Annotated in this window: 53 protein-coding genes (2 of these 53 running past the window's edge); 18 read left to right on the plus strand and 35 right to left on the minus strand. The window is 68.7% G+C overall.

The window, feature by feature from the left end; all coding sequences use genetic code 11:
- Both ACZ5YA_RS01055 and ACZ5YA_RS01060 read right to left on the minus strand, forming a co-directional pair.
- A protein-coding gene (locus ACZ5YA_RS01055; protein ID WP_464091880.1) for a penicillin-binding protein 1A crosses the window boundary here: on the minus strand, positions 1-198 show its 5' portion. The gene continues 2,400 nt to the left of window position 1, outside the view; only the first 198 of its 2,598 coding nucleotides appear in the window; it begins with the start codon at positions 196-198; the stop codon falls past the left edge of the window.
- 107 nt (positions 199-305) lie between these two features.
- Entirely contained in the window at positions 306-1,106 is an 801-nt protein-coding gene (locus ACZ5YA_RS01060) for an AraC family transcriptional regulator (RefSeq protein WP_251880838.1), read from the minus strand.
- Positions 1,107-1,288: 182 nt separating this feature from the next.
- Here ACZ5YA_RS01060 and ACZ5YA_RS01065 point away from each other — a divergent pair, with 182 nt between their 5' ends.
- Complete coding sequence (locus ACZ5YA_RS01065; protein ID WP_059378384.1) at positions 1,289-2,533, plus strand: MFS transporter; 1,245 nt, start codon at positions 1,289-1,291, stop codon at positions 2,531-2,533.
- A 62-nt stretch (positions 2,534-2,595) separates the two neighbouring features.
- Here the strand turns inward: ACZ5YA_RS01065 and pgaD are convergent, their stop codons facing one another.
- Genes pgaD through pgaA form a run of 4 tightly spaced genes read right to left on the minus strand, consistent with a single transcriptional unit; the run spans position 2,596 to position 8,901 of the window.
- A complete protein-coding gene (gene pgaD / locus ACZ5YA_RS01070; protein ID WP_251880828.1) occupies positions 2,596-3,042 on the minus strand; it encodes a poly-beta-1,6-N-acetyl-D-glucosamine biosynthesis protein PgaD in 447 nt (148 codons plus the stop codon).
- Entirely contained in the window at positions 3,039-4,379 is a 1,341-nt protein-coding gene (gene pgaC, locus ACZ5YA_RS01075) for a poly-beta-1,6-N-acetyl-D-glucosamine synthase (protein ID WP_118934541.1), read from the minus strand. Before pgaC ends, pgaD begins: the two co-directional genes overlap by 4 nt.
- Positions 4,376-6,409, minus strand: a complete 2,034-nt coding sequence (pgaB, locus tag ACZ5YA_RS01080) for a poly-beta-1,6-N-acetyl-D-glucosamine N-deacetylase PgaB (RefSeq protein WP_059378380.1) — start codon at positions 6,407-6,409, stop codon at positions 4,376-4,378. Before pgaB ends, pgaC begins: the two co-directional genes overlap by 4 nt.
- Positions 6,410-6,429: 20 nt before the next feature.
- The gene (pgaA, locus tag ACZ5YA_RS01085; RefSeq protein WP_464091881.1) at positions 6,430-8,901 is read right to left on the minus strand and encodes a poly-beta-1,6 N-acetyl-D-glucosamine export porin PgaA; all 2,472 of its coding nucleotides are present in this window, start codon (positions 8,899-8,901) and stop codon (positions 6,430-6,432) included.
- A 548-nt stretch (positions 8,902-9,449) separates the two neighbouring features.
- Here pgaA and ACZ5YA_RS01090 point away from each other — a divergent pair.
- On the plus strand, positions 9,450-10,661 hold the full coding sequence (locus ACZ5YA_RS01090) for a GGDEF domain-containing protein (protein WP_464091882.1): 1,212 nt from the start codon (positions 9,450-9,452) through the stop codon (positions 10,659-10,661).
- Here the strand turns inward: ACZ5YA_RS01090 and ACZ5YA_RS01095 are convergent.
- The 3 genes from ACZ5YA_RS01095 to ACZ5YA_RS01105 form a co-directional block, all read right to left on the minus strand.
- Positions 10,651-12,567, minus strand: coding sequence for a S9 family peptidase (locus tag ACZ5YA_RS01095; protein ID WP_280016468.1), 1,917 nt, complete (start codon positions 12,565-12,567; stop codon positions 10,651-10,653). The two genes, ACZ5YA_RS01090 and ACZ5YA_RS01095, sit on opposite strands and share 11 nt — an antisense overlap.
- Positions 12,568-12,689: 122 nt before the next feature.
- On the minus strand, positions 12,690-13,655 hold the full coding sequence (locus tag ACZ5YA_RS01100) for a Bug family tripartite tricarboxylate transporter substrate binding protein (RefSeq protein WP_059378369.1): 966 nt from the start codon (positions 13,653-13,655) through the stop codon (positions 12,690-12,692).
- Positions 13,656-13,684: 29 nt separating this feature from the next.
- On the minus strand, positions 13,685-15,757 hold the full coding sequence (locus tag ACZ5YA_RS01105; protein ID WP_464091883.1) for a metallophosphoesterase family protein: 2,073 nt from the start codon (positions 15,755-15,757) through the stop codon (positions 13,685-13,687).
- A gap of 108 nt (positions 15,758-15,865) precedes the next feature.
- Here ACZ5YA_RS01105 and ACZ5YA_RS01110 point away from each other — a divergent pair, with 108 nt between their 5' ends.
- The gene (locus ACZ5YA_RS01110; protein WP_059378362.1) at positions 15,866-16,681 is read left to right on the plus strand and encodes an IclR family transcriptional regulator; all 816 of its coding nucleotides are present in this window, start codon (positions 15,866-15,868) and stop codon (positions 16,679-16,681) included.
- A 67-nt stretch (positions 16,682-16,748) separates the two neighbouring features.
- Complete coding sequence (locus ACZ5YA_RS01115) at positions 16,749-17,204, plus strand: BPTD_2524 family lipoprotein (protein WP_059378359.1); 456 nt, start codon at positions 16,749-16,751, stop codon at positions 17,202-17,204.
- 36 nt (positions 17,205-17,240) lie between these two features.
- On the opposite strand, the gene ACZ5YA_RS01120 is transcribed toward ACZ5YA_RS01115, so the two are convergent.
- A complete protein-coding gene (locus tag ACZ5YA_RS01120) occupies positions 17,241-17,663 on the minus strand; it encodes a PaaI family thioesterase (protein WP_054458193.1) in 423 nt (140 codons plus the stop codon).
- Positions 17,664-17,765: 102 nt separating this feature from the next.
- On the opposite strand from ACZ5YA_RS01120, the gene dinB reads away from it, so the two are divergent.
- The gene (gene dinB, locus ACZ5YA_RS01125) at positions 17,766-18,845 is read left to right on the plus strand and encodes a DNA polymerase IV (RefSeq protein WP_464091884.1); all 1,080 of its coding nucleotides are present in this window, start codon (positions 17,766-17,768) and stop codon (positions 18,843-18,845) included.
- A gap of 37 nt (positions 18,846-18,882) precedes the next feature.
- Here dinB and ACZ5YA_RS01130 read toward each other — a convergent pair whose 3' ends face one another.
- From ACZ5YA_RS01130 to ACZ5YA_RS01220, 19 genes are all read right to left on the minus strand, one after another.
- Positions 18,883-19,344, minus strand: coding sequence for a GatB/YqeY domain-containing protein (locus ACZ5YA_RS01130; protein WP_006218783.1), 462 nt, complete (start codon positions 19,342-19,344; stop codon positions 18,883-18,885).
- 78 nt (positions 19,345-19,422) lie between these two features.
- Positions 19,423-19,863 carry an excinuclease gene (locus ACZ5YA_RS01135; RefSeq protein WP_464091885.1) on the minus strand — a complete coding sequence of 147 codons (441 nt, stop codon included), beginning with the start codon at positions 19,861-19,863 and terminating at the stop codon, positions 19,423-19,425.
- A 47-nt stretch (positions 19,864-19,910) separates the two neighbouring features.
- Entirely contained in the window at positions 19,911-21,134 is a 1,224-nt protein-coding gene (locus tag ACZ5YA_RS01140; RefSeq protein WP_059380545.1) for a beta-ketoacyl-ACP synthase, read from the minus strand.
- Positions 21,134-21,865 carry a 3-oxoacyl-ACP reductase FabG gene (gene fabG, locus ACZ5YA_RS01145; RefSeq protein ID WP_118934558.1) on the minus strand — a complete coding sequence of 244 codons (732 nt, stop codon included), beginning with the start codon at positions 21,863-21,865 and terminating at the stop codon, positions 21,134-21,136. Before fabG ends, ACZ5YA_RS01140 begins: the two co-directional genes overlap by 1 nt.
- The gene (locus ACZ5YA_RS01150; RefSeq protein ID WP_118934560.1) at positions 21,862-22,317 is read right to left on the minus strand and encodes a hotdog family protein; all 456 of its coding nucleotides are present in this window, start codon (positions 22,315-22,317) and stop codon (positions 21,862-21,864) included. The genes fabG and ACZ5YA_RS01150 overlap by 4 nt, the downstream gene beginning before the upstream one ends.
- A complete protein-coding gene (locus ACZ5YA_RS01155) occupies positions 22,314-23,513 on the minus strand; it encodes a beta-ketoacyl-ACP synthase (protein WP_118934562.1) in 1,200 nt (399 codons plus the stop codon). The genes ACZ5YA_RS01150 and ACZ5YA_RS01155 overlap by 4 nt, the downstream gene beginning before the upstream one ends.
- Positions 23,510-24,067, minus strand: a complete 558-nt coding sequence (locus ACZ5YA_RS01160; RefSeq protein ID WP_059380573.1) for a hypothetical protein — start codon at positions 24,065-24,067, stop codon at positions 23,510-23,512. The genes ACZ5YA_RS01155 and ACZ5YA_RS01160 overlap by 4 nt, the downstream gene beginning before the upstream one ends.
- An 8-nt stretch (positions 24,068-24,075) precedes the next feature.
- A complete protein-coding gene (locus ACZ5YA_RS01165) occupies positions 24,076-25,326 on the minus strand; it encodes an NAD(P)/FAD-dependent oxidoreductase (RefSeq protein ID WP_118933733.1) in 1,251 nt (416 codons plus the stop codon).
- A gap of 19 nt (positions 25,327-25,345) precedes the next feature.
- On the minus strand, positions 25,346-27,700 hold the full coding sequence (locus ACZ5YA_RS01170; protein ID WP_464091886.1) for an MMPL family transporter: 2,355 nt from the start codon (positions 27,698-27,700) through the stop codon (positions 25,346-25,348).
- Positions 27,684-28,301, minus strand: coding sequence for an outer membrane lipoprotein carrier protein LolA (locus ACZ5YA_RS01175; RefSeq protein WP_223283413.1), 618 nt, complete (start codon positions 28,299-28,301; stop codon positions 27,684-27,686). The genes ACZ5YA_RS01170 and ACZ5YA_RS01175 overlap by 17 nt, the downstream gene beginning before the upstream one ends.
- The gene (locus ACZ5YA_RS01180) at positions 28,298-28,741 is read right to left on the minus strand and encodes an acyl-CoA thioesterase (protein ID WP_118933735.1); all 444 of its coding nucleotides are present in this window, start codon (positions 28,739-28,741) and stop codon (positions 28,298-28,300) included. Before ACZ5YA_RS01180 ends, ACZ5YA_RS01175 begins: the two co-directional genes overlap by 4 nt.
- Complete coding sequence (locus ACZ5YA_RS01185; RefSeq protein ID WP_118933736.1) at positions 28,734-29,657, minus strand: LpxL/LpxP family acyltransferase; 924 nt, start codon at positions 29,655-29,657, stop codon at positions 28,734-28,736. Before ACZ5YA_RS01185 ends, ACZ5YA_RS01180 begins: the two co-directional genes overlap by 8 nt.
- A complete protein-coding gene (locus ACZ5YA_RS01190; protein ID WP_280016481.1) occupies positions 29,654-30,406 on the minus strand; it encodes a glycosyltransferase family 2 protein in 753 nt (250 codons plus the stop codon). The genes ACZ5YA_RS01185 and ACZ5YA_RS01190 overlap by 4 nt, the downstream gene beginning before the upstream one ends.
- Positions 30,393-32,093, minus strand: a complete 1,701-nt coding sequence (locus ACZ5YA_RS01195) for an ApeI family dehydratase (RefSeq protein ID WP_464091887.1) — start codon at positions 32,091-32,093, stop codon at positions 30,393-30,395. Before ACZ5YA_RS01195 ends, ACZ5YA_RS01190 begins: the two co-directional genes overlap by 14 nt.
- Before the next feature lie 3 nt (positions 32,094-32,096).
- Positions 32,097-32,645: a COG4648 family protein gene (locus ACZ5YA_RS01200; protein ID WP_464091888.1), complete on the minus strand. Its 549-nt coding sequence runs from the start codon at positions 32,643-32,645 to the stop codon at positions 32,097-32,099.
- A complete protein-coding gene (locus ACZ5YA_RS01205) occupies positions 32,642-32,896 on the minus strand; it encodes an acyl carrier protein (protein WP_013392999.1) in 255 nt (84 codons plus the stop codon). Before ACZ5YA_RS01205 ends, ACZ5YA_RS01200 begins: the two co-directional genes overlap by 4 nt.
- A 17-nt stretch (positions 32,897-32,913) precedes the next feature.
- On the minus strand, positions 32,914-33,174 hold the full coding sequence (locus ACZ5YA_RS01210; RefSeq protein WP_059380556.1) for a phosphopantetheine-binding protein: 261 nt from the start codon (positions 33,172-33,174) through the stop codon (positions 32,914-32,916).
- Between the two features lie 4 nt (positions 33,175-33,178).
- Positions 33,179-34,018, minus strand: coding sequence for a lysophospholipid acyltransferase family protein (locus ACZ5YA_RS01215; protein ID WP_223283414.1), 840 nt, complete (start codon positions 34,016-34,018; stop codon positions 33,179-33,181).
- A complete protein-coding gene (locus ACZ5YA_RS01220) occupies positions 34,015-34,740 on the minus strand; it encodes a beta-ketoacyl synthase chain length factor (RefSeq protein ID WP_059380558.1) in 726 nt (241 codons plus the stop codon). Before ACZ5YA_RS01220 ends, ACZ5YA_RS01215 begins: the two co-directional genes overlap by 4 nt.
- Before the next feature lie 112 nt (positions 34,741-34,852).
- Here ACZ5YA_RS01220 and ACZ5YA_RS01225 point away from each other — a divergent pair, with 112 nt between their 5' ends.
- The 7 genes from ACZ5YA_RS01225 (at position 34,853) to ACZ5YA_RS01255 (ending at position 41,621) form a co-directional block, all read left to right on the plus strand.
- On the plus strand, positions 34,853-35,509 hold the full coding sequence (locus ACZ5YA_RS01225; RefSeq protein WP_464091889.1) for a 4'-phosphopantetheinyl transferase family protein: 657 nt from the start codon (positions 34,853-34,855) through the stop codon (positions 35,507-35,509).
- An 88-nt stretch (positions 35,510-35,597) separates the two neighbouring features.
- A complete protein-coding gene (gene hmpA, locus ACZ5YA_RS01230) occupies positions 35,598-36,815 on the plus strand; it encodes an NO-inducible flavohemoprotein (protein ID WP_464091890.1) in 1,218 nt (405 codons plus the stop codon).
- A 61-nt stretch (positions 36,816-36,876) separates the two neighbouring features.
- Complete coding sequence (locus ACZ5YA_RS01235) at positions 36,877-37,314, plus strand: Rrf2 family transcriptional regulator (protein ID WP_059380561.1); 438 nt, start codon at positions 36,877-36,879, stop codon at positions 37,312-37,314.
- Between the two features lie 108 nt (positions 37,315-37,422).
- Entirely contained in the window at positions 37,423-38,673 is a 1,251-nt protein-coding gene (locus ACZ5YA_RS01240) for a D-amino acid dehydrogenase (protein ID WP_059380562.1), read from the plus strand.
- A 157-nt stretch (positions 38,674-38,830) separates the two neighbouring features.
- Entirely contained in the window at positions 38,831-39,733 is a 903-nt protein-coding gene (locus ACZ5YA_RS01245) for a DMT family transporter (RefSeq protein ID WP_059380563.1), read from the plus strand.
- A gap of 73 nt (positions 39,734-39,806) precedes the next feature.
- Entirely contained in the window at positions 39,807-40,766 is a 960-nt protein-coding gene (locus tag ACZ5YA_RS01250; RefSeq protein ID WP_464091891.1) for a proline dehydrogenase family protein, read from the plus strand.
- 21 nt (positions 40,767-40,787) lie between these two features.
- Complete coding sequence (locus ACZ5YA_RS01255) at positions 40,788-41,621, plus strand: helix-turn-helix transcriptional regulator (RefSeq protein WP_251880778.1); 834 nt, start codon at positions 40,788-40,790, stop codon at positions 41,619-41,621.
- Here the strand turns inward: ACZ5YA_RS01255 and ACZ5YA_RS01260 are convergent.
- The gene (locus tag ACZ5YA_RS01260) at positions 41,540-42,211 is read right to left on the minus strand and encodes a flavodoxin family protein (RefSeq protein ID WP_464091892.1); all 672 of its coding nucleotides are present in this window, start codon (positions 42,209-42,211) and stop codon (positions 41,540-41,542) included. The genes ACZ5YA_RS01255 and ACZ5YA_RS01260 overlap by 82 nt on opposite strands.
- A gap of 128 nt (positions 42,212-42,339) precedes the next feature.
- Here ACZ5YA_RS01260 and ACZ5YA_RS01265 point away from each other — a divergent pair, with 128 nt between their 5' ends.
- From ACZ5YA_RS01265 to ACZ5YA_RS01280, 4 genes are all read left to right on the plus strand, one after another.
- The gene (locus ACZ5YA_RS01265; RefSeq protein WP_464091893.1) at positions 42,340-43,221 is read left to right on the plus strand and encodes a LysR substrate-binding domain-containing protein; all 882 of its coding nucleotides are present in this window, start codon (positions 42,340-42,342) and stop codon (positions 43,219-43,221) included.
- Positions 43,222-43,279: 58 nt separating this feature from the next.
- A complete protein-coding gene (locus ACZ5YA_RS01270; protein ID WP_118933746.1) occupies positions 43,280-44,185 on the plus strand; it encodes a LysR family transcriptional regulator in 906 nt (301 codons plus the stop codon).
- 123 nt (positions 44,186-44,308) lie between these two features.
- The gene (locus ACZ5YA_RS01275; protein ID WP_059380569.1) at positions 44,309-44,947 is read left to right on the plus strand and encodes a glutathione S-transferase family protein; all 639 of its coding nucleotides are present in this window, start codon (positions 44,309-44,311) and stop codon (positions 44,945-44,947) included.
- A gap of 29 nt (positions 44,948-44,976) precedes the next feature.
- Complete coding sequence (locus ACZ5YA_RS01280) at positions 44,977-45,957, plus strand: pyridoxamine 5'-phosphate oxidase family protein (protein ID WP_280016491.1); 981 nt, start codon at positions 44,977-44,979, stop codon at positions 45,955-45,957.
- Here the strand turns inward: ACZ5YA_RS01280 and ACZ5YA_RS01285 are convergent.
- Positions 45,954-46,409: a winged helix-turn-helix transcriptional regulator gene (locus ACZ5YA_RS01285; RefSeq protein WP_059380571.1), complete on the minus strand. Its 456-nt coding sequence runs from the start codon at positions 46,407-46,409 to the stop codon at positions 45,954-45,956. The two genes, ACZ5YA_RS01280 and ACZ5YA_RS01285, sit on opposite strands and share 4 nt — an antisense overlap.
- A gap of 117 nt (positions 46,410-46,526) precedes the next feature.
- On the opposite strand from ACZ5YA_RS01285, the gene ACZ5YA_RS01290 reads away from it, so the two are divergent.
- A complete protein-coding gene (locus ACZ5YA_RS01290) occupies positions 46,527-47,774 on the plus strand; it encodes an MFS transporter (RefSeq protein ID WP_464091894.1) in 1,248 nt (415 codons plus the stop codon).
- 964 nt (positions 47,775-48,738) lie between these two features.
- On the opposite strand, the gene ACZ5YA_RS01295 is transcribed toward ACZ5YA_RS01290, so the two are convergent.
- Together ACZ5YA_RS01295 and ACZ5YA_RS01300 are read right to left on the minus strand one after the other, a co-directional pair.
- Positions 48,739-50,508: an acyl-CoA dehydrogenase gene (locus tag ACZ5YA_RS01295; RefSeq protein WP_059380270.1), complete on the minus strand. Its 1,770-nt coding sequence runs from the start codon at positions 50,506-50,508 to the stop codon at positions 48,739-48,741.
- A 39-nt stretch (positions 50,509-50,547) separates the two neighbouring features.
- Positions 50,548-52,206, minus strand: coding sequence for an acyl-CoA synthetase (locus tag ACZ5YA_RS01300; protein WP_059380269.1), 1,659 nt, complete (start codon positions 52,204-52,206; stop codon positions 50,548-50,550).
- Between the two features lie 162 nt (positions 52,207-52,368).
- On the opposite strand from ACZ5YA_RS01300, the gene ACZ5YA_RS01305 reads away from it, so the two are divergent.
- Positions 52,369-53,079 (plus strand): Crp/Fnr family transcriptional regulator, encoded by a 711-nt coding sequence (locus ACZ5YA_RS01305; protein WP_464091895.1) that lies wholly within the window; start codon positions 52,369-52,371, stop codon positions 53,077-53,079.
- 10 nt (positions 53,080-53,089) lie between these two features.
- Here ACZ5YA_RS01305 and ACZ5YA_RS01310 read toward each other — a convergent pair whose 3' ends face one another.
- Both ACZ5YA_RS01310 and ACZ5YA_RS01315 read right to left on the minus strand, forming a co-directional pair.
- The gene (locus ACZ5YA_RS01310; protein ID WP_059380267.1) at positions 53,090-53,794 is read right to left on the minus strand and encodes an aspartate/glutamate racemase family protein; all 705 of its coding nucleotides are present in this window, start codon (positions 53,792-53,794) and stop codon (positions 53,090-53,092) included.
- A protein-coding gene (locus ACZ5YA_RS01315; RefSeq protein ID WP_280015688.1) for a MarR family winged helix-turn-helix transcriptional regulator crosses the window boundary here: on the minus strand, positions 53,791-54,226 show its 3' portion. The gene runs 23 nt beyond the window's last position; the window shows 436 of its 459 coding nt (coding positions 24-459); the start codon falls outside the window, past its right edge; the stop codon is at positions 53,791-53,793. Before ACZ5YA_RS01315 ends, ACZ5YA_RS01310 begins: the two co-directional genes overlap by 4 nt.

The following is a 54,226-nucleotide window of genomic DNA, read 5'->3' on the forward strand; positions in this document are numbered from 1 at the left end:
CGGCACCCGCGGGCGGTAGTCCGTCATGGCGTGCAGGTCGGGCAGGCTGGGCCAGGCCAGGGCCAGCGCCAGGCCGAGCGCGATGCCGCCGCACACGGCGAGGCCGCCGGCGGCCACGCCGGTCTTGACGAGGATACGTTTCCAGGGGAGGCCCGGTTTGCCGCCCGGGGTGGCGGAGGATTGCTGGGGGGTGCTCATTGCAGGCGATTCTAGGGCAGAACACGATGGACCGCCCAGAGGGTCATAAGGTTTCAGTAACTAAACATGAATTGCGTCGCGGATGACGCCAAATCCGGTTGCAGGCGTCAGCTATTGTTCAGGTAACGTTGCGGCGGCGCGCCCAGCGCGCGGTGGAACATGGCCGAGAAGGCGCTGGCGCTGCGGTAGCCCAGGTCGGCGGCGATGCGCGCGACCGGCACGCCCTGCGACAGCCGGCACACCGCCTCGGCCAGCCGGACCTGCTGCACCCACTGCCGGTAGTTCAGCCCCAGTTCCGCCTGGAACAGGCGGATCAGCGTGCGCGCGCTGGCGCCGACTTCGTCGCCCCAGTCCTCGATGCCGCGCTGCAGTCCGGGATCGTCCAGGATGGCCGCGCATATGGTCTGCAGGCGGCGGTCGCGCGGCCAGGGGATCTGCAGCGGCGCCACGCGGGCGGCGGCCAGTTCGGAGAGCAGCAGGGCGGCGACCTGCCCGGCGCGGCCGTCCAGCGGATAGTCGATGGGCTCGGCGGTCAGGGCCAGGATCAGCTCGCGTAGCAGGCCGCCGACCTCGACCACCTGGCACTGCGGCCAGTAGTCGCGGGCGGTCTCGGCTTCGAGATAGAGCGAACGCATGGATACCGCGCCCACCATGTCCACGCCATGCGGCACGCCGGCAGGCACCCACAGCGCGCGCAGCGGCGGCAGGGCCCAGAAGCCGCTGGGCGTGGTGACGCGCATGACGCCTTCGACCGCGTAGACCAGTTGCGCTCGGGGGTGCGAGTGGGTGCCCGTGCGGGTGCCCGGCGGGAATTCCTTGGCCATGGCCGTGACGGCGCGCGGCCGATGCTGGTAGTCCTGCGGATTGACGCTGCGGGCGGGGTCGGGCAAAAGGAGTCGGGCGGGCATGCGTGTCACTTCCGGCATAAGGATGAGCAGGGCGGCTCAGGCGTGATTTGCGGTTTTTGTCACCGTATTTTGTCACTTGTGCGACGAAAATTGGCAGATCGGTTCCGTCCCGGATTCCTACACTGGCTACAGGTCCCGGCGCGCTGCCGGGCATGCTCCCACTTTATCCGCGTCCGCCACCCATGAATCCACCGCAGAATTCCGCCGCCGGCGTCACCGCCGCCAATACGGCTCCACCGCCCGCCGCCTCATCGGATCCGTCCACCGCCTTCAAGGTGCTGGGCGCGATCAGCGTGGCGCACCTGATGAACGACATGATCCAGTCGATCCTGTTGGCCATCTATCCCATGCTGAAGGATTCGTTCAGCCTGTCGTTCGCGCAGATCGGCCTGATCACCCTGGTCTATCAGCTTGCGGCCTCGCTGCTGCAGCCTTTCATCGGCTTTTATACGGACCGCAACCCCAAGCCGTACTCGCTGCCGGTGGGCATGGGCTTCACCCTGCTGGGGCTGTTGCTGCTGTCGATGGCGCCGTCGTTCGGCTGGCTGCTGGTGGCCGCGGTGCTGGTGGGCACGGGCTCGTCGGTGTTCCATCCGGAGTCCTCGCGCGTGGCGCGCATGGCGTCCGGCGGACGCCATGGATTGGCGCAGTCGCTGTTCCAGGTGGGCGGCAATGTGGGCTCGGCGCTGGGGCCGCTGCTGGCCGCGTTGTTCATCATTCCGCACGGGCAGCGCAGCGTGGCCTGGTTTTCGCTGGCGGCGCTGTTCGGCATCGTGGTGCTGACCGGCATCGGCCGCTGGTACAGCGCCAACCGCGTGCTGCTCAAGCCGCGCGCGCGGCGCGAGGGCGCGGGCAACGGGCTGTCGCGCAACCAGGTGCTGGGCGCATTGGCGGTGCTGGGCGTGCTGGTGTTCTCCAAGTATTTCTACCTGGCCAGCCTGAACAGCTATTTCACCTTCTACCTGATCGACAAGTTCGCGCTGTCGGTGCGCGAGGCGCAGCTCTACCTGTTCCTGTTCCTGGCCGCGGTGGCGGTAGGCACGGTGGTGGGCGGGCCGGTCGGCGACCGCATCGGCCGCAAGATCGTGATCTGGGTCTCCATCCTGGGCGTGGCGCCGTTCACGCTGCTGCTGCCCTACATGAACCTGTTCTGGACCGGCGTGCTGGTGGTGATCATCGGCATGGTGCTGGCCTCGGCGTTCTCGGCCATCGTGGTCTATGCGCAGGAGCTGGTGCCGGGCAAGGTGGGGATGATCGCCGGACTGTTCTTCGGCTTTGCCTTCGGCATGGGCGGCGTGGGCGCCGCGGCGCTGGGCAAGCTGGCCGACGCCACCAGCATCGGCTACGTGTACCAGGTCTGCGCCTATCTGCCGCTGCTGGGCGTGGTCGCGATCCTGTTGCCGGATGTGGAGAAGGCGCGCCGCTGAAGGCGGGCGCCGGACCTGGCGCGGTCAAGCCATCCGGCTTGCGGCGCCAGGCAGCGATAACATCAGCCGGCCTGCACCGCGTTCAGGCGAGGGCGGCCGATTTCGATGCTGGTGATGTCGCCGGCCGCGCCGTGGTGGACGATGCAGGTGTGCGCGGAACGCACCTGCATCAGCTGCGCCGTGCTGATCGCGAAGCTGGCCGCCACGCGGCGGTCGCCCACCGGCTTGATCGGCTTGCGGCGGTCGCGGCCGGCGAACTTGCGGTGGTTGTAGACGGCCCAGCCCACCAGCACGCCCGCGTTGATCAGCGCCAGCAGCGCATAGCCCCAGAGCGTGTGCACGGTGGGCAGGAACACCGGCCATAGCGAAACATCGGGGCCGCCGGCGGCGGCGCGCAGGATCGCCAGGATGCCGGCGCCGAACAGATACACGAAGGCGAACCAGCCGATGGCGGTCAGGACCAGGTCGAACAGATAGCCTGCGCGGGAACGTTGCGTGGTGATGATCATGACGTTGCGTCCGGTGATTTGATGCCCCGGTCCGGGCTGGTCCAGCGCGCGCGCCGGGCCTGCTTGCGGAGCATGACTTTGGGGAAGCTGACCAGGGTGGTGAACAGGCTCACCATCCAGAAGGCCAGCGGATACCAGATGACCCAGTACAGCGAGCGGGCCAGGCCAGGCTCGTAGCGGCGGTCGATCAGGATGCTGACGACGAATTGCAGCAGGCAGACCACGGCCAGCATCATGCCGGTGAAGGCGGGCGGCATCAGGCTGGCGATCTGCATGTTGTTGGGCAGCGTGACCACCTGGCTGACGGCCCACAGCAGCACGGACACGCCGAAGGCGAAGGCCCAGGCGGTGGACAGGCAGAACTCGGCCATCAGCGGCCACAGCCGGCGGTGGCGCCAGACCCAGATGGAACGCAGGTTCTTCAGGAAGACCTCGGCGCCGCCCTGGGCCCAGCGCAGCCGCTGCTTCCACAGTCCGCGCAGGGTTTCGGGCATCAGGATCCAGCACAGGCCGCGCGGCTCGTAGAAGATCGACCAGTGGTCGCGCTGCAGCTTCCAGCTGATGTCGATGTCCTCGGTGATCATGTCCAGGCTCCAGTAGCCCACGCGGTCCAGCGCCGCGCGCCGGAAGGCGGCGACCACGCCGGACACCGTGAACACCTGGCCATAGACGCGCTGGGTGCGCTTGATCAGGCCGATGATGGAAGAGAACTCGCCGACCTGGATGCGCCCGATCATGGTGGAGCGGGTGCGGATGCGCGGGTTGCCGGTGACGGCGCCCACACGCGGATTGTCGATCAGCGGCGCCACCAGGTAGGCGGCTGCGTCCGGGTCCAGCATGGCGTCGCCGTCGATGCAGACGAGATACTCGCTGCGTGCGGCCATGGCGCCCATGCGCAGCGCCATGGCCTTGCCCTGGTTCTGCGCCAGGTGCACCACGCGCAGCCGCGGATGGGCGGCGGCCATGCGGTCCAGCATGTCGGCGGTGCCGTCGCTGGAGCCGTCGTTGATGGCGATGACCTCGATGTGCGGATAGTTCTGGCCCAGCGCGGCCAGCAGTGTCTCTTCGCCGTTGTCGGCCTCGTTGTAGCAAGGCACCAGGATGGACACCAGCGGGTTGCCGGCCAGGACCGGCGGCTGGCTGTCCTTGCCCCATTTCCAGTGCCGCTCCCAATGCCACCAGAAGTAGATGCCGCCGGCCATCCACATGCCGGACATGAACAGGGGGTAGAAGAACACGAAGCCCAGCAGCGCCTCGCCGGTCAGCATCAGGGTGAAGCCGAAGGGCGCGCCAAGCACCGCGCAGAGAATCAGCAGGGCAATCAGTCGGTCTATCATTTGATCGGATACCAGGCTTCGGAAATGGCGGGCCGGATGCCTTGCAGCCGGGGCTGGTCTTGCGAGAAATCGTCGGGGTAGTAGCCGAAGCTGCGCGAGCCGCGCAACTGCAGGCGCTTCATCCAGCCGGCGAGCACGGCGGTGTCGACCGGCGTGGCTTCAGGACGGCCCGGGCCGGTGCGCCAGTCGCGCGCCTGCAGTTCGAACACGGTCTTGTCCAGCGCCCCGGGGCGCTGCGCGACGGTATCGACCAGCCGGTCCAGCCAGGCGTTTTCCTGGCCGGCCGGCACGTTTTCCATCAGCGGCATCGCCATCGGCGCGGTCCAGTCATAGGCGCCGAGGAAGTCGTCCAGGTTCTGCGCGAACCAGGTTTCGCTGCCCGGATTCAGGATGGGTTCGGCAAAGATGTTGCGCGCCGTCTTGATTTGCGGGCCGCGCACCGCGCGCACCCGCTGCGTGAGTTCGGCGGTGAAGTCCACCAGCGCGCGGCTCTTGTAGCGGGTCCAGCGTTGCAGGGTGTCGGGATCCGCGCGCAGTTCGGCGATGCTGCCCGGCAGGCCCGCGGCGCGATAGGCGGCCAGCGCGCCGGGGCTGGCATCTTCGAAGTCCGACAGCAGCGCGTCGTCATGGAACAGGATGCCGTCGAAGATCGCGTAGCGGGACAGGTCTTCGTACAGGTCGCCGATGCGCGCGCGCACGGTGGCGTCGAACGGCGACAGGCGGCGGTACTGGTCGGGATCCGGCTCTGGCTGCGCCTGGCCTTCCTGCCAGCGCGTGACGCGCGGCAGGGCGGGATCCAGGTCGAAGGACAGCACCGGCATCCAGGCGTAGACCATCACGTTGGCGCGGTTGTGCAACTGCCAGGCGGCGCGGTTGAACAGGTCGGCGCGCATCGGCAGCCAGCGGTTGGGGAAGTAGACCGATTTCACCAGGCCGTCGCCCACCGGGTCCGAGTAGGCCTGCAGGAACACCGTGTTGATCTGCATGTCCAGGATGCGTTGCACCAGCTCGCCCAGGTTGCGGTCGGTCTGCGCCGGGTCCGGGTCGTAGACGTAGTCCAGGTCCACGTGCGCCACGCGCATGAAGGGCTGGGCTTCCATGCCGACCACGCTGTTGGCGAAGGGCTTGAGCGTGGGGTCGCTGGACAGCAGCAGGCGCGGCGTGGACATCAGGCGGCCGACGCGTCCCGGGCCGTCCTCCAGCGTCAGCGCCAGCTGATAGCCGTGTTCGGCGGTGATGCGCAAGGTGGAGCCGCCTTCGGCGCCATAAGGCCAGACCCAGACGCGCGGCTTCTTGCCGGTGGCGCGGCGGATCTTCTCGGTGATGGCGGCGACGTCGCCGCCCATGCGCGCGTCGAACTCCGCCTCGGTTTCGTAGCGGCGGGTCTGCGCGTCATAGGCGCGGATGGCGGCGGCGGGCTCGGTATTGCCCTGGGGATTGGCCAGCGCGCCGTAGTGCGAGGCGTTGGTGTGCGCGGCGATCTCGACCAGCCCCGAGCGCGAGATCTCGCGGATCTCGTCCCAGTTGAGGAAGCGCTTGCGGTCTTCGGGGCTGCCGCCGAAGTCCACGCGCTGGTTGGCTGGCGTGTCCATCCAGACGCCGACCGGCGCCAGCAGCGCAGGCCATTGATAAGCCTTGAGGATGGGCAGCACGCGGGTGTAGAAGCTGCGGTAGCCGTCGTCGAAGGACAGCAGCACCGCGCGCTCGGGCAGCGGCTTGCCGCCCTGGCGCGCGGCCAGGATCTGGTCCACGGTCACGGCCTGGTAGCCGTTGGCGCGCAGCCAGGCCAACTGTTCGACCAGGCGGTCGGTGCGCACGCTGAGAAAGCCCTGGTCGGGGTCTTCGTCTTCGACGTCGTGGTAGGCCAGGGCCAGGAACTGGCCCTGGACCCAGGGCTGTTCGGCGGGGGCGAGCGGGCGCTGGTGCGGCGGCGTGTAGACCGGGATGTCCTTGGCGCAGGCGGTCAGCGCCAGGATCGCGAGCAGCAGCAGGCCGGCGAGAATCAGGCGGGTATGGGTTTTAAGCATCATGGCGTTACTCGGTGCCGGGTTCAGAAGCGGTACGTCAGGTCGAACACGATGCGCAGTTCGCGCTCGCGTTCGCCGTCGTACGGGCGGCTGGTGCCGGTGATCATGGCGCCCATGTCGAGGACGTCGTTGGCGCGGTATCGCTGGCCGTAGCCCAGCGCGATCACGCCGCCGATGCCGTAGCCTTGCTGGGTGTAGGCGCCGGCGCCCAGGGTGCCGATCTGTTCCCAGGCGGTTTCGTAGCGGCGGTACAGGGTGTGCGTGAGACGCACGCCGGGCAGCAGCATCAGATCCGAGCGGGGATTGAAGTAGGGCACGTTGCTGTCATGGCTGTTGCGCTGGGTGGACGCTTCGAACTCCAGGTCCGCCAGCAGGTGCGGCGCGGTGTAGACGCGCTCGCGCCCGGCCAGGCCCAGCGCCCAGCGGTTGTTGCCGTCGCTGAAGTGCGAGGGCGACAGCGCCAGCGTCCATTCGCGGCGCTCGTCGGCGCGCCAGCGCACGTAGGCCGACACGCTGTTGGAGGTGATGCCGCTGGTCAGCGCGCGCAGCGGCGTTTCGCGCGACATGATTTCGCCCGAGCCGCCCACCTGCCAATGATCGTCCAGGTCGTAGGCGGCCGACAGGCGCGCACCTGGCTTCACGCCGTGGCCGTAGTCGTGGGTGGAGACTTCGCCTTCGACCGTGAGGTCGCGGCCGCGCCATTCCACGCCGGTGCGCAGCCAGCGGTAGTTGCCGCGGCCTTCCTCGAAGTCGCCGGAGGCATAGCCGCCGCCGCCGAAGACCCGCCAGTTGTAGTCCAGCGGAGAGGAGTACAGCACGGCGTCGATGCCGAAGTCGCCGCTGCCGTTGACCGGGCTGTCCGATGCCAGGCCGCGGTAGGTGTTGATGCGCAGCTCGGCCTTGTTGTGCACTTCCCATTCGCGCGCCAGGCGGCGGCTGGTCAGGTTTTCGGGCGAGCGGGCCATGGTGTCCTGCGACAGGGCTTCGGCCTGGCGCCATTCCTGCAGGTCCAGCGCAGTGAAGCCCTGGCCGTTCTCCACGCCCAGGCTGCGCGGCGCCAGCGTCTCGCCCATCTTCAATTCGACCTCCGAGGCGCGGGGAAGCGAACGGGCGCGATAGACGGTGGCCAGATCGCTGCGCAGGCCAGAGTTGTTGGGCGCGTTCGCGACCATCTCTTCGAGGCGCTGCTGGGCGGCGACGGTGTCATTGGCCTGCAGACGGGCCGACGCCAGGGTCTGGCGGCTTTCCAGGTTCAGGTCGTTGGGCATGCGGGTGGCCTGGCCCTTGTAGTACAGCCAGGGGGCATAGCCCGATTCGACCTCGTCGGTGACGGCGCCGGTCTCGTTGAACTGCTCGCCCTCGGCCAGCGAGTAGTACAGGCCGGTTTCGGTCGCCAGGCGCTGTTCGGCATCGTCGCCGCGCAGGGCATCGTTGGCGGCGACCTGGCGGTAGATGTCGCGGGAGCGTTCGGGCTGGCGCACGTACAGGTAGGCCGATGCCACGTCGTTCAAGGCGTAGCGCGGCACCGTGACGCCTTCGGCCAGCAAGGCTTCGTATTCGCGGACCAGATCGGCCATGCGCACGCGGACGTGCAGGGCGTGCAAGCGGTCGATGCGGGCGCGCAGCGCGTCGGCGCGGGCGTCCTCCTGCTGCTGCCAGGCGGGGATCAGTTCGTCGTAACGGGCCAATGCCTTGTCGGCCAACACGAAACGCTCGGCCTCCGACCGCGTGGGCATGGCCGCCAGCCGTACCTGCTGGGCCAGCGCGTCGGCCTCGAAGCCGCGCATCTGGCCGGCGTCGAACAGGTCCTGGTGGCGGCGCGCCAGGTCCAGCGCCACGTCGGCCATGCGCGCGCGCTGCAGCGCCCAGATGTATTCGCGCAGCACGTAAGACGTGTTGGGCGCGGCGGCCAGGGCCAGGTCGGCCTGGTGCAGCGCCTCGTAGGGTTCGCCCTGGCGGGCGTGAACGTAGCTCAGGGCAAGGCGGGCGTCGACATCGCGGGGATGCCGCTTGAGCCAGCGCGCCGCGGCGTCGCGTGCCTCGGGGTAGCGGCCGGCGTCGGCCAGCGTCATGATTTCGCCGGCGGGGAAGGCGGACTGGCCGGGATGGCGGCGCGCGCCCGCCTGATACGCGGCCAGCGCCTCGGGCCAGCGCTGCAGGTCGCGGTAGGCGCGTGCGACAGCAAGCTGGATGTCGGCGGGTAGCGCCGCGCCTTGCGGCAACTGCTCGTAGGCGGCAACGGCTTCGGCCGGCTTGCCGGCCCAGCCCGCGATGATGATGTGGTCGTGGATGGCGCGGCTGCCGCCGGCCGGACCTTGCTGGCGCAGCATCGTCAGGGCGGGCTCGTAGTCGCCGGCGCGCGCCCGGGCGATCAGGGCGTCATAGTCATTGCCGGGGCCGGCCAGCGCCATGGCGGGCGCCAGGATGGCGCAAGCCGCCAGCAGGCTCAGTCTCGGTCCAACGGCACCCAGGGGTGTCGATCCTCTGTTTTGCATCTGTCTTACTTCCGCAGTTGCGACTCGGGGCGTTCCTGTTCCGGCCGCCCAGGGGCATGCCTTTTTTCGGCGCGAGCCGAGGCGACACCTGGCGCAAAGGCGCCGGCGGCACGGGAAGGAACATTGGGTTAGGACTGCGCGGCGCCCGCTGCGGGGACCTTCGCACTCGCGCAATGGGAGTGCATGGCTAGTACGCGCCACGCCCGTAGGGCGTGATTGCGGCGCTCTTCATGGCACCGTCAATGGCACGAATTATAAGTGTGTTAACTGTCAGTCAACTGTCAATTAGTGCAAAGGGCCATGGCGAAAGTCCTGCCGTGGCGTATTCTTCGTCGCTTGCCGCGCAATCGTCTTGGCGCGGGCGGTAAAGGTTCAGGGCGAAACGGCGTGCGGCGACGGACGGGCGCCAGGTAGTGCCGGTCTGTCGCTGTACGGGTAACAAAAAGCGTCAGGGGTGGTGGGATGTAACCCCTCCAGGCGCATGAACCCAGTGCAACAGCAATGACGAGCGACGGCGGGCGCCCTCGGGGCGCAAGCCGGCAAACACCATGACGACTTCTCTTTTCTTCCTGATGTGGGGCCTGGCCACGGCTCTGGCATTGCCATTGCTGGCGCCGTTGCGCGCCCGCGACGTGGGCGGCGTCGGCGCGTTCACGGCGGGCAACGCGCTGGCCGTGCTGTCGCTGCTGGCCTATGCCGCCTCGCCCATTCTGCCGTCCGCTGTCTATGTGATGGTCTCGAACGCCGCCTGGGTCTGCGCGGTCAGCCTGGTCTACGTCGGCGTGCGGCAGTTCTTCGGCCTGCGCCCGCTGGCGCGGCGCACGGCGGCGCTGGGCGCGCTCAGTATCTCTGCGTTCGCGCTGCTGCTGTACGTGGCGGATGACTTGCGGGCGCGCATGCTGCTGTTTTCCGCCTACAACTTCGTGGCCATGATGGCGACGGGCCTGGTGTTCTTCCGCCAGCGCAGGCGCCTGCACACGCGCGGGGTGATGCTGTACCTGATGCTGGCGAGCTTCGGCCTGGCCGCGCTGCATGCCCTGCGGCTGGCGGTCTACAGCATCGGCGGACAAGAACCCTCGTCGTTGCTCGAACCCAGTCCCTGGGGCCTGTTCTTCATTGTCTGCGGGACGGTGACCGTGCCCGGGCTGTTCCTGGCGCTGCTGCTGCTGATCCAGACCAGCCTGTCCGAACAGATGGAAGCTGCGCTGACCTTCGATGGCCTGACGGGCGCCTATTCGCGCCGCAGCATCCTGGACGAACTGGAGCGCGAGCTGCAGCGCTGCCAGCGCGCCGGCGGCAAACTGGCGGTGCTGGTGCTGGACATCGATCACTTCAAGTCCATCAACGACCGCTACGGCCACGCCGCTGGCGACGCGGCGCTGCGCCATTTTTCGAAGGTGGTGCAGCGGGCGGTGCGCGCCAGCGACCGCTTCGGCCGGTTGGGCGGCGAGGAATTCGTGCTGCTGATGTACGACTGCGACCCGGCCCGCGCGCTGGTGCAGGCGCAGCGCGTCTGCGACGCCCTGCGCGACACGCCTTTCCACCTGCAAGGGCGCGAAGTGCGGATGACCACCAGCGGCGGCCTGGCTTCGTATCAGTCCGGAGACGGCGCGGACGGCATCCTGGCGCGCGCCGACGATGCGCTGTACCGTGCCAAGGCACATGGGCGCGACCGCGTCGAGATGGCCTGGATCGGCCGTCCCGCGGGCCGCGCGCAGGAGCGCGGCCCGGCGGTGCTGGAGGAGGAACTCAGGGCTTGAGGTGTTCCGTCAGGAACTTCTCCATGGCTTCGTAGAACTCGAACTTGTTCTCGTCGTTGTGGAAGCCGTGGCCTTCGTTGTCCTTGACCATGTACTCGACCTCGACGCCGCGGGCGCGCAGCGCCTTGACCATCTGGTCGCTTTCGTCTTTGTTGACGCGCGGATCCTTGGCGCCCTGGGCCACGAACAACGGCGTCTTGATCCTGTCCGCGTGCAGCGCGGGCGAGGTGGCGGCCAGGCGTTCGCGGTCGCGTTCGGGGTCGCCCACCATGTCCTGCATCTTGTCCAGCATGGGCTTCCAGTACGGCGGAATGGACTTCATGAACGTGAACAGGTTGGACACCCCCACGTAGTCCACTGCGGCGGCATACAGGTCGGGCGTGAACGCCACGCCGGCCAGCGTGGCGTAGCCGCCGTAGCTGGCGCCATAAATGCCGATGCGCTTGGGATCGGCGATGCCCTGTTTGACCAGCCACTGCACGCCGTCGGTGATGTCGTCCTGCATCTTCAGGCCCCATTGGCCGAAGCTGGCTTCCCAGAAGGCGCGGCCATAGCCGGTCGATCCGCGGAAGTTCATCTGCAGCACGCAGAAGCCGCGGTTGGCCAGGAACTGGACTTCGGGGTTGTAGCCCCAGCCGTCGCGCGCCCACGGGCCGCCGTGAGGATTCACGATGCAAGGCAGGTTCTTGGGATCGCGGCCGGCGGGCAGCGTCAGGTAGCCGTGGACCGTCAGGCCGTCGCGGGTCTGGTAGCTGATGGGCTGCACGCGCGACATGTCCGCCTCGGGAATGGCGGGGTTGATGTCGGCCAGCTTGGTCAGCGTGTCGGCGGCGGCGTCGTAGATGTAGCGCGAGCCGGGCGTGCGGTCGTTGTAGGCGGCGACGATGAACTTGTCCTCGTCGCGGTTGGAGCCCTGGATGGCGAAGTCGTAGCCGGTGAGCTGGGCCGACAGCTTCTTGAAGAGGGTCTCGGTCTGCGCGTCGAAGAACTTGTACTGCGGCTTGTCGGTCTGGTAGGCGGCCACCGTCAGCACGCGGCGCTTGCGCGAGTAGCCGGCGGAATCCAGGTCGACGGTGTCGGGCGTGAAGATCTCTTCCTCGGCCTCGGGCTTGGCGGGGTCGATCACCACCAGTGACAGCTTGTCGCGCCCGCGGTTGGACAGGGCGTAGAACTTCTTGTCGTCGAAGGTGAAGAACGCCGGACTGACGCTGGTGCGGTAATCGGTGGTGATGAGCGGACGGAACTCGGACGATTCGTCGTCGCGGTAAAGCAGGGTGGTGTTCAGGCCGTCGCTGGCGACGGCGGCGCGCACCTTGCCGGCGTGGTCGGTCTGCCAGCCGACGATGTTGCCCGGGTTCTGCGCCACCAGCTCCGCGGCGCCCGTGTGCACGTTGACGCGGTAGACGTCGAAGACTTCCGGATTGCGCTGGTTGTGGCTGATGAGGACGTGGTCGGGGTCGTCTTCCAGATCGTCCTCGATGCCGGCGCGCACGCCTTCATAGGGCGTCAGGTCGGTGATCTTGCCGGTCTTGGCGTTGACGGCCAGCACGTGGAAGTTCTCGTCGCCGCCGAAGTCCTTCTGGTAGAGCACCACGTCGGCGCCTTTCCAGAAGAAGTTGCTGATGTCGCGCGCGGTTTCGCTGGTCAGCTGGCGCGCGTCGCCGACAGGCGTGCTGCCTTGCAGCGGCTGCACGTAGATGTTCATGCGGGCGGGATTGCCGTCCACGCTGGTGGGCTGCATGAAGCCCAGTGTGCGGCCGTCGTCGGCCAGGCGGAAGAAGCCCCGCTCGGGGTTGCGGAAGAAATCCTTGAGGGGATAGGCGCGCGGCGGTTGCGCGGCGCTGGCGCCCAGCGATACGCCGATGATGCTGGCGGCCAGGACGGTGCGCTTGAGGAATGAGAACAAGGGGGACCTCCGAAGTTGCCGCGGCGGGCGCTTGGGGCCGGCCGCCGGGTGGTCCGTCGATAATGCCATAGCGGCGCGGGCGGTGTCGAACCGCCCGCGGACGCTGTCGGCCGTGCCCAGGCCTACTGCGGCTCCAGCCCCGTCGCCTTGACGATGGCGCCGTACTTGGCCATTTCGGCGCCGATGAAGGTTTTGAATTCCTGGGGCGGCTTATAGGAAATGGCCAGCCCTTGGCCCTGCAGTTTTTCCTTTACATCGGCGGCCTCCAGCGCCTGGGCCGTGTCCTTGGAAATGCGCTCCACCAGGGCCGGTGGCATGCCGGCGGGGCCGAACAGACCGAACCAGTTGGATATGTCGAAGTCGTCCAGGCCGACCTCCTTGGCCGTCGGCGTCGAAGGCAGGACGTCCTGGCGTTGGGGACCGGCGATGAACAGCGGGTGCAGCTTGCCGGCGCCGATCTGGCCGATGATGGCTGGCGCCGTGGCGAAGAAGATGTCGATCTGGCCGCCCACCAGATCGGCCACGGCCAGTGCCGTGCCGCGGTAGGGCACGTGGGTCAGGTTCATGCCGGAACGCACCCGCAGCAGTTCGCCGGCCAGGTGCTGCTGGCCGCCCATGCCCGGCGAACCGTAGACCAGTGGCGCCTTTGCGCCTTGTCGCTTGAGATCGCCGTAGGTGGTGGCGGGCAGCTTGGGACCGCTGACCAGCACCAGCGGCGCATCCGCCACGAGCGCGATGGGTTGCAGGTCCTTCAACGGGTCGTAGCGCATCTGTTTATAGACCAGCTTGTTGATCGAGACCTCGGGCGTGTAGGCCAGCAGCAGGGTGTAGCCGTCGGGCGTGGCGCGCGCGACCTGTTCGGCGCCTATCATGCCGCTGGCGCCGGACTTGTTCTCCACGATGACCTGCTGGCCCCAGCTTGTGCTCAGCTTTGCCGCGAGGATGCGGGCGATCACATCGGTGGCGCCGCCGGGCGTGTAGGCGACGATCAGGCGCACCGGCTTGTCGGGATAGGGCTGCGCCTGCGCCAACATGGGAAGGCAGGCGGCGGCCAGAATGCCCGCGAGTTTGATTGCGTGTCGAAACATGGGGTGGCTCCTGTGCGGGGGATGGGGATTCAGTTGCGCTGGATCAGCAGCACGGCCTGGGCGGGCAGATGCAGGCGCGCGTACTCGTCCCAATCGTCCCGGGTCGGCAGCGCGCGCTGGGCCGTCAGGTCGACGACGCGTTTGAACGCGCCGGCCTCGACCTGGCGCTGGAGGGCCGGACCGGGGCCGTAGGCCAGTTCATAGGCCTGCTCGCCGCAGCGGTAGCGGCACAGGCGCAGGCCGGCTTCGCCGTCGATGCGTTCGACCCATCCGGCGCCTGCGGCCTGCCCTGCAAAAACCGCGTTCAGCGCGGCCAGCGCCAGGCCGGCGGGCCGCGGATCGTAGCGGCGGTCGATCAGGCCGTTGCGCGGAAAATAGCCGCGGTCCACGTCCATGAAGGTGTCGAAGGAATAGCTCACCGCGTCTGTGGCCCGGGCTGCCAGGAAGGCTTCCGCCACCAGCGCGGCGATGGCGGTGTCGTCGCTATTCGCCGCCGCCAGGCGGTCGGCCAGCTTGACCCCCACGTTCACCGTCGCGCCCCAGTCGCGCGCCTGCGCGGCCAGTTGCTGGTGCGTGGCGATCAGGTCGGAACCCCAGTCCAGGCGCACGGTGAAGCCGTCCAGGTTCTTCTGGGCGAAGTGCGGCAGCAGGGTGGATTGCGCTGCTTCGAGCTCGGAGGCGCGCAGTCCGGTGTTGACGAAATGGCTGTAGTGCTTGCCGTCGAAGTGGGCGTCGTCCGCGCCCGTACGGATCTTGCAATAGACGAGGCGGGCGTCGGTGTGCTCGCGCAGGCGCTGCAGGGCCGCGCCCGCCTCTTCCAGCGCCTGGGCATTCAGGTTGATCTCGATGGCGGCGATGGCCACGCCGTGCTCGCGCGCCTGTTGCAGCAGTCTGGCGTCAGGCAAGCCCAGCGAGGTCAGCACGAAGCGGTGGCCGACGTCGGACATGAGACGCGCGCGGCGCAGGGTCTTGTCGTCGCGCAGATCCTGCACGGGAATCTTGAGGGTACGCAGCCCCATTTCCCGCATGGACATCAGCGGATAGTCGTTGCGGGCCAGCTTGCGGCCGAACTCCTGCACCCCGCCTGTGCAGGGGATTTCGACGATTTCGGCCCAGGGATGCCGCATTTCGACCGCAATGCCGTCACAGGCGGCGGTCTTGGTATGGACGGTGGGCAGGGTGCGCGCCGCAGCCCGGTCCGTTTCGGCCTCGCCACGCATGGCGCCGTGCGTGCGGATCAGCTTGGCCACATGGCCTTGCTCATGAACATCGACGATGAAGTAGCCGAATTTCTCGACGTCGCCGCGGCCGAACTCATCCGCCGGCGGCACCCGGTAGAACTCGGAAAAGTCGTGCCGCAGGAAGGCGGTCGACGGCAGCATGTAGATCTCCGCGCCGCCGATGACGTCGTACCAGAAATTGTGGACGTGGCCGGCGAAAACGCCTTCGACGCGCGGATGGGCCAGGCGCGACAGCAACCAGCCGCGGCCGGGCTCGTCGATGTTGTCGTAGGAACCGCGTTCGTGGGCGTCATGCAGGTAGGGCGGGTAATGCAGCGAAGCGAAGACGCGGCCGCTGGCGCTGGCCAATTGCTCGTCGATCCAGGCGCGTTGCGCGTCGTCCGCCGCCAGTCCGGAGTTGAACAACAGCGCGTTCAGGAACAGGAAGCGCACGCCGCCATGGTCCACCGCGTAATAGTCCGGCCCGAACACCTGGCGGTACTTGTCCAGGTAGTCGTCGCAGACGATGTCGGCCGGCATCCAGTCGATGCGCTTGTCGCCGACGTCGTGGTTGCCGGGCACCAGGTGCAGCGGCATGTCGATCTGGCCGGCGATGGCCTTGAAGCGGTCGGCCGCCACTTCGAACGAGGGCATGCTGGGCACCGGATGGACGATGTCCCCGAGGTGGATGGTGAAGGCGGGGGCGGGGTCCAGTCCGGCGATGTCGGCGAAGACGTGCCGCGCCCGGGCATTGGCGCGGGCATTGGTGGCAAAGGGCGACGCGCAGGTGTCTTCCGATTCATTGACGTGGGTGTCGGCCACCACGGCAAAGCTGAACAGGCGGGCGCCCAGCGGCTGGCGGGAAAAGCAGGAATTCGTCATCAATCAGCCTTTCAATTTCAATAAATGGAATTCAAGTGTTTATAGTGAACGGAATGTTTGTATTTCGGCAGGCGATATACTGTCAATGCTCCGAATCCCTAGGCCGCCATGCACTCGAAAACGCCGCTCAACTACGAACTCGAATCCCGCGCTTCGCTGGAAGCGCATCCGCGATTTGCCTCCACGCTCTCCAACGGCTTGGACGTGCTCAAGTGTTTTTCCGCGGCCGAGCCGCTGCTGGGCAACAAGGAAATCGCCGAAATGCTGGGCCTGACGCGCCCGACGGTGTCCAGGCTGACATTCACGCTGGTGGGTTTGGGCTATCTGCGGCGCGACGAACGCACCGGCAAGTACTCGCTGGGTCCGGCCGTGTTGACGCTGGGCTATCCCTTGCTGGTGCACCTGACGCTGCGGCAACTGGCGGCGCACGACATGATCGAATTGGCGCGCTATGCCAAGGGACCGGTGTCCATGGCCATCCGCGACCGCCTGCAGGTGGTCTACGTCGAAACCGTGCATGACGGCGCGTCGAACGCCTCGCGCCCGGATATCGGCTCGGCCCGCCCCTTGCTGCGCACCGCCACCGGGCGCGCGCTGCTGTATGCGCAGACGCCGGACGAGCGCGAACTCATCTGCGGGCGGCTCGCGGAGGAATTTCCCGAGGACTGGGAGCGTTTCGGGCCGTCATTGCAGCCCGCGTTCGAGGCCATCGATCAGCACGGCTTCTGCGTGGTCAGCAAGGACTGGCGGGCGGAGCTGTGCGGCATCGCCACGCCGATGCGCTATCGCTCCAATGACTTGCCGCTGGCCTTCAACGTGACGATCCCGGCCGATAACCTGGACGAAAAGCACGTGTACGAGACCCTGGGCCCGCGCCTGCGGACCCTGGTGAAGAACCTGGAGTACCGCATCGGGATCATGTGAACGCGGCTGCGCTTATCGCGCGCAGCCGATATGCGGGATAATCGCGGGCACTGATCTGGAGATACACATGTACTGGAAACTGGTCGCGGCTTCGGCGCTGGCCCTGGGCCTGGCAGGCTGCTCGATGGGCATTTCGTCCGGCAGCGCGTCGCCGCACAGCGAATTCAAGGCCCCGGTGGCCTTCAAGGACGCCTACGACGCGGCGATCCGGCAGGCCAATGCCTGCCTGCGCAGCACCGACAACGCCTACCGCGTGGTGGACACCATGAACGAAAGCGCGCAGTCCGGCGTGGTGCAGGTGCTGGCGCCCTACAGCGACAACGAGATGACGCGGGTCGAATTGAAGGCCGCCGGCCCCAAGACCACCGATGTGCGCATCGCGGTGTGGGGCAAGGGCACCTGGGACGCGGCCGCCATGCGCGCCATGCAGGACGCCATCTATTACAGCCTGGTGTCGTGCAGCAGCTATATGCCGCTGGATCCGCGTCCGCCGGTCAAGCCTTCGCGAGACCTGCCCAACTGAGGCGCAGGGGCCGGCGGCTTGCCGCCGCCGGCGCGCTCAGTCCCCGCCCGGGCGGCGGCGGATGATCTTGAAGGTGGCGGTGGCGCGCGCCACCAGTTCGCCGTCGGCGCGCCGCACCTCGCCTTCGCAGAAAGCGATCGAGGCCCCTTTGCGCAGGCAGCGCGCCTCGATCACCAGGTCGCCCGTGCCGGGCGACAGGAACGAGGTGTTCATATCGATGGTGGCCATGCCTTCCGTGCCGTCGGCCGAGCCGCGGGCGGCGGCGCTGAGCGTGAAGTCCAGCACGCTCATCAGCGTGCCGCCATGCACGTCGCCGCGGCTGTTGGTCAGGTCGGCGCGCCAGGGCAGCGAGGTGCGGGCATAGGCCGGCGCGATGCTCTCGGGCACCAGGCCGATGAAATGCATGAAGGGAATGGTCAGGCCGAAGTAGTCGGTTTGGGGCGTTGAGGCTGCAGTCATGGACCGTTGCGGGCAGGAATGGGAAGTCGGTTGTCGCCGGTCATAATATATGTTTTGCCACGGGGTTTCAGGCGATGAACGGCTCATGGGGGCAGCACCACCATGATTGAATTACGGAAGATCGTGCACGTGGACATGGACGCGTTCTACGCGTCCGTGGAACAGCGCGACAACCCCGAACTGCGCGGCAAGCCCGTGGTCGTGGCCTGGACCGGGCCGCGCTCGGTGGTGTGCGCCGCGTCCTACGAGGCGCGGCGGTTCGGCATCCATTCGGCCATGTCCGCCGCCCGCGCGGAGCGCCTGTGTCCGCATGCGATCTATGTGCCGCCGGATTTCAACCGCTACCGCGAGGTCTCGCGCCAGGTCAGGCAGATATTCGCCCGCCATACCGACATGATCGAACCCCTGTCGCTGGACGAGGCCTATCTCGACGTCACGGTCAACAAGCTGGGCCTGCCCTCGGCCACCGAGGTGGCGCAGGTCATCCGGCAACAGATCCGCGAGGAAACCGGACTGACGGCTTCGGCCGGCGTCGCGCCCAATAAATTCCTGGCCAAGATCGCGTCCGACTGGAACAAGCCGGACGGCCTGTTCGTGGTCCGGCCCGCCAAGGTGCTGGCCTTCCTGGAGCCCCTGCCGGTGCGCAAGGTGCCGGGCGTGGGCAAGGTGACGCAGGCGCGCCTGGAACAGCTGGGCATCCATACCGTGGGCGACCTGGCCACGCACAGCGCCCAGGAACTGGAGCATTACTTCGGCCGCTACGGCCGGCGCCTGTACGAATTGGCGCGCGGCATCGACGAGCGCGAGGTGCAGACGGACCAGCCTTTGCAGCAGGTCTCGTCGGAGACCACGTTCTCTGAGGATATCCGCCTGGACGCGGTGGGCGAGGCCATCGACCGCATGGCGGAACGCGTGTGGGACCAGGCGCTGAAGAAGGGCGCCCTGGGCCGCACGGTGGTGCTCAAGTTGAAGACGGACCGTTTCCGGATCCTCACGCGCAGCCAGACCAGCCCGAGTCCGCCTGGATCGGCGGCGGAGCTGGCCGCCGTCGCCAGGCTGCTGTGCGAACGCGTGGACTTGCCGCCGGAAACGCTGTACCGGCTGGCGGGGGTGGGGATGAGCAATTTCGCCGACCCGCAGGAGCAGTCGCGCCAGCCCGATCTGTTCGGCGGCGCGTTCTGAGCTGAGCGGGGCGGCTGGCAGCCAACCCCGGCAGGGTTTAGGCCAGGCGGGCCTTCACTTGCTGCGACAGCGCCGTCATGTCGGCGCGGCCGGCCAGGGCCTGCTTCAGCAGCGCCATGACCTTGCCCATGGCGGGCGCGCCGGTCACGCCCTGGGCGGCCACTTCGGCCAGCGCGGCGTCGATGGCGGCGGCGACTTCCTCGGGCGTGGCGGCTTGCGGCAGGAATTCCTGCAGCACCAGCAGTTCGGCCTTTTCCTGTTCGGCGGTTTCGGTGCGGCCGGCCTGTTCGAACGCGGCGATGGACTCGCGGCGCTGCTTGACCTGCTTTTCGATGATGGCGGTGATCTCGGCGTCGTTCAGGTCGCGGCGTTCGTCCACTTCCTTCTGCTTGACGGCCGCCAGCAGGAAGCGCAGCGTGGTCAGGCGTTCGGAGGCCTTGGCGCGCATCGCGTCCTTGACGGCATCGGAGAGGCGGGTCTTGAGCGTAGCAGTGCTCATGGGTAAACCTTTGTGGTGTGGCGACAAACAAGCAGTTTAAACCGGCGGCCGGCGTTTTCCGGCGGCTGGCGATCCGCCTTACTTCACCTTGGACAGGTCGCCGCGCAGGGCGACGCCGGCCACCATGGCGCCGGCATGGCATTCATAGTCGGTCTTGCTGCTGTATTCGTTCTTGCGGTAGTAGCTGACGATATTGGTCACCGCGTTCGCGCCGGCCTTCTTGGCCGCTTCATGCAGCGCGATGATGGCGGATTGGGCCACCCACAGGCAGGCGTCCTCGTCCTTCTTGGCGAAGGCGCTGGTCTTGCGGTTGGTGACGACGCCGGATTCCAGCACCGTGCCCTTGGGGCCGGTGCCGGCCAGGTAGAACCTGACGCTGCCATCGATCTTGCCGGCGGCCTGGGCGGCGTCGATCGCGGTCTGCATGGGCAGATGGACGGTACGGTCTGCCGCCAGGGCTTGCGCCGAGCATGCGAGCGACAGGAGCAGGGCGGCGGACAACTGGTAAGAAGCGTTCATGTCTGGCATTCCATTCGTGAGAGGGAAAAACGCGGGTATTGCGGACTTCAGCGCCAGCGGCGGAAGATCAACGAGGTGTTGATGCCGCCAAAGGCGAAGTTGTTGTTCATGACATATTCGTTGCTCATGCTGCGGCCCTCGGTCAGGTAGTCGAGTTCGCCGCAACGCGGATCGACGTTGCGCAGGTTGAGCGTGGGCGCGTACCAATCGCGGTTGAGCATCTCGATGCTGAACCACGACTCCAGCACGCCGCAGGCGCCCAAGGTGTGGCCCAGGTAGCTCTTCTGCGAGCTGATGGGCATGCGGCTGCCGAACAGGCCGTGCGTGGCCTGCGTTTCGGCGATGTCGCCCTGTTCCGTGGCGGTGCCGTGGCCGTTGACGTAGCCGATGGCTTGCGGCGGCAGGCTGGCGTCGGCCAGCGCCATTTCCATCGCAATGCGCATGGTGCTGGCTTCCGGGCGCGTGATGTGGGTGCCGTCCGAATTGCTGCCGAAGCCGACGATTTCCGCATGGATGCGCGCGCCGCGCGCCAGCGCGTGGTCCAGCGATTCCAGCACCAGCATGCCGCCGCCTTCGCCGATCACCAGGCCGTCGCGGTCGCGGTCGTAGGGGCGGGGCGTGAGTTCGGGCGTGTCGTTTTTCTGGCTGGTCGCGTAGAGCGCGTCGAACACCAGGGCTTCGCTGGCGCACAGCTCTTCCGCGCCGCCCGCCAGCATCAGCTCCTGGCGGCCGTAGCGGATGGCCTCGTAGGCGTAGCCGATACCCTGGCTGCCCGAGGTGCAGGCGCTGGACGTCGGGATGATGCGGCCCTTCAGTTCGAAGAAGATGCCGACGTTGGCCGCGGTGGTGTGGGGCATCATGCGGACGTAGGAATTGGCGTTGAGGTCGTCCGTGACGCCGTTGAGCAGCATGTTGCCGAAGGCGCGGATTTCGGCCGTGCTGCCCACCGACGAGCCGCAGGCCACGCCCATGCGGCCGTCGGCGATGCGCGGATCGCCCAGCAGCGCCGCGTCGTCCAGCGCCAGTTCCGCGGCGCGCACCGCCAGTTGGGAAACCCGTCCCATGCTGCGCAGTTGCTTGCGGGTCCAGTGCGCGGGCGTGCGGAAGTCCTCGATGGGGCCGGCCAGGCGGGTGTTGAGTTCGGCGTAGCGCGACCAGTCGGGCATGACGCGGATGGCGCTGCGGCCCGTCTGGAACGCCTGCTGCACGCTGGCCCAGTCGTTGCCGAGCGCGCTGATGCCGGCCATGCCGGTGATGACGACGCGTTTCATCAGCACAGTCCTCCGTTGACGGCGATGACCTGGCGCGTGATGTAGGCGGCGCCGGGAGACATCAGGAACACGACGGTGGCGGCCACTTCCTCGGGCCGTCCCATGCGTTGCGCTGGCACGGCCTTCAGGATTTCCTCGACCGGCACGTGCTCGTCGATCATGTCGGTGTCGATCAGCCCCGGCGCCACGCAGTTGACGGTGATCTGGCGCTTGGCCAGTTCCACGGCCAGGGCTTTGGCGGCGCCGATGAGACCGGCCTTGGAGGCGCTGTAGTTCACCTGGCCGCGGTTGCCCACCAGGCCGGACACGGACGCCATGCAGACCACGCGGCCAGGCGCGCGGCGGCGGATCATGGGCATGGCGAGCGGACTGAGCACGTTGTAGAAGCCGTCCAGGTTGGTGCGCAGCACCTGGTCCCAATCGTCGCCGGTCAAAGCGGGAAACGCGCCGTCGCGGGTCAGGCCGGCGTTGAGGACCACGCCGTAATAGGCGCCGTGCGCGTCGATGTCGGCCTGCAGGGCGGCGGCGCATTGCTGGCGGTCCGCCACATCGAATTGCAGCACGCGCGCCTGGCGTCCGCGCGCCTGGACTTCGGCCTGCACGGCCTGGGCCTGGTCGAGTTGCTGGCGGCAGTGCAGCACCAGGTCGTGGCCGGCGTCGGCCAGGGCCAGCGCGATGGCGCGGCCGATGCCGCGGCTCGAGCCGGTTACGAGTATGGGGGCAGCGCTCATTCGGGTGATTCTTCCTGGATAAAAGCGGTGGGATCCTTGGGCTGATAGACGTTCAGCCTGGCCTCGGCCAGCAGGCGCGCGTCGTCGCGCAGTTCGCATTCGAAGACGCTCATGCCGCTGGCGTCGACCAGCCCGCGGCGCGCGTGTATGGTCAGGCGGGCGCCGGCGGGCAGCGCGTCGGCATGGCTTTCGTAGCGCCGCGTGCCGAGCAGAAAGCCCAACTTGACGGGGTCGCCCGCCTGGCGCGCCTGGCAACCGGCCCAGGCGCCCACGGCTTGCGCCATCAGCTCCATGCCCAGCCACGGCGGCAAGGAGCCGTCGGGCAGCGAGTAGGGGCCGGGCTTGACCAGGGCGCGCGCGGTCAGGCTGTCGGCGTCGTGGCTGCAGACCTCGTCGATCAGGATCATGTCGCCGGCGTGCGGCAGCAGGCCGGAGACGGGCCAGGTCGTCATGCTTGGGCTCCCAGGATCAGGCTGGCGTTGTTGCCGCCGAAGGCGAAGGAATTGCTCATGGCCAGGCGCGGCCGGCCTTGGGCGTAGCGGTGCTGCGCGGTGCTGAAATCCAGCGCCGGCAGGACGGGATCGGGCTGTCCGTCCCAGACGTGGGGCATCAGCCGTCCTTCGGCATTGCCGGCCGACAGCGTGGCCCAGGCCAGCGCCGCTTCCAGCGCGCCTGCCGCGCCCAGCGCGTGGCCGGTCAGCGCCTTGGTCGAGGCGCAGGGCACGCCCTGCGGAAAAACGGCATGCATGGCCAGGCTTTCCATGGCGTCGTTGTGGAGCGTGCCGGTGCCGTGCAGATTGACCCAGCCTATGCTGGCCGCGTCCACGCCGGCGGATTGCAGCGCGGCCTGCATGGCTGCCCGCGCGCCGGCGCCGCTGGGCTCGGGCGCGGACATGTGCCAGGCGTCGGAGCTGGCGCCGCCGCCCAGCAGCGCCACGGAGCGCTCCCCCGCGGGCTCGCGCTCCATCAGGAACAGCACGCCGGCTTCGCCGATGTTGATGCCGCGGCGGTTGGCGGAGAAGGGCAGGCACAGCGTGTCGTCGATGGCCTCCAGCGTGGCGAAGCCGTTGATGGTCAGGCGGCACAGGGTGTCCGCGCCGCCGCAGACCACGGCGTCGCACAGGCCCGAGGCGAGCAGGCGGCGCGCGGACAGCAGGGCGCGGGCGCTGGAGGTGCAGGCCGTGGACAGCGTATAGGCGGGGCCGGTGGCGCCCAGCCAGTCCGCGAAAAACGCGGCGGGAGACGACAAGGCCTGGCGGCGGTAGTCGTAGCCGTCCGGCCATGCGCCTTGCGCCGCCAACTGGCGGAAGGCGGGCGCATTGTCGTTGACGCCGGAAGTGCTGGTGCCCAGCACCACGGCGACGCGGTGGGCGCCATGGCGGGCCACGGCGGCGCGCAATTGCGGCTCGATCTGCAACGCGGCTGCCAGCAGCAATTGGTTGTTGCGGCTGTGGTGATGCGCGGGCAGCGTGTCGGGGATGGGCGGCAGCGCGTCCGCATGGCCGCCCAGCGTCAGCGTGCGGCCATGGACCCAATCCGGCTGCGGGCGCATGCCCGAGGTGTCGCCGGCGAAGGCGGCGCGGGCTACCGCGTCGATGCCGGCGCCCAGCGCGCACACCACGCCGGGGGTACCCAACCAGGTGTTCATGGCTGCTCCTTCAAGGGCGAGATCCGCCAGGTGACCTGGTCTGCGGTGGTGATGGTGAACGTGCCGGCCTGTGCGGCCGCTGGCCAGCGCACGCTCCAGCGCGGACGGCCCCGGTCCAGCAGTTCGCGTTGCGCCGCGCCGCCGTCCTCGCGGCTGGCGCGCCAGTTGCCGGCGCCGTAGGCCGCGTCCAGTTCCGCTTCGGGCGTCCACGCGAAGATCAGGGCGGCGAACAGATCGCGCGCCTGGGCATTGGGCCGCAGGAAGCCGTCGTTGCGCCATTGGCCGCGTTCCAGCATCTGCCGCGCCTGCGGCACGCCCATGGGGTCGAACAGCGACCAGCGCAAGGCGGCGCCTTCGCGCTGCACCACCAAGAGCGTGTCCAGCGCGGGCTGGCCGGCGGCGGACTGCAGCACATGCAGCTGACGCGGCAGCGGAAAGTCCGCGTCGCGCGCCGGCACGGGCGGCGCGCCCGCGCAGCCCGCCAGCAGGGCGAGCGCCAGCAGCGCGCCCAGCGTGCGCGCGGCGGACAGAAAGGAGGAGCGGGTGGCGGACATGGTCGGGATCAGGCGGGCAGCGGCTGCGCTTCGGCGCCGCGGCACAGTTCGCTCAGCATGCGCAGGCGGCGTTGCGGGTTGGCGACGAAGGGGTTGTTCCGGTCCCAGGCGTAGCCCGCCAGGATGGAGCTGATCATGCGGCGGATCTCGGGCTGCGCGTGCTCGTAGAAGACCACGTCCTGGAATTCGCCGCTGTACCAGCCCTGGACATAGGCGCGGAAGGTTTCCACGCCCACCATCAGCGGATCGGCGAATTCGGCCTGCCAGTCGACCTGCGCACCCGTCAGTTGGCGGTGCAGCGCGTCTGCCGCCAGCTTGGACGAACGCAGGGCGATGGTGACGCCCGAGGAAAAGACCGGGTCGAGGAATTCCGCCGCGTTGCCCAGCAGCGCGTAACCGGGGCCGTGCAACTGCCGCACGCTGGCCGAATAGCCGCCGATGGTGTTGGCGGGCGTGTCCCAGACGGCGTGCTTCAGGACGCGCTTGAGATTGGGCGCGGCGTCGGCCATCTCGCGCAGCGTGGCCATCAGGTCCTGGCCGGGGCCGCCAAAGAGGTTTTCGCCGCCCACGACGCCGAACGAGCAGCGGCCGTTGGAGAAGGGGATCAGCCAGTACCAGATGCCGCGTTCTTGCGGATGCACGCTGATCAGGATCTTCTCGCGGTCGAAGCCGGCGTCGTCGATGCGGTCTTCGATATGGGTGAAGATGGCCTTGCGCGGCGGCATCGACGACGGACGCTCCAGGTCCAGCAGGCGCGCCAGCACGCGGCCGTAGCCGCTGGCGTCGAGCACGAACCGGCTCTTCACTTGATAGGAAGTGCCGTCAGCGCTGCGCACGTCCAGCAGGGGGCCGTCGTCGCCGTCGAAATCGGCCGCCGTCACTTCCTGCAGATAGCGCACTTCCACGCCCTGGCGGGCGGCATCGTCCGCCAGGACTTTGTCGAAGTGCGCGCGCTGCACCTGGAACGTGGTGCCGGGGCCGGGGCTGAACTTGTCGCGGAAATCGAAGTGGGTGTAGCGTTCGCCGCAGGCGAAGGCGGCGCCGTTCTTCACCTGGAAGCCGGCGGCCTGCACCGCCGGCAGCATGCCCGCTTCCTCCACGAACTCCAGGCAATGGGCGAGCAGGCTTTCGCCGATGGAAAAGCGCGGAAACTGCTGGCGTTCCAGCATCAGGACGTCATGTCCCTGGCGCTTCAACAGGGCGGCGGCGACCGCGCCTGCCGGTCCCGCTCCTATGACTACAACTTCGCGATGTTCCATGCCGGAGATGTCCTTTTAGTTATTGAAAGCAGGATGCTGCGGCTGCGCGCGGCGGATTGATCCAGGGCGCCCACAGCAGCGAGAAGGCCACGCCCAGCGCCACCGCCAGCCCGAAGTTGGCGATGGCGGGCGTCTGGCTGACCGCGAGCAGTCCGAAGGACAGCAGCGTGGTGGCTGCGCCCAGCAGGATGCCGACCAGGCTGGCGGCCGCGCCCGCGACCCGTTCGTACATGAAAATGGCGTAGTCCACGCCGATGGCCGACACCAGCAGCAGGCCGAACAGGCTGAACAGGGTTAGCGGCTGGCCCAGGTAGCCCAGCGCGGCCAGGCTGCATGCGGTGGCCGCCAGCGGCACGGCCAGGATGCGCCAGGCGGCGGCGCGGCCCAGGGTCAGCAGCAGCAACAGCGCCGCGACCCCATAGGACAGCAGCTTGAGTTCGGCGGCTTCGATGCGCGTGGCCGCGAACATGCGGTTCAGTTCGCCGCTGCGGTCCACCAGCGTGACGTCCGGCGCAACCTGGGCGATGGCCTCCAGCGCGGACGCGTCGCGCAGGCCCAGCAGGGTCACCATGCCCGCAGCCTGCCCGTCGCGCAGGCCCAGCCATAGCGGCCGCCAGCGCTCCGCCAGCGGGCCTTGCAGCGCGTCCTCGATGGCCAGCGGCGGCAGCGCGGCCATGGACTCCAGTTCCTGGCGCATGGCCGCGTAGGGGATGCCGATGTCGGTAAGCGGCTTCCAGGCGTCGGGCTGCGCGGCCAGGCCGGCCAGCGTCGCGCCCAGCGCCTTCTGGTCGGCAGCCGGCGAGACCAGCTGGCTCAAGGCGTTGTAGGCGGCGAGATCGCCGCGCGCGACCAGCGCGTCCAGCGCCTGCGACACCCGCGCCTGCCTGCGCAGCAACTCGTCGGCGTCGGGCGCGCGCACCAGGAAGAACTGGCTGGTCGGCATGAAGCCGGTGATTTCGCCGATCTGCCGGGCCTGCTGCAGCAAGGGCGCGGGCAGGCTGAGCCATTGCCGCAGATCGTCCTGGATGCTCAGCCGGCTGATGCCGCCGGCAGTGGCGGCGATAAGGGCCAGGGCGCCCAGCCAGAGGGCGGCGCGGCGTCCGGCCAGGCGCTGACGCGCGCGCAGCGCGGCCTCGGCAAAGCGCAGCAGCGGCTGCCAGGGGCGGGGCCGCCAGCCGTCCATCCAGGCCGGCAACTGGCACACGGTGCAGGCGTAGGCGCCCAGCAGGCCAGCGGCCGAAAACACCGCGGTCTGCGTCAGCGCGGGAAACGGCGTGAACGCCAGCGCGACGTAGCCGACCAGGCTGGCGGCGAGGCTGATGGTGAGCCCGGGCAGGACGCGCCGCAGCGCGGGCCAGGCCTGCCAGTCGGTCATGCCATAGCTCTTGCCCAGCCAGTGCATGGGGAAATCCACCGCCACCCCGATCAGGCTGGCGCCGATCACCAGGGTCAGGACATGGATGGAGCCGAACACCGCCACGCAGGCCACCGCGCCCGTCAGCAGCCCGACGGCGACCGGCACGAAAGCCAGCAGCGCGCGCACGCGCCGCAGCGCCAGCAGCAGGACCAGCACGATGCCGATGGTGGCGCCGGTACCGATCCAGCTGCTTTCGGCAACCGCTTGCGCCCGGCCCGCGGCCGCGTACAGGGGACCGCCCGCCACCAGCAGCTCGGCGCCGGCCGCGCCGAGTGCCGCGCGGTCCTGTTCGAGCCGCGCGGCGATTTGCTGGGGCGCGGCCGCGTCGAAGGCATCGCCGCGGGTTTCGGCGCGCACCAGCATCCAGCGCCTGCCGGCGTGTTCGGCCTGCAGGGTGCCCGTGCCCATGTCGTACTGCACCGCGCCGCCCGGGCGCAGCGCCTGTTCGGCGCGGCGCGTCAGGCCCAGCCAGTCCTGGTCCGCCGGCACCAGGCCCGAAGATGAAAACGGATCGGAGAGTTCGCGCGCGCGGCGCTGGGCGTAGGCCGCGGGATCGGTCTCGAGCTGATGCCGGTCGGCCGCAGGGAGCATGGCCAGCCTGCCAGCCAGCAGTTGCGCGCGCAGCGCGGGCACGTCGACTTGCAGTTCCACCTGCACGGAAGAAAACAGGCCGCTGTCGGTCCAGCGCTGCGCCAGCAGGCGTGCGGGGGCTGCGGCATCCGCGCCGGCGTCTGCGCTTTGAGCCGCGACCAGCGCGATGAGCTGCCGCGACAGGGGTTCCTGGATGCGGGCCTCGGCCAATTGGCGCGTGGCGTCGGCGCCGGCCTGGGGCACCAGCTCCATCAGGTTGGCCGACACCGGCGAGCCATGGCGGCTTTGCCAGGCGCCGGCGCAGAGAATCAGCAGCAGCCCCAGCTTGAACAGCCGCGGCAGCCAGCGCTCAATCGGCGAACGCACGTTGCTCCTCGGCGGTCAGGGCCTGGGCGGCCTGCGCATCCGTCATCTGCAGCACGCTGCGGTCGCCCTGCGTCTCGCGCAGCTCGATGCGGTCGACCAGCTTGCCGCCGTTGATCTGGATGTTGTCGAAGATCTGCCGCAGCAGCGCCGAGCGCGGCGTCAGCAGCAGCTGCCAGGCATCGGCGTCGCCGCTGAGCGCCAGGTCGAAGTTTTCGCGCAGCCCGGCGGTGTCGCCTGCCAGCACGGACAGGAACAGCCGGTTCTCGCGGCCGGCGCCGGCGTGTTGCGGCAGGGCCTGCCATTTGCCGGCTTCGTCGCGCCGCGAGATGCCGCGGGTGTCGATGCGCAGGTCCTGCGCGATCGGCGTGCGCAGCAGCCACAGCAGGCCCTTGCCCGCCGCCAGCGTGAAATCGCCGCGGCTGGTCAGCGGCTGCGGCAGCGAGCGCAGGAACTTCTGCTGCACGAAATGGCCGCGCACGACAGGCGTGGCGTTCAGTTGCGTTTGCAGATCGGCCAGATCGAAGGCGCGGGCGGCCAGGGGCAGCAGGGCCAAGGCCAGCAGGGCGCACAGGCGGCGCATGAAAACCAGGCGGCGCGTCATGCGGGCGTCTCCATCGATTGCAGCTTGCGCCGCACGGCGTCGACCAGCGCGGCGGGCGAGGTCAATTGCATTTCGCGGGTCTGGATGCAAACCGCCACCTGTTCGGACGTGGCCCGCGTCAGGCGCTGGCCGCTGGCGGCGTCCAGGATCAGGTAGTTGATCTTCAGCCGGTGCTCCCATTCCACCAGTTCGGCGCGCACCGTCAGGCGCTGGCCGAATTGCGCGGGCTGGGCATAGCGCAGATGCAGGTCGATGACCGGCCAGGCGTAGCCGCTGGCGCGCATGGCGTCATAGTTGTGTCCCAGCAGGTCCAGCAGTTCGCAGCGGGCCTGTTCCAGGTATTTGACGTAGTGTCCGTGCCAGACCACGTTGAGGGGATCCACGTCGAAGAAGGGCACGCGGATTTCGACTTCAGCGCCGATGACGCCCCGTTTACGCATCGTCTTTCCAGAAAGGGTAGAAGTTGAACCATTGCAGCGGCGCCAGGCGGCAGTGCGCGGCAAGGCGGTCGGCGTAGCGCTGGGCCAGCTCGGCGATGCGGGCCTGGCGCGTGGCGCGCGTCCATTCGATGCCGTCCGACAGGCGTTCCATCGCCACGCGGTAGCGCGCGCCGTGGCGCGTGCAGAACAGCAGGTTGACCGGGCAGCGCAACAGGCCGGCCAGCAGCCAGGGGCCTTGCGGCAGCAGCGCGCTGGCGCCCAGGAAGTCCACGGGCGTGCAACGGTCGCCCTGCAGCGGCACGCGGTCGCCGGCGATGGCCAGCCATTCGCCGCGGTCCAGGCGCTGCGCCAGGTCCAGCATGGCGGGAGCATCCAGCTCGCTGACCTGGATCATGCGCAGTCCGCCGCCGGCCTCGTGCAGCAGGCGGTTGAAATGAACCGCGTGCTTGTCGTGCACCAGCACATTGAGTTTCAAGGTGCCGCTTTGCTCCGCCAGCGCGCGGCAGACCTCGATATTGCCCAGGTGCGAGCCGACCAGGATCTGGCCGCGGTTCCTGCCCATTTGCGCATGCAGGCCGTCAGGGTCGGCGATGTCCAGATGGGCCATCGTGATCTTGCCCTGCCAGACGTCCAGCTTGTCGAGGATGGCGTTGGCGAACGCGAGGTACTGGCGGTAGACCGGCATGCGGCGCGGCAGCGGCTCGGCCAGCGCGCCGGATTGCGCCAGACGGCGCTGGTAGGCCGCGATCGAACGCCGGGCGCGGCTGCCGCTGGCATAGAAATACAGCACGACCAACCAGACCACGGGCGCGACGAGGCGGCGGCCCAGGGTGCGCGCGGCCCAGGCCGTCAGGCGCATCAGCAGGGCGCTGCCGCGCTCGGGCTGATCGGCCCAATGCTGATCGGCGGCGTTCATGGACGCGGACCTCCGGCAAGCCTGCGCCACAGCAGCGCCGGCGAGCGCGCCAGCATGCCGAAGAAAAGGCCCGCATGCATGCGGCTGATCAGCAGGTTGTCGCGCAGGCCCTTGAAGTGGGAAATGCCGTCTTCCGGGTAGGCCACGCGCGTCGGCAGCCACACCATCGCGACCCCGCGCCAGTGCAGGCGCACCAGGACGGCGATGTCGAAATCCATGCGCCGGCCTACGCGCGCGCCGTCGATCACGGGCAGCGCCGCGGCCAGCGGGTAGACGCGGAAACCGCACATGGCGTCGGGGATGTCGAGCGAAAGCGTGTTGATCCAGACCCACACGCGCGTCAGCCAGCGGCCGTAGAGACGGCTGCGCGGCACATCGTCGCCATACAGCGGCGCGCCGCAGACGAGGGCTTCGGGCCGGGCCCGGGAGGCCGCCGCGAAGGCCGCCGCGTCCGCCAGGGCGTGCTGGCCGTCGGCGTCGACCTGCAAGGCGTGGGTATAGCCCAGCGCCGCCGCCGCGCGCAGCCCGTCCTGCACCGCCGCGCCCTTGCCGCCGTTGACCGCGCGCCGCAGCAGATGCGTATGCGGCTGGGTCGCCAACGCATCCAGCGCCGCCGCGCAAGACGGCTCGGAGCCGTCGTCCACCAGCACGCAGGGCAAGCCTTGCGCCACCAGCTGCGCATGCACCGCGGCGACCGTGGCGCCGTGGTTGTACACGGGAATGAGCGCGCAGAGCTTATGCGGGGGCATGGCCGCCTGCCTGCAGAATGCGGCCGGACGAGCAGGGCGCGTCGTTGACCGTGTAGGTGAAATACAGCTTCTGCTTCGCGGCGTCCCATTTCAGCGCCAGCATGGCGGTATCGCCCGGACGCAGCAGCCGCTGGAATTTCAGCGCCTCCATGCCGGCGAAACGCAGCTCGGGATGAAGGTCGCGTTGCGCCAGCGACATGGCCCAGCCGATCTGGGCCACCCCGGGCACAACGGGAGCCGTGGGGAAATGGCCGCTGAAATGGGCGAGGTCGTAGGGAATTTCCAGCGCATAGCGGCGTTCGTGCTCCGACGGGCGGGGCAGTTCCACCGCCTCGGGCGCAAGCGGCCGGGCGCCCGCGGCGGCGTCGAACAGGCTGCGCGGCAGCTTGCCTTGGGCGTTGGCGGGCAGCTGTGCGAAGAAGCGCCAGGTGCGCGGAATGGCCAGCGATTCGAAGCCTGCGGCCAGATGCGCGCGCAGGGCGTCCACGAGCGCCTTGCGGCCCTGGTTGCGCAAGGCATGCAGGCCCCGCGCCGACAGGGCGACCAGCGCGGCCAGGCGCGTGGCCCCGGCCAGACCGCCCAGGCGTGCTTCGGCAACGTAGGGATGGCGCGCCAGCGCCTGTTCCAGCATGGGCAGCGAAATGCGCTTTTCCTCGATCTTCACGATGCGGTCGAGGCGCCCCAGCAGCCGGAAACCGCCATGCGCAAGCTCCGCGCCGTCGGCGGTCTGCGCCTCGGCGGGGTTGACCCAGGGCGATTGCACGCGCAGGGCGCCTTCGGCGTTCAGTTCGACGGCCACGCCTGGCAGCGGCTGCCAGGGGCTGTCGCCTTCGCGCCAGGCGACGGCGCCGGTTTCGGAGCTGCCGTAGATCTCGCTGGGGCGCAGGCCCAGGTGCTGCGCGATGTGGTCGGATGCCTCGGCGGGCAGTTCGCCGCCGGAGGAGTGGATGCGGGTCAGGCGGCCGCGCAACTGGTTCCAATCCAGCCGCTGTCCCAGGCGGCGCAGCAGCGCGGGGCTGGCGATCCAGGTGCAGGCCGGATGGCGCAGGCTGGCCTGCTGCAGTTCTTCGGGATAGAGGCGCTGCGGCCGGTCCAGCTGGCGTCCCGCGCACAGCGGCCACAGCACCCTGAAGGGCAGGCCGTACATGTGCTGCGCCGATACGCTGCCCAGCACGGGGCCGCGCGCATCGGGCCATTGCCGTTGCAGCGCGCGGACTTCTTCCATCAGTTGCCGCCAGTGCTTGGCGATATGTTTGGGCGTGCCGCTGGATCCCGAGGTGCACAGCACCAGCGTCAACGCGGAATCCAGTTCGGCGGGCGCGAGCGGCGCGTGGCCTTGCAGGTCGGCCAGCCGGCACAGCCGTTGCGCCGGCAGCGGCAGCTCGGTGTCGCTCAGCCAGGCGTCCACCGTGGCGTCGAGCATGGCGCAGGTCTGCGCCTGGGCGTCGCCCGGCAGCACCGCGACCGCGCCGGCGCGCCAGCAGGCGAACAGGGCGACGGCCATCTGCGCGGCGTCCTCGAACCAGATCGCGACGCGCCGCAACTGCCTGGCCTGCAAGGCGCCCGCAGCCTGCAGGCTGGCGCACGCAAAGGCCTCGCGCGTCAGCGGCGGCTCGTCGGCGGCCAGGGCGCCGGCCAAGTCAGGCGGGGCGGGCAGCAGCAGCTGCGAGAGATCGGTCCAGGCCATGCTTTACGCCGCCTTGGCAGCGGCGGGGCGCAGCAGCCATTCGCCCGCCAATAGCAGGCCCATCAGGACATAGCTCATGGCGCCGTTGTAGGCGGTCCACCAGCTCCAGGGGCCCCAGGCCGCCAGCGCCGCGGCCACGCTGCCGTTCAGGGCGAAGAAGGCGCACCACACGCGGGTGACATTGCGGGTGTAGCGCACGCCTTCAGGCGGCAGGTCGGGATGGCGCAGGCGGGCCAGTTGTTCGATCACGGGGCGGCCGCGCCGCAGGCTGGCGCCGAAGATCGCCAGCATCATGCCGTTGACCAGCACCGGATACCAGCGCAGCCAGTCTTGCGAATTCGAGATGGCCAGGATCAGGCAGAACGCCACCGCCACGGCGGGCAGCAGGCGCGCGCCCGGCCGGGCGGCATCCGCGGTCAGGCCGCGCGCCAGCCACAGCAGGGCCAGCGGCAGCGCCAGCCAGGCGGGGCTCACCCGTCCCAGCGCCGCGTGGACGGCGAAGGGATAGGCGATGCCGGCCACGGCCAGGGCTGCCGCCACGCCGCGTCTCATGCGGCGGGGTCCTGTTTCTGGCACATGGCCTGCACCACGTCCTCGACCGTGCGCACGGTGCGGAAGTCGTTGGCGTCGAGCTTGCGGCCGGTCTGGCGGCGCACGTGGTCGATGAGGTCGATGGCGTCGATGCTGTCGATCTCCAGATCCGTGTATAGGTTCGCTTCGGGCGTGATGCGTTCAGGTTCGATCTCGAACAGTTCGACCAGCGCGCCGCGCAGCGTATTGAAGATTTCGTCGCGGGTATGCATCCTGGACTCCATATCCATTAGGCGCGGCGTTGGGCGCCGACAAACTCGGCCAGCTTGGCGATGCTGGCGAAATGCTCGCGCATGTTGCGCGTTTCGGGATCGATGGTGATGCCGTAGCGCTTTTGCAGCGCGAGGCCCAGCTCCAGGGCGTCCACCGAGTCCAGTCCCAGTCCGTCGCCGAAGAGGTGGGCATCGCTGTCGATATCGTCGGGCGCGATGTCCTCCAGGCCCAGCGATTCGATGACGAGGGTCTTGAGTTCAAATTCCAGTTGGTTCATCCGGTCAGGACTCCACTTCCACCGCCTGGGGCGGTTGTTCATTCATGATGGCGCCGGCGGGCGCGGCGGGCGCCAGCTCGGCTTCGAAATAGGCGTGCAGGTAATCGTTCATCTTGCGTCCGGCGATGGGCAGCGGGTGCGCGCCGCTCCAGGCGGCGGGATCGATGTCCTCGCCCACGCGGATCACGTAGCGCATGCGGCAGGGCGGAATCCGGTACCAGGGCTCGCCCTTGGTCAGGCTGCGGGGATTCATGCTGATGACCACGGGCGTGACCACGCGCGCGCCGCGCAGCGCGATGGCGCAGGCGCCGCGATGAAAGCGCGGCATGGCGTCGCGCGGCGTGCGCGTGCCTTCCGGAAAGACGATCAGGGTCTCGCCCGCGCGCAGCACGTCGGCGGCGCGGTCGAACATGTCGAAGCTTTCGTCGTTGGTGATGTAGCCGGCATTGGCCACCGGGCCGCGGGTGAACGGGTTGGTGGCCAGGCCGTGCTTGACGATGCAGTTGGCGTTCTTGACGTGGCCCACCAGGAACACCACGTCCAACAGCGAAGGGTGGTTGGCCAGGATCATCTGTCCGGGCTTGCCGAGACGTTCGGCGCCCTTGAATTCCACGGTCAGGATGCCGGTTCGGACCATGAAACGGATGAACAGGCGGAAGGTGCCGTTCAGCGCGCCGCGCGCGCGGCGCTGGCGGTCCGCCTTGTCGCCGGGCAGCAAGCGCTGGGGCGGGAACACCAGCACGCGCAGCAGCACGCCGCCCAGCCCGAAGAGGGTGAAGGCCATGCCGGTGGCGAACAGGCGCCAGAGCCAGAAGTCCTGCCGCGGTGGTGTGGCGCTCGTCATGCCGTGCGTGTCCAGTTCCATAGTCGGGAGCGGTTGGCGTGGCGCCAGCCGGGCGTGCGCAGCAGGAGGTGGCGCAGCAGGTTCAGGGGATTGGGCCAGGCCTGCGCGCCGCGGGCGGCATCGGGCGCCTGCGGAGCCAGGGCCAAGGTCCAGTCGGCGCCGGGCTGCAGATGCAGGGCGACCGCATAAGCGTAGGGCGCGTCATCCATCCAGGGGGCGTAAGGCGCGGGCGGCCGTTCCTCGGCCAGCACCACGAGCACGTCCTGGTGGCCGGCGTCGAACAGCATCGACGCTTCGATGCAGGCATGCTCCAGGCCGTCGTCTTCCACCGACAAGGCCACGGATTCGGTGGTTTCGCGGCGTATGATCGACCACTGCGCGGCGATGGCGTTGTGGACCGACAGGCCGAAGGCCGTGGGCGACAAGGGTTCGTCCGCCGCCAGTGCTTGCAGCAGGCCGAAGTTGCGGGTGGTTTCGCCATGGCGGGAGGCAAATACCAGCGGCATGGGTGGGCGTCCCTCGGCCAACGGCCACGCGCACTCGAACACCCCGCGAGCCAGCGGGCTCAGGCGGCGGCGTTGCAAGGGAGGCAGGAAGTCCAGGCGGGGCGGATTCTGATTTCCGATCGGGCAGAACGGATGTTCGGCCCATTTCAACCAGTCGCTGGGGCCATCGATTCCTTGCGCCCAACCCTGCCATTGCGCGATCGAAAACGTCAACATAGCGCGCGATTCTACTATGGCGATGTCAGGCCATTTTGATTTAAAACGTTACATAATACACAATATTTCCTGTATTTCTTACACTTAAGCTTGCTATTTGTTACTTTCTCCCGTGAGCGTTCAGGAACTTTTAATCTGGTGGGCAGACAAAGGCGCCGCTGCTGGCTACCGCAGCCAGGACCTGTCGGCCGCGGACGCCGCGCGTGCGCCGGCGCTGCGCAGTTCGAAGGCCCAGGTCGATTGGCGGGTCAGCAGGGCGCTGCTGCAGGACGCCAGGCAGGCCATGCCGCTTGCAACCCTGTCGCTCAGCCATAGCGGCGGTCACGCGGTCTGCGCGTCCGCCCCGCTGGGGTGGCAACTGGGCGCCGATCTGGAGCGGGTGCGGCCGCGCGAGGTCCTGCGCCTGGCCGAGTGGGTATGCGCGCCGACCGAGCAAGCCGCGCTGGCCGGCCTGGAAGGCGCAGCCCAATTGGAACGCTTTTATCTCTTGTGGACGCTGAAGGAAGCCTTCATCAAGGCGGCCGGACTGGATTTCCCCGCGGACATGGCCGCAGTGGGCCTGGCGTTCGACGGAAAGGCGGGGTGGCGTCTGCGTGCGCCGCCGGGGCGGTGGCGCGCCTGTTCGTGGCGCCTGGGCGAGGACTGGATCGCGTCCGTGGCGTGGCGCGGACCGGCTGACGACGCGGCGCGACCCCAATGGCGCGCCGGGGCCGATTGCGTGTTACCGCCGCTTGCCATCCTGGGCGGGTGGACTTCCGGACCGGATTGAATCGCCTGGTGTTTTTCAGCGGGCATTTAAAGATGTATTATAAATGCATGTTTAATGGCGATTCCGATCGCGCCACAAGGAGCAGTTGATGTTGAGTCCCCAAATCCGCGCCCTGGTCAAGGGCACGGCGCCCGTTCTCAAGACGCACGGCGTTGCGCTGACCAAGCATTTCTATGCCCGCATGTTCAAGCACAACCCCGAGCTCAAGCATGTCTTCAATCAAGGTCACCAAGCCGGCGGCGAGCAGCAGCAGGCGCTGGCCGGCGCGGTCGCGGCCTATGCCGAGCACATCGACGATCCCTCGGTGCTGATGCCCGTGGTGACGCGCATCGTGCACAAGCATGTCAGCCTGGGCATCCGGCCCGAGCACTACCAGATCGTGGGTAAGCATCTGCTGGCCTCCATCAGCGAAGTGCTGGGCGAGGCGGCGACGGAAGAACTGGTGGCTGCCTGGGCCGCGGCCTACGGCCAACTGGCCGACCTGCTGATCGCCGAAGAGGCGCGCCTGTACGCGGAGTCGGCCGCCAAGCCGGGCGGCTGGACCGGCTGGCGTGCGTTCCGCGTGGTCGGCAAGCAGCGCGAAAGCGCCGAGATCACGTCCTTTTACCTGGCGCCGGCCGATGGCGGCGAAGTGCCCGCCTACCGCCCCGGCCAGTACGTGTCGGTGCGCGTGTTCGTGCCCGAACTGGGCCTGATGCAGCCGCGCCAGTACAGCCTGTCCGACGCGCCGGGCCAGGACCGCCTGCGCATCTCGGTCAAGCGCGAAGCGGCTGGCGCCGATACGCCGGCCGGCCGGGTTTCCAACGCCCTGCATGACCGCCTGGAAGAGGGCGGGGTGCTGGACGTGGCGCCGCCCCAGGGCGATTTCCATCTGCGCGACGAAGGCAGCGCGCCGGTGGTGCTGCTGAGCGGCGGCGTGGGCCTGACGCCCATGGTCTCCATCCTGAACCATCTGGTGGGGTTGAACGACGAGCGCCAGATCCGTTTCGTGCACGGCTGCCGCAACAACTCGGTCCACGCCATGCGCGATCACGTCAACAGCATCGCCGCCGAACGCGCCAACGTGCGCAAGGCCGTGTTCTACGAGGAGGTCGGCCACGGCGACGAGCCGGGCCGCGACTACGATTACGCCGGCCGGGTGGACCTGAACGCCATCCGCGACGAAGTCATCGTGCCTGGCGCGGACTACTACCTGTGTGGCCCGGCCGGCTTCATGCGCGCGCAGCGCGAGGCCTTGACCGGCCTGGGCGTGCCCGCGGACCGCATCCATGCCGAAGCCTTCGGCAGCGGCGGCGCGCCCGCCTGAGCGGTGTATCCTGGCGGCCTGAGTTTCCGGGCCGCCAGCGCCCATTCCTTTCGTCCCAGCCATGCAACTGACCCGATTCACCGATTTCGGCCTGCGCGTCCTGATGTACCTGACGCAATGCCGCGACCGGTCCGCCGCCGTCACCATTCCGGAGATCGCCGACCGCTTCAGCGTGTCGCGCAATCATCTGGTGAAGGTGGTGCACTTCATGGCGCAGCAGGGTTGGGTCAGCACCTCGCGCGGCAAGGGCGGCGGCCTGCGGCTGTCGCAGGCCGCCGACCGCTACCGGCTGGGCGACCTGATCCGGCAGCTGGAGCAGCAGGGGCCGCTGATCGACTGCCGCGAGCCTCCCTGTGCGCTGGACGGTGCGTGCCGCTTGTCCGGCGTGCTGGCGCAAACCTTGCAGGCCTTCTACGAGGCGCTTAACGGCTACACCCTGGCCGATCTGGTGCGCGACCCCACGGCCGCCGCCATCATCAAGCTGCACCGCGTCGCCTGAGGCGGGGCATGATGTTTTGTTATGGACCCTGCGGAGTTTGGCATTTGCCGGACGGGCGGGGCGCGTCCCAGAATAGCGCGGTGTCCCTGTCTTTCTGGATCTAAGAGTATGCGGGTTTGCGTAATCGGCGCTGGCGTCGTGGGCGTCACGTCGGCCTATTTCCTGGCGCGCCAGGGCCATGACGTGGTGCTGGTGGACAGCCAGGCGCGTCCGGCCGAGGTGTCCAGCTACGCCAATGGCGGCCAGCTCAGTTATAGCTACGTGGCGCCTTTGGCCGGTCCCGGCGTGCTGCCCAGCGTGCCGGGCTGGCTGCTGCGCGAGGATTCCCCGCTGCGTTTCCGGCCCAGGCTGGATCCCCATCAATGGCGCTGGTGCCTGCAATTCGCGCTGGCGTGCCGGGCCTCGGTGGCCAAGGCTTCCACGGTCCAGCTGGCTGGCCTGTCCTATCTGAGCCGGGACGTCATGCATTCGCTGCTGGAGCAGGAAGACCTGGATTTCGGCCATCTGAAGAACGGCAAGCTCATCGCCTACCGCAGTCCGGCCCTGCTGGACAAGGCGCGCGAACTGGTGGCGTACCAGGCCGACCACGGCGCCGAACAGCAGGTGCTGGACGCCGCCCAGACGCTGGCGCTGGAACCCGCGCTGGCCGGCATGGGCGCAAGCCTGGCCGGGGCCATCTACACCCCCAGCGAAGAGGCGGGCGACTGCCGCCAGTTCACCGAGGCGCTGTTCGACCGCCTGCAGACCATGGCCAACGTGCAATGCGCCATGTCCAATCCGGTGTCCGGCCTGCAGCGCGAAGGGCGCCGCATCGTGGCGGTGAACACGCGCGATGGCGACATCGGCGCCGACGCCATCGTGCTGGCCACCGGCATCGGCACGCGCACGCTGCTCAAACCGCTGGGCCATGACGTGCCGCTGTATCCCCTGAAGGGCTACAGCCTGAGCGTGCCGCTGGCCGAGGACGACGACTCGGTGGCGCCGCGCATCAGCGTCACGGACTACGAAAGGCGCATCGTCTACGCCCGCGTCGGCGGCGTGCTGCGGATCGCGGCCATGGTCGACATCGGCAGCGCCGATGCCGGCATCGACACGGCGCGCATCGGGTTGCTCAAGCGCCAGGTGCACGAGGCGTTTCCGGCGCTGGACCTGCGCCAGGCAGTACCTTGGGCGGGGCTGCGTCCGGCCACCCCCACCAGCAAGCCTCTGATCGGGCGCAGCCATGCCGCCGACAACCTGTGGCTGAACATCGGGCAGGGCGCGCTGGGCTTTACCCTGGCCTGCGGCAGCGCCGCGCTGTTGACGGCCCAGATGGGCGGGCTGGAGCTGCCGCTGGATCCGGCGCCGTTCCGCCCCTGATACGGGCGATGTCCATTTTGCGATAGTGGCTGCCTTTTCATCGGCAGACGGACTGGATCGCGCTCAATAGGATAGCGATACTCCTGCCGCCTGCGTCGCCCCAAAGGGGCGCCGCGGGCGGCAGGAGGCCATCTCTCATCCTCCGAGCGCAACCACCATGTCCTACTTGTTTCCGTTGTTCGCCATCCTGTTCTGGGCGGGCAACGTCATCGTCTCCAAGATGGCCGCCAGCGCCATCTCACCCACCGCCATCACCTTCTACCGGCTGGTGCTGGCCCTGTTCCTGATGGGCCTGTTCACGGCCGGCCCGGCCTGGCGCAACCGCAAGACCATCCTGCGCCATTGGCCCAAGCTGGCGCTGTACGGCGCCCTGTCGTCGGCAGTGTTCCAGGCGCTGTCCTATCGCGCAGCCGAAACCACCACCGCCACCAACATGGCCATCCTGACCGCGCTGATTCCCTTGCTGAGCATGCTGCTCAGCGTGGTGATCCTGCGCGATCCGCTGACCCTGGGCATGGCTGCCGGCGGCGCGCTGTCGTTCCTCGGCCTGCTGTACCTGGTGGGCCAGGGCGACATGCTGAGCGTGTTCCAGCACGGCATCCACGTCGGTGACGGCCTGATGCTGCTGGCCGCCTTGTCCTATGCGCTGTACGGCGTGCTGCTGCGCCACTGGAAGGTGCCGCTGCCGGCCTGGCAGTCCACCTTCGTGCAATCGATCTTCGCGCTGCTCTACATGCTGCCGCTGTACCTGCGCGTGCCGGCGGCGCAGGCCGCGCTGGACATGAACACGGTGCCGCTGATCCTGTACGCGGGCATCTTCTCGTCGGTGCTGCTGTCCTTCCTGTGGATCGAAGGCGTGCAGCGGCTGGGGCCCAATCGCTGCAGCATCTTCATCAACCTGTTGCCGCTGTTCACCGCGCTGGCCGCTTTCGTCATGCTGCGCGAGCAGCTGCACCTGTACCACCTGCTGGGCGGCGCGGTGACGCTGGCCGGCGTGCTGCTGGCGCAGACGGTGCAGCGCCCGCTGTTCGGCCGCGCCCGCGGGTTGGCGCTGGATTAGGAAGTTTTCACTGGCGTTCAAGACGGGCGCGCGCCGCACCGGCACAGTGGCTCTCTTTATAGGGAGAGAGCCCATGAGCATGTTCCAGAGAACCGCGATCGCGCTGGCGCGCAGCCCGGGCGTGGGGCGGGCGATGCGGGCCATGGCGGCCCGCACGTCGCTGGCGGCCCGTTTCGTCGGCGGCGCGGACGTCGACGCCGCCGTCCGCACGGCCGCCAGGCTGCGCGAGGCGCACGGCATCCGCGCCTCGCTCTTCTACCTGGGCGAATACGTGGACGATCCCCAGGCCATCGAGCACAACGTGGCCCAGGCGCTCGGCGCCTGCCGGGCGCTGGAGCATGCGGGGCTGGACGTGCACGTGTCTGTCGATCCCACGGCCATCGGCTATATGCGCGACGATGCGCTGGGCCGCGACAATGCCCGGCGCATCGGCCTGGCGGCGCGCCGGACGGTCGGCCTGGGACGCGACTGGATGGTGCTGGACATGGAAGATTCCTCCATCTGCGACCGCACCTGCGCCTTGCACCGCGAACTGCTGCAAGCCGGCATACCGGCAGGCCTGACGCTACAGGCGCAGCGGCGCCGCACGCCGCAGGACCTGGCCTGGGCGATTCGCCAGCGCACGTCGCTGCGGCTGGTCAAGGGCGCGTTTCCGGAGCGCGCGCTGGACCACGCCGGCCGCGCGCGCATCGACCAGGCCTATCTGGACGCCGCCGCCATCATGCTGTCGCGCGAGGCGCTGGATTCCGGCTTCCAGCCCGTCTTCGGCACCCATGACGACCGCCTGGCCGGCGCCATCCTGGCGCTGGCGCGGGAGCGCGGCTGGCCGCCCGAAGCCTTCGAATTCGAAATGCTCTACGGCGTGCGGCCGGACTGGCAGCTCGCGCTGCGCCGTTTGGGCTATAACGTCAGGGTCTATCTGCCCTTTGGCGGCGACTGGTGGCCATATGCCGTGCGCCGCGTGGGCGAGAATCCCCGCAACGCATGGCTGCTGGCCCGCACGCTGACCTCGGACCAGAGCTACTTCGGCTAGGCGCCCCACGCACACGTATCCATGGCGGTTTCCCGACACATCTGGCATTGCGGCGCCGGCCTGCCCGGCGACGTCCTGATCGCGGACCTGCGCGGCTACCGCTATGCGCCGCACTTCCACGACGCCTGGTCCATCGGCGCCATCGCGCAGGGCCGCTGCGCCTTCACCGTGCATGGCGAGCCGCAGGCCGCGGGCGAGGGCGATCTGGTGGTGATTGCGCCTGGCCAAGTCCATACCGGCGGCACTTCGGATGCGCCGCTGGGGTACCGCATGGCCTATATCGATCAGGCCTGGTTCAGGAACCACGAACTTGCGCTGTACGCAGGCGGCGCAGCGCTGGCGGGGCCCGTCATCCGCGATACGGCGCTATGCCAGGCGTGGCTGGACGCACTCACGCCAGATCCCATCGCCGACCCCGAGCGTCGCGAGCGCATCTCCGCGGCGCTGTTCGGCCTGCTGGCGGCGCATGCGCAGGCCAGCCCCGCAGCGGCCGGCGACGAGTCCGACGTCTGCGCGCTGCTGCGCGCACGCATGGCCGCCGACCCGGCCTGCGCGCCGGACCTGGAGGCCCTGGCGTTGGCGCAGGACCGCCACCGGACCACCCTGGTCAAGCAGTTCGCGCGGCGCTACGGCCTGCCGCCGCAGGCCTGGCTGCGCAACTGGCGGGTGGCGCGGGCCCGGGCGCTGCTGCGCGACGGCCTGGCGCTGGCCGACGCCGCGCATGCCGTGGGCTTCGCCGACCAGGCCCATCTGACCCGCGTGTTCAAGCAGGTCTACGGCAGCACGCCCGGCGTGCTGCGCAACGCAGGGGCGGGCTCCCAGACATTGCGGGCGCGCGGCGTTTCCACCCGGTAGTCGGAGTACTTGCGGGTAAAGAACGCGGCGCCCAGTTCGGCCGCCGCCTGCAGCGGCTGGCGCGGATCCGCCGCGATTTCGCCGCGCAGGTTGCCGGCGCCATGCACGTAGCCGACGAAGTCCGAATGGGTGTAGCGCGCGTATTCCTGGATCTGGTGCACGATGCCCAGCGCCGCGCCGGGGTAGGTTTCCTCGGACGCGACCGCCAGGCCCAGGCGCTTGCCGGTCATGCGCTGCTTCACCCGGTCGGGCTCGGGGCCCTGGCCGGCATAGTGGCTGAACGATCGGTCGAAGAACGCCTTGGTCTGCGCCGACATGCCGTACCAGTAGATCGGGGTGCAGATCAGCACGCCGTCGGCCGGCAAGAAGTGTTCCAGGAACAGCTCGGAGTATCGGTCGGTCGGCGGGGGCGAACGCCGCAAGTCCGGCTGGAAGGCCTCGATGTAGTCGTCCAGGAACAGTAGCGTGGCCTGGGTGCCCGCCGTCTCGGCCCCGCGCAGCGCGGCCGCGCCCAGGGCCGCGCTGTTGCCGTCGCGCCGCGGGCTGCCGACCAGGATCAGCAGGCGCTTGGTGGGATGATCTGAATTCATGTCTGGTTCCTCTTGTTGGCATGGACGCTTCCATGTGGTGAGGAAAATTCTGTCTTACGGACTGACAGGCGACAAATGATGAATCCTTGAATATGATGAATTGATTTCATCCATAGAGCCAGGAATCCATGTTTGCCACGCTACCGGTGACCGCGTTGCGCACCTTCGAGGCAGCCGCCAGATTGCTCAGCTTCAAACTGGCCGCGGCCGAACTGGCGGTCACGGCCACGGCCGTGTCCCATCAGGTCAAGGCGCTGGAGCGGCACGTGGGCTACGCGCTCTTCGAACGCGTGCCGCGCGGCGTGCGCCTGACGGAGAAGGGGGCGCGCCTTTTTGCAGGCGTGCATGGCGCCTTGCTCGACGTGGCGCAGACCCTGGACGCCTTGCGCACCGCGCCGGCCTCGGGTGCGCTGACGCTGTCCACCACGCATTCGTTCGCGGCCTTATGGCTGGTGCCGCGGCTGGGGCGCTTCTACGCGGCGTTTCCGCAATACCAGCTGAACCTGAACACCAGCCCCGAAACGGTGGACCTGCTGCGCGACGCCAGCGTCGACCTGGCCATCCGCTACAGCCGCGCGCGCTGGCCCGGGCTGCACGCCGCCTGCTCGTTGCAGGAGTGGTTCGGCGTCTATGGGGCGCCCGCGCTGGCCGCCCGGCCGGGCAGGCGCGCGCCGTCGCTGGTGACCGTGCGCTGGCGCGATTCGCAGTTGTACGAGCAGGGCTGGCTGGACTGGTGCGAGGCGGCAGGCCTGCCGTCCTGGCGCAAGCCGGCGGCGCTGCATGCCTACGAGGAAGAGCACTATGCCCTGCAGGCCGCCATTGCCGGCCAGGGCCTGGTGCTGGCCAGCTCCGTCATGGTGTCGGACAGCGTGGCGGCGGGCACCCTGGCGGCGTATCGCCCTGAAGTGCGGGTGGCGGGGGCCGCCTACACCGCGCTGTGCGCGCCGGGCCGCGAACGCCATCCGCCGGTCAAGGCTTTCCTGGGGTGGTTGCGCAAGGAGTTCGATTGACGCGCCCCTGCGCGCGCTTCTACTCTCTTTCCCAAAATCAGCGCGGAGGCCGCAAGGCGTGAATCGATTCCATGAAATGAGCGTATTCCTGGCGGTGGCCGAAGCGCAGAGTTTCGCCGCGGCGGCGCGCCGCTTGGAGATGTCGGCGCCGACCGTCACGCGCAGCGTTTCGGCGCTGGAGCGGCGGCTGGGCGCCTTGCTGCTGGTGCGCACCACGCGCAGCCTGCGCCTGACCGAGGCCGGCCAGCGTTATGCCGACGACTGCCGCCGCATCCTCGACGAAGTGGAGCAGGCCGACGACGCCGTGACCGGCGCGATGGCCGCGCCGCGAGGCGCGCTCAGCATCACTGCGCCGGCGTTCTTCGGCGAATTGCACGTGATGCCGGCGGTGCTGGCCTATCTGCGCACGCACCGCGAAGTTTCCGTGCGCACGCTGCTGGTGGACCGCGTGGTGAACCTGCTGGACGAACGGGTGGACGTCGCGGTGCGCATCGGCGCCTTGCCGGATTCGACGCTGACGGCGGTGCCGGTGGGGCAGGTGCGCCGCGTGGTCTGCGCCGCGCCCGCCTTCCTGCGCGAACACGGCGTGCCGCGGGACCTGGAGTCGCTGCCGCGCTTTTGCACCGTCACCGCCGCCATGGAGGGCCGCACGCCGCAATGGCGCTTCCAGCAGGACGGCCAGCCCCGCAGCCTGCGCGTCGATTCGCAGCTGACGGTCACGTCCTTTCAGGCCGCGGTGCTGGCGGCCTGCGAGGGCTGGGGGCTGACGCAGGTGGTGTCCTACCAGGTGGCGCGGCACCTGGCCAGCGGCGCCCTGGAGGTGGTGCTGCGCGACTTCGAGCTGCCGCCGCTGCCGGTCCACCTGGTGTATCCGGAAGGCCGCAAGAGTTCGGCCAAGGTGCGCAGCTTCGTGGAGTTCTGCGTCGAGGCCTTGCGGCGCGATCTGGCGACGCTGCCGGCGTAGCGTCCGGGCCCGCGCTCGCCATCTTTCTTTCATCCGCTGCAAGAGTGTCTTGCCGCCGCTGGCCGTTCACGCGCGCCCGGCGCCGGCCCAAGATGGAGCCTGTATCCGACTTGGAGCCCGCTCATGCAAACCGCCCAGACCCCCTCGCTGACCTTCTATGGCTTTCCCCTGTCCGGCCACGCCCATCGCGTCGCCCTGATGCTGTCCCTGCTGGACGTGCCGCACCGCAAGGTCGACGTGGACCTGCGCGGCGGCGAGCAGAAACGCCCGCCGTTCCTGGCGCTCAACGCCTTCGGCCAGGTGCCGGTCATCGACGATGACGGAGTGGTGGTCGCGGATTCGACTGCCATCCTGGTCTACCTGGCCAAGCGCTACGGCGGCCAGGCCTGGCTGCCGGAGGATCCCGCCGGCGCGGCGGCGGTGCAGCGCTGGCTGTCGGTGGCATCCGGTCCGCTGGCCATCGGCCCGGCGGCTGCGCGCCTGGTGACGTTGTTCGGCGCGGCCTATGACGTGGACAGCACGCTGGCCCGCGCCCATGCCTTGCTCAAGGTCATGGACGGCGAACTGGCCGGGCGCGATTTCCTGGCGGGCGCGGCGCCCACCATCGCGGACGTGGCCTGTTATGCCTATGTGGCGCATGCGCCTGAAGGCAACGTCTCGCTGGATGCCTATCCGCACGTGCGCGCCTGGCTGGGCCGCATCGAAAGCCTGCCGCGCTTCGTGGCCATGCCCCGCTCGCCCGTGGGCCTGCAGGCCGCCTGAGGGCGAGCGCCGCGCGCAAGGAGCACGCCATGTCCATCGCAGAGCCCGCCACCCTCCCGCCGTCGCCCTGGCATGCCGGCGAACGCCTGCTGCAACAGCACGTGGGGATCGCCGAACGCATGGCGGTGACCGGACCCAAAGTCATCCGCGACTACATGCCGGACCAGCACCGCCTGTTTTTTGAGCAGTTGCCGTTCCTGGTCGCAGGCGCGGTGGACGGGCAGGGCGATCCCTGGGCCGGCGTGCTGGAAGGCCTGCCCGGCTTCGTGTCCTCGCCCGATCCGCGCAGCCTGCGCGTGTCCGCCGTGCCGGATGCCGACGATCCGCTGCTGGCCGGCCTGGGGCCGGACCGGCAGGTGGGCCTGCTGGGAATCGAACTGCACACGCGCCGGCGCAACCGCGCCAACGGCCGCATCGCGGCCTGGGACGGCAAGCGCTTCGAGGTGGCGGTGACGCAGTCCTTCGGCAATTGCCCGCAATACATCCAGGCCCGGGAATTCCAGTTTTCGCGTTCGCCGGCGCTGCGCTTTCCGGGCGTGCCCAATGAGCGTGGCGGACTGGACGATGCCGCGCGGGCGCTGATCGCCCGGTCCGACACGTTCTTCGTGGCCACCTACGCGGACGAAGGCGGCCGCAAGGTCGACGTGTCGCACCGCGGCGGCAAGCCGGGCTTCGTGCGGGTGGACGGCGACGTGCTGACCATTCCCGACTTTTCCGGCAACCGCTTCTTCAACACCCTGGGCAACATGGTGCTCAACCCGCGCGCCGGATTGCTGTTCATGGACTTCGAGCGCGGCGACGTGCTGCAGCTGACGGGCGCCGCTGAAATCATCCTGGACAGCCCGGAGATCGCGCAGTTCGAGGGCGCCGAGCGGCTGTGGCGGGTGCATGTGCGGCGTGTGGTCCGCCGGCCCGGCGCGCTGGCCTTGCGCTGGCGCTTCGATTCGTATTCGCCCACCGCGCTGGCAACCGGGCAATGGCCTGCCGCGGGGGCTGCGCAGCGGAGCTAGCCCGCGAGCGCGGTCTTCTGCACCACGGCATCGTCCGGCCCGAGCAGACGGCCGTCCTGCGCGCGGATTTCCAGCTTGCGCACGGGCTGGCCGCGCTTGCGGTCGATCAGCGTCGAATGGGGTTCGGCGGGGCCGTAGTAGTGCTCTTCGCCCCATTGGCGCAAGCCCACGATCACCGGAAAGAGCGCCCGGCCTTTGTCCGTCAGCACGTATTCCTGGTAGGCGCTGCCGTCCGAGGCCGGCGCCACTTCCAGGATGCCGTGCGCCACCAGCGTGCGCAGCCGGTCGCTGAGGATGTTCTTGGCCACGCCCAGGCTTTTCTGCAATTCGCCGAAGCGCCGCAGTCCGTCGAAGGCGTCGCGCACGATCAACAGCGACCACCAGTCGCCGATCGCGTCCAGGGAGCGCGCCACCGGGCAGGCGGCGCCTTCGAGACTAGTGCGTTTGACCATATCGGATCCTTGCTGAGGGAAAGGCGGTGATGGCAGGCGTATCGAAATTTCGGTTGCATTATAAAACCTTGAAAACTACTATTCTGGTTTTATAAAGCAACCAAATTGGAGCAAGACATGTCAGCCCGACCAGAACCCGCCGATTCCGCACCCCCAGGCCCGATGCCCAGATCCCTGGTCATGCTGCTGGCGGTGGCCTGCGCCCTGAGCGTGGCGAATGTGTATTACGCCCAGCCCCTGCTGGACGCCATCGGCCGCGAGTTCGGCATCGCCGAAGGCGCGGTGGGTATCGTGGTCACGGCCACCCAACTGGGCTGCGCGCTGGCGCTGCTGTTCGTGGTGCCGCTGGGCGACCTGCTGGACCGCCGGCGCCTGATGCTGGGACAGTTGGCGCTGCTGGTGCTGTCCTTGGCGGCCGTGGCGCTGTCGGCCGGCACGCCCTGGTTATTGATGGGCATGGTGGCGCTGGGCTTGTTGGGAACGGCAATGACGCAGGGCCTGCTGGCCTTGTCCGCGGCGCTGGCCGCACCGGGCGAGCGAGGCCGCGTGGTTGGCGCCGCGCAAGGCGGGGTAGTCATCGGCCTGTTGCTGGCACGCACGCTGGCCGGAGCCGTGGCGGACCTTTGGGGCTGGCGCGCGGTCTACGTCGTGTCCGCGGCGCTGGCCGCCGTGCTGGCGGTGGTGCTGGCGCGGCGCCTGCCGCAACGCCGGCTGCCCGCGGTGGACATGGGTTACTGGGCCTTGCTGCGCTCGCTCTACGGCCTGTTGGCCACCGAACGCGTGCTGCGCGTGCGCGGCATGATCGCGCTGCTGATGTTCGCCGCCTTCAGCGCCTTCTGGACCGCGCTGGTACTGCCCCTGAGCGCGCCGCCGCATTCGCTGACGCATAGCGCGGTGGGCGCGTTCGGGTTGGTGGGCGTGGCGGGCGTGCTGATGGCGGCGCGCGCGGGACGACTGGCCGACAGCGGGCAGGGCGAGCGAACCACGGCCGCGGGTCTGGCGTTGCTTTGCCTGGCCTGGGTGCCGATTGCCTTCCTGGACCAAAGCCTGTGGCTGCTGGCGTTGGGCGTGCTGGTCCTGGACATCGCTCTGCAGGCGCTGCACGTGACGAATCAGACCATGATCTTCAGCGTGAATCCGCAGGCGCATAGTCGATTGGTCGGCGGGTACATGATGTTCTATGCGGTGGGCAGCGGATTGGGGTCGATCGCTTCGACGGTGGTTTATGCGCAGGCGGGCTGGCTGGGGGTTTGCGTGTTGGGTGCCGGTATCAGTGTTGTGGCGTTGGTGTTCTGGGTGGTGACGGTGCCGCGTGGTGAGCGTTTGGCCGTTGGTTCTGAGGATGCTCGTCGTGGGGTTCTTTAGACGCCTGTCGCGGCGTGGGCTCGCGATGCGCGGGGCTGCGATTGCGGTCCGGAGCCTTCGCTCCGGACTTCCCCTTCGTCATCTTCGTCCTCGCCTTCGGCGACTCCTTCAGATTCCCTCGGGCTTATCGACGCCCCGCGCATCGCGAGCCCACGCCGCGACAGGCTCGGCTGCTTGAATCTTCACGGGCGTTGGGGCGGGCGGTGTGCTTGGCGTTCTGGCCACGGTCGGTGGGGTGGTGGCGTGTTTTGCGGGGCCCGCCCCAGGCCGGCCGCGCGGGCGGCCTCTTGGGGCTTACGTGGTGTCTTGCGTCGCGTGATGGCGCTGCGCGCGGGTGGTGGGGGCGTTCTCGTGGTGACGCGTGCGGCTGGCGAGAGCCAGGTTTGAATTTGGTGGGCGCTGCGTTCGGGTTGATGGCGAAGCGTGCGGGTCAGCCAGCAATCGTCATTTCAACGCGGGTGCCGGATGGGTGGCGCGCGTCCGGGTCTGCATGCGCAAGCGGCTATTCGCCGCGCGCCACCCATCACCGCCCATTCCCCATGAGCAGGGGCCATTAGCAAACCATTGGTCGCATTCGCGCAAGCGAACACATTCGAAATTCAAAAAATTATGTATGTAATTTTCGGCCGCCCGCGCGGCCGAAAATGACGGGCAACACAAGCATCGTCCCTGACCACGGCTCCAGCAGCGCGCCAAGCCAAGATTCAAGTAGCTCGTCGGCGCGGGCGCCTGAGTGGCGGGCAACCTCGATGCGCCCGACGGAATCCGAAGGAACCGCCGAAGGCGGTGACGAGGATGAGGATGGGGTAGTCCGGAGCGAACGCTCCGGACCGCAATCGTGGGCGCCCGCCACTCAGGCGCCCGCGCCGACGAGCGGCCTACGAAGCACTGGAACGCAACCCCGAAAGCCGCAAAGCCTCAGACGCCCCTTGTATCAAGCCCGCCTGACGCCAATCGTCGGCAGTCAAGGCTGCACTTCATACTCTCCAGATCCCAGCACCACCGCCGCAAGCCCGGGCGCCTGGCTCAGCTTGTGCAGCGCGTAGCACTGCGCGGTGGCGATCTTGGCGTCGTGGAAAGCAGGGTCTTCCTGGCGCAGGTCCAGGCTGGCCAGCAGCGCTCGCGCCATCTGCCAGCCGGCAAACGTGGTGCCCGCCAGCAGCAGATACGGCACGGCGGCCGCGAACACCGCGTTGGGGCGGCTGGCGGCGTTGGCCAGCACGAAGTCGATGGCGTCGGCCAGCGCCGCGCGGGCCTGGCGCAGCGGCGTCAGCATCAGGCGGGCGGCGGGTTCGCTGCGGGCCTCCAGCGCCGCTTCGGTCTTGCCGACTTCCGCCAGCAAGGCGCGGGCGACGGCGCCGCCGTCGCGTAGGGTCTTGCGGCCCACCAGGTCATTGGCCTGGATCGCCGTGGTGCCTTCGTAGATCGTGAGGATGCGCGCGTCGCGGTAGTACTGCGCCGCGCCGGTTTCCTCGATGAAACCCATGCCGCCGTGCACCTGCACGCCCAGGCTCGCCACGTCGATGGACATTTCGGTGCACCAGCCCTTGACGATGGGCACCAGGTATTCCTGCACCGCCAGATGGCGCTTGCGGGCCTCGGCGTCCGGGCTGGCGTGCGCCAGATCGGCGTGGCCCGCGGTGTAGTAGGCCAGCGCGCGGCCGGCTTCCGTCAGCGCGCGCATCGTGCCCAGCATGCGGCGCACGTCGGGGTGCTGGATGATGGGCACCGCGTCCTTGGACGAGCCGTCCACCGGGCGGCTCTGCACGCGCTCGGCGGCATAGGCCAGCGCGTGCTGGTGGGCACGGTCGGCGACGGCCACGCCCTGCACGCCCACCGCGTAGCGCGCGGCGTTCATCATGATGAACATGGCGTCCAGGCCGCGGTTTTCCTGGCCCACCAGATAGCCCAGCGCGCCGCCCGCATCGCCGAACTGCAGCGTGCAGGTGGGGCTGGCCTTGATGCCCAGCTTGTGTTCGATCGACACGCAATGGACGTCGTTGCGCGCGCCCAGCGTGCCGTCTTCGTTGACCAGGAATTTGGGCACCAGGAACAGCGAAATGCCTTTGACGCCTTCGGGCGCGTCGGGCAGGCGCGCCAGCACCAGGTGCAGGATGTTCTCGGCCAGATCGTGCTCGCCGTAGGTGATGAAGATCTTGGTGCCGGAGATGCGGTAGGTGCCGTCGCCCACGGGCTGCGCGCGCGAGCGGACCATGGCCAGGTCCGAGCCTGCCTGCGGTTCGGTCAGGTTCATGGTGCCGGTCCAGCGTCCGGAAATCATGGGCTCGATGAAGCGCTGCTTCAGTTCAGGCGAACCGGCCGTCAGCAGCGCCTCGATCGCGCCATTGGTCAGCAGCGGACACAGCGCGAACGACAGGTTTGCGGCGTTCAGCATTTCCGAGCAGGGCGAACCGATCAGGCCGGGCAGGCCCTGGCCGCCGTATTCCACCGGATGCGTCATGCCCTGCCAGCCGGCCTCCGCGTACAGGTTGAACGCCTGCTTGAAGCCCGGCGAGGTGGTGACCGCGCCGTCGCGCCAGGAGCTGGGCTCACGGTCGGCGGCATGGTTCAGCGGCGCCAGCACGTCGCCGGCGTAGCGCGCGGATTCCTCCAGCACGGCCTGGGTGGTGTCGGGCGTGGCCTCCTCGAAACCTGGCAGCGCGGCGACTTGCGGCAGGCCGGCAAGATGGTTCAACACGAACAGCATGTCTTTCACGGGGGCTTGGTACGTCATGGCGTCGGAGCTCCTGGATGGGATTTGGGGACGTGGAATTCAGCCGGTCTTCTTGCCGGAACCGGCCACGTCGATGGCCTGGGTCGCGCCGACGGCGGCGCGCAGTTCGAATTTCTGGATCTTGCCGGTGGAGGTCTTGGGCAGTTCGCCGAAGCGCACCGCGCGCGGCACCTTGAAGCCGGGCAGCAGCAGCTTGCAATGCGCAATGATCTCTTCGGCGGTGGCGCTGCAGCCGGGCTTGAGCTCGACGAAGGCGCAGGGCGTCTCGCCCCATTTGGGGTCGGGCATGGCCACCACGGCCACCGCCGCCACCGCGGGATGGCGATAGAGCGCGTCTTCCACTTCGATGCTGGAGATGTTCTCGCCGCCGGAAATGATGATGTCCTTGCTGCGGTCCTTGATGCGGACGTAGCCGTCGGCCGTCATCACGCCCAGGTCGCCGGTGCGGAACCAGCCGCCGGCAAAGGCCTGGTCGGTGGCGCGTTCGTTCTTCAGGTAGCCCTTCATGCAGATGTTGCCGCGGAACATGACCTCGCCCACGGTCTGCTCGTCGGCCGGCACCTCTTCCATGGTGTCGGGATCGCGCACGGACACGCCCGCCTGCAGGTGGTAGCGTACGCCCTGGCGCGCATTGCGCAGCGCGCGCTCTTCCTCGTCCAGCGCGTCCCAGGCTTCCTGGCGGGCGCACACGGCCGCGGGTCCATAGACCTCGGTCAGGCCGTACACATGGGTCAGCTCGAAACCGATGTCGCGCATCTTGGCGATGACGGCGGGCGCGGGCGCGGCGCCCGCCACCATGGTGCGTACCGTGTGGTCGATGCCGGCGCGCAGCTCGGCCGGCGCATTGGCCAGCGCGCTCTGCACGATGGGCGCGCCGCAATAATGGGTGACGCCTTCATTGCGGATCAGGTCGAACACGGTCTGCGGATCGAACTTGCGCAGGCACACGTTGACCCCGGCGCGCGCGGCCACCGTCCAGGCGAAGCACCAGCCGTTGCAATGGAACAGCGGCAGGGTCCACAGATAGACCGGGTGCTTGGGCATGTCCCATTCGAGGATGTTGCTGATGGCGTTCAGGTAGGCGCCGCGGTAGTGGTAGACCACGCCCTTGGGATCGCCGGTGGTGCCGGACGTGTAATTCAGCGCGATGGCGTCCCATTCGTCGGCGGGCGGCTTCCAGTCGTAGCGGGCGGGGGCGCCGGCCAGGAAGGCTTCGTAATCGACCGCGCCGGGCAGTTCCGCCGGGGCGCTTTCCAGGTCGTGCACTGAAATGAGCTTCAGGTGCGGGAATTCGGTCCGCGCGCGCTGGGCGAGTTCGGCGTACTCGGTGTCCACGATCAGCGCCTGCGCTTCGCCATGCCCCAGCATGAACAGCACGCTGGGCGTGTCCAGGCGGGTGTTCAGGGTATTGAGCACCGCGCCCAGCATGGGCACGCCGAAATGGGCTTCGACCATGGCGGGAATGTTGGGCAGCATCACGGCCACGGTGTCGCCGCGCTTGATGCCGGCTTGCGCCAGCGCGCCGGCCAGGCGCTGGGCGCGCTCGTAGGTCTGGGCCCAGTTGCGCCGCACCTCGCCGTGGACGATGGCCAGGCGCTGGCCATAGACTTGGGCCGCGCGGGCGATGAAATCCACCGGGGTCAGGGCTTCGTAGTTGGCGTCGCGGCGCTCAAGGCCGCGGTCGAACATACCGCTCATGCTTGTCTCCAGTTGGGACGCGCAGGCGTCCCTTATCCGTATGCCGGGAGTTTGATCCCCGTCGCTTGCCCTAGCTTACGGGGCCGCCGAAAATACTGTCTGTCACCTGCATGACAGACGGCCGGCCGACCTGGCTTCCCCAAGTTTTACACAGTTATTCCCATGTCCGACGTTTCAAACATCGTTTCCGCCGCGGAACTGGCCGGCCTGTTCGAGGCTTGCGCCTGGTTCGACGCGCTGGAGGCCCGCCACCAGGACCTGGTGCTGGCGACCGCGCGCGCCGAACACGTGGCCAACGGCGCCTGGATCGCGCGGCGCAATGCGCCCTCGGACTTTTGGCTGGGCGTGCATACGGGTCTTTTGAAGCTGGCCATCTACAACGAGTCGGGCCGCAGCTGCACCCTGTCGGGCGTGCCGCCGGGCGGCTGGTTCGGCGAAGGCAGCGTCATCAAGCGCGAACTGCGCAAGTACGACGTGGTGGCGATCCAGCCGTCGCTGGTGTTGCTGGTGCCTACGGCCACCTTCCATGCGCTGCTATCGGCCAGCCTGCCTTTTTCGCATTTCGTCATCGGCCAGTTGAACAACCGCATGGGCGAGTTCATCGCTTCCATCCAGAACCACCGTTTGCTGGATGCGGACGCGCGCGTGGCGCAGTCGCTGGCGCAGCTGTTCAATCCGCACCTGTATCCGTCCACCGATCTGACGCTGGCGATCTCGCAGGAAGAACTAGGCTATCTGACGGGCCTGTCGCGCCAGCGCGTCAATCAGGCCCTGCAGGTGCTGGCGGACCAGGGCATGCTGGCGCTGGCCTACAACCAGATCAAGGTGCTGGATCTGGAGCGTCTGCGCCAATTCGGCCTGGACCAGATCTGAAGACGCCGGATCAGGCGCCGCGCAAGGCGCGGCTGAGCGCGGCGCGCGCCAGGATGCGGGTCGAATCCAGCGTGGGCAGGGCGGCATTGCCGTCGTTCAGCACCAGCGGCAACTCGGTGCAGCCCAGTACCACGGCGTCGCAGCCAGCCTCGCGCAGGCGCTCGATCACGGCTTGCAGCCGGGCCACGGATTCGGGCTTGAACACGCCATATACCAGCTCGTCCATGATGACGCGGGCCAGCGTGTCGCGGTCTGGTTCCGCCGGCCGCAGCCATTGCAGGCCGCGCGCTTCCAGCTTGTCCGGATAGACGCTGCTGTCCACCAGCCAGCGCGTGCCCAGGATGCCGATGCGGCGCAAACCGCGCGCCTGGGCCTCGGCCGCGACTTCCTCGGCGATGTGCAGCCAGGGCAGGGGCGACTGCGGCAGCACATGGCCCAGCGCCTGGTGGATGGTGTTGTCCGGGCAGATCAGGAAATCCGCGCCCGCGCGCGCCAGCTTGCCCGCCGAGGACTGCATCAACGCGCCCACGCCGGCCAGGTCGGCGCGGTCCAGGCAGGCGACGTAATCCGCCAGCGAATGCGTGTGCAGCGAAATCTCCGGATGCGCGTGCGGGCCCAGGCGTTGGGCGCCTTCCGCGCACAGCGTGCGGTAGCAAAGCGCGGCGCCTTCCGCCGAGCAGGCGACGATGCCGATATGCAGGGGCGTGGCGTTCATTCAGCAGACTCCTTGCTGGAGGCGCGCACGTGGCGCGCAATGTCCAGGAAGCTTGTCGCCATGGCGTCCTGCTGCGCCTGCGGCAGCCGCGACAGGAACAGTTCGTCGACGGCGGGGCCGTAGACCTTCCACATCTCGCGGCGCAGCGCGCGCCCCTTGGGCGTGAGGCGGGCGTAGGTGGCGCGGCGGTCCTCGTCCGAACGGAAGCGTTCGACCAGGCCGTCGGCCTCGATGCGGTCCATCAGGCGCGTCAGGTTGTAGCGCGCGATCACCATGCGCTCGGCGATCTCGAACATCCTGGCCGTGCCGTCAGGCGCGCGCTCCAGCGCCCATAAGGCGTCATACCAGGCCAGCGGCGGCAGGCCGGCGGCTGACAGGCGCTTTTCGATTTCTTCCACCACCAGCGCATGCGCGGTCAGGAAGAGGCTCCAC

Source organism: Achromobacter sp. JCM 18799 (genome assembly GCF_055395645.1).

What these genes read in the sequence shown, in the direction of transcription:
- ACZ5YA_RS01060 (WP_251880838.1), bottom strand. Translation starts at nt 1,106, where the DNA reads ATGCCCGCCCGACTCCTTTTGCCCGACCCCGCCCGCAGCGTCAATCCG.
- ACZ5YA_RS01065 (WP_059378384.1), top strand. Translation starts at nt 1,289, where the DNA reads ATGAATCCACCGCAGAATTCCGCCGCCGGCGTCACCGCCGCCAATACG.
- pgaD (WP_251880828.1), bottom strand. Translation starts at nt 3,042, where the DNA reads ATGATCATCACCACGCAACGTTCCCGCGCAGGCTATCTGTTCGACCTG.
- pgaC (WP_118934541.1), bottom strand. Translation starts at nt 4,379, where the DNA reads ATGATAGACCGACTGATTGCCCTGCTGATTCTCTGCGCGGTGCTTGGC.
- pgaB (WP_059378380.1), bottom strand. Translation starts at nt 6,409, where the DNA reads ATGATGCTTAAAACCCATACCCGCCTGATTCTCGCCGGCCTGCTGCTG.
- pgaA (WP_464091881.1), bottom strand. Translation starts at nt 8,901, where the DNA reads ATGCAAAACAGAGGATCGACACCCCTGGGTGCCGTTGGACCGAGACTG.
- ACZ5YA_RS01090 (WP_464091882.1), top strand. Translation starts at nt 9,450, where the DNA reads ATGACGACTTCTCTTTTCTTCCTGATGTGGGGCCTGGCCACGGCTCTG.
- ACZ5YA_RS01100 (WP_059378369.1), bottom strand. Translation starts at nt 13,655, where the DNA reads ATGTTTCGACACGCAATCAAACTCGCGGGCATTCTGGCCGCCGCCTGC.
- ACZ5YA_RS01105 (WP_464091883.1), bottom strand. Translation starts at nt 15,757, where the DNA reads ATGACGAATTCCTGCTTTTCCCGCCAGCCGCTGGGCGCCCGCCTGTTC.
- ACZ5YA_RS01110 (WP_059378362.1), top strand. Translation starts at nt 15,866, where the DNA reads ATGCACTCGAAAACGCCGCTCAACTACGAACTCGAATCCCGCGCTTCG.
- ACZ5YA_RS01115 (WP_059378359.1), top strand. Translation starts at nt 16,749, where the DNA reads ATGTACTGGAAACTGGTCGCGGCTTCGGCGCTGGCCCTGGGCCTGGCA.
- ACZ5YA_RS01120 (WP_054458193.1), bottom strand. Translation starts at nt 17,663, where the DNA reads ATGACTGCAGCCTCAACGCCCCAAACCGACTACTTCGGCCTGACCATT.
- dinB (WP_464091884.1), top strand. Translation starts at nt 17,766, where the DNA reads ATGATTGAATTACGGAAGATCGTGCACGTGGACATGGACGCGTTCTAC.
- ACZ5YA_RS01130 (WP_006218783.1), bottom strand. Translation starts at nt 19,344, where the DNA reads ATGAGCACTGCTACGCTCAAGACCCGCCTCTCCGATGCCGTCAAGGAC.
- ACZ5YA_RS01135 (WP_464091885.1), bottom strand. Translation starts at nt 19,863, where the DNA reads ATGAACGCTTCTTACCAGTTGTCCGCCGCCCTGCTCCTGTCGCTCGCA.
- ACZ5YA_RS01140 (WP_059380545.1), bottom strand. Translation starts at nt 21,134, where the DNA reads ATGAAACGCGTCGTCATCACCGGCATGGCCGGCATCAGCGCGCTCGGC.
- fabG (WP_118934558.1), bottom strand. Translation starts at nt 21,865, where the DNA reads ATGAGCGCTGCCCCCATACTCGTAACCGGCTCGAGCCGCGGCATCGGC.
- ACZ5YA_RS01150 (WP_118934560.1), bottom strand. Translation starts at nt 22,317, where the DNA reads ATGACGACCTGGCCCGTCTCCGGCCTGCTGCCGCACGCCGGCGACATG.
- ACZ5YA_RS01155 (WP_118934562.1), bottom strand. Translation starts at nt 23,513, where the DNA reads ATGAACACCTGGTTGGGTACCCCCGGCGTGGTGTGCGCGCTGGGCGCC.
- ACZ5YA_RS01160 (WP_059380573.1), bottom strand. Translation starts at nt 24,067, where the DNA reads ATGTCCGCCACCCGCTCCTCCTTTCTGTCCGCCGCGCGCACGCTGGGC.
- ACZ5YA_RS01165 (WP_118933733.1), bottom strand. Translation starts at nt 25,326, where the DNA reads ATGGAACATCGCGAAGTTGTAGTCATAGGAGCGGGACCGGCAGGCGCG.
- ACZ5YA_RS01175 (WP_223283413.1), bottom strand. Translation starts at nt 28,301, where the DNA reads ATGACGCGCCGCCTGGTTTTCATGCGCCGCCTGTGCGCCCTGCTGGCC.
- ACZ5YA_RS01180 (WP_118933735.1), bottom strand. Translation starts at nt 28,741, where the DNA reads ATGCGTAAACGGGGCGTCATCGGCGCTGAAGTCGAAATCCGCGTGCCC.
- ACZ5YA_RS01185 (WP_118933736.1), bottom strand. Translation starts at nt 29,657, where the DNA reads ATGAACGCCGCCGATCAGCATTGGGCCGATCAGCCCGAGCGCGGCAGC.
- ACZ5YA_RS01190 (WP_280016481.1), bottom strand. Translation starts at nt 30,406, where the DNA reads ATGCCCCCGCATAAGCTCTGCGCGCTCATTCCCGTGTACAACCACGGC.
- ACZ5YA_RS01195 (WP_464091887.1), bottom strand. Translation starts at nt 32,093, where the DNA reads ATGGCCTGGACCGATCTCTCGCAGCTGCTGCTGCCCGCCCCGCCTGAC.
- ACZ5YA_RS01200 (WP_464091888.1), bottom strand. Translation starts at nt 32,645, where the DNA reads ATGAGACGCGGCGTGGCGGCAGCCCTGGCCGTGGCCGGCATCGCCTAT.
- ACZ5YA_RS01205 (WP_013392999.1), bottom strand. Translation starts at nt 32,896, where the DNA reads ATGCATACCCGCGACGAAATCTTCAATACGCTGCGCGGCGCGCTGGTC.
- ACZ5YA_RS01210 (WP_059380556.1), bottom strand. Translation starts at nt 33,174, where the DNA reads ATGAACCAACTGGAATTTGAACTCAAGACCCTCGTCATCGAATCGCTG.
- ACZ5YA_RS01215 (WP_223283414.1), bottom strand. Translation starts at nt 34,018, where the DNA reads ATGACGAGCGCCACACCACCGCGGCAGGACTTCTGGCTCTGGCGCCTG.
- ACZ5YA_RS01220 (WP_059380558.1), bottom strand. Translation starts at nt 34,740, where the DNA reads ATGTTGACGTTTTCGATCGCGCAATGGCAGGGTTGGGCGCAAGGAATC.
- hmpA (WP_464091890.1), top strand. Translation starts at nt 35,598, where the DNA reads ATGTTGAGTCCCCAAATCCGCGCCCTGGTCAAGGGCACGGCGCCCGTT.
- ACZ5YA_RS01235 (WP_059380561.1), top strand. Translation starts at nt 36,877, where the DNA reads ATGCAACTGACCCGATTCACCGATTTCGGCCTGCGCGTCCTGATGTAC.
- ACZ5YA_RS01240 (WP_059380562.1), top strand. Translation starts at nt 37,423, where the DNA reads ATGCGGGTTTGCGTAATCGGCGCTGGCGTCGTGGGCGTCACGTCGGCC.
- ACZ5YA_RS01245 (WP_059380563.1), top strand. Translation starts at nt 38,831, where the DNA reads ATGTCCTACTTGTTTCCGTTGTTCGCCATCCTGTTCTGGGCGGGCAAC.
- ACZ5YA_RS01250 (WP_464091891.1), top strand. Translation starts at nt 39,807, where the DNA reads ATGAGCATGTTCCAGAGAACCGCGATCGCGCTGGCGCGCAGCCCGGGC.
- ACZ5YA_RS01255 (WP_251880778.1), top strand. Translation starts at nt 40,788, where the DNA reads ATGGCGGTTTCCCGACACATCTGGCATTGCGGCGCCGGCCTGCCCGGC.
- ACZ5YA_RS01260 (WP_464091892.1), bottom strand. Translation starts at nt 42,211, where the DNA reads ATGAATTCAGATCATCCCACCAAGCGCCTGCTGATCCTGGTCGGCAGC.
- ACZ5YA_RS01265 (WP_464091893.1), top strand. Translation starts at nt 42,340, where the DNA reads ATGTTTGCCACGCTACCGGTGACCGCGTTGCGCACCTTCGAGGCAGCC.
- ACZ5YA_RS01275 (WP_059380569.1), top strand. Translation starts at nt 44,309, where the DNA reads ATGCAAACCGCCCAGACCCCCTCGCTGACCTTCTATGGCTTTCCCCTG.
- ACZ5YA_RS01280 (WP_280016491.1), top strand. Translation starts at nt 44,977, where the DNA reads ATGTCCATCGCAGAGCCCGCCACCCTCCCGCCGTCGCCCTGGCATGCC.
- ACZ5YA_RS01285 (WP_059380571.1), bottom strand. Translation starts at nt 46,409, where the DNA reads ATGGTCAAACGCACTAGTCTCGAAGGCGCCGCCTGCCCGGTGGCGCGC.
- ACZ5YA_RS01290 (WP_464091894.1), top strand. Translation starts at nt 46,527, where the DNA reads ATGTCAGCCCGACCAGAACCCGCCGATTCCGCACCCCCAGGCCCGATG.
- ACZ5YA_RS01295 (WP_059380270.1), bottom strand. Translation starts at nt 50,508, where the DNA reads ATGACGTACCAAGCCCCCGTGAAAGACATGCTGTTCGTGTTGAACCAT.
- ACZ5YA_RS01300 (WP_059380269.1), bottom strand. Translation starts at nt 52,206, where the DNA reads ATGAGCGGTATGTTCGACCGCGGCCTTGAGCGCCGCGACGCCAACTAC.
- ACZ5YA_RS01305 (WP_464091895.1), top strand. Translation starts at nt 52,369, where the DNA reads ATGTCCGACGTTTCAAACATCGTTTCCGCCGCGGAACTGGCCGGCCTG.
- ACZ5YA_RS01310 (WP_059380267.1), bottom strand. Translation starts at nt 53,794, where the DNA reads ATGAACGCCACGCCCCTGCATATCGGCATCGTCGCCTGCTCGGCGGAA.